The following is a 57,671-nucleotide window of genomic DNA, read 5'->3' as shown; positions in this document are numbered from 1 at the left end:
ACATAAAAACACGTCCTGCCCGAACGCCTGCTGTGCCCTCTCGCGGGCCGATCGCCGTATGCTTTCGAAGCTAGTTTTGCTTCGCAAAACTTTTAGCGTCGCAGGTTTCATTCCGGAGAAATAGAACCCAAGTAAATAGGAGAATCATATACCTTGTATTTCAAAAAAAAAAAAAAAGACCGCCCCTAGCGGTCTTTCGTGAAATTGTCCGTATGGCTGGCAGCATGCCTGCATCAAGTATGATCCGTAGGTCCGAACCGCTTCAGCGAACGTTCGCGAGCCCGCTGCGCCTCCACTTCTCTATCCCGTGGAGCAGCTGGCGTCACCATCGCATCCAGCAGCTTGCGCGCGGCTGCCGAGACTTCCTCCACAGCAGCATCGAAGGCGGCTTCATTGGCTTTGGACGGTTTGGTGAAGCCCGAGATCTTCCGGACGAACTGCAGGGCTGCGGCTTCCACTTCTTCATCGGTGGCGGGCGGTTCGAAATTGAACAACGGTTTGATATTGCGGCACATAGCGGCCACACTCCTCTCATCTCACGAGTAGATCTGGCTTGCCGGACTCTTCTGACAACCGATCATGACATCCGCTCCTGCAGACTACGCTCCAGGGCCAAGCGCAGCTGGGGATGAGCGGTCGTCAGACCATCGAAGGTTTCACGCCGCATCGACAGGAGCGTCGCCGGGCCCATCGCACGAACTGTCGCCGTCCGAGGGATCCCGCGCAGCAGCGCGATCTCGCCGAAATGATCGCCGTCCTGCAGCACTGCCACCCGTTTATCCCCTTCGCCTGTCCGCTTGAGCACCTCGAATCGTCCACGTACGATAATGTAAAAGGTATCGCCTTCCTCACCTTCAACGACAACAGACTCGCCATCTGCACAGGTCTGGCTCTCGAACTGACCAGCCACATCCACCAGCAGCTCTGCGTCGATCCCTGCGAAGAAAGGCAGCCGGGCCAAGCGTTCGCCATCCACCCGGGCGCTTCGGCCGTCGGCCGACACCTGGAAGCCGTGCTGCTTGTCCCACAGCTCGGCATACAGTCCTCTCCGCTGCAGCAATTCGTCATGCGTGCCCGACTCGGCGATCCTTCCTTCGCAAAAGACGTGGATGATATCCGCTCTGACCACTGAGGCGAGACGGTGCGTGACCGTAATGATCGTGTGCTCCCCGCGGATCTGCTCCAGCAGACGGTTGATATCCGCTTCGGATACGGGGTCGAGCGCCGAGGTTACCTCATCGAGCAGCAGCAGCGACGGTCTCCGCAGCAACGCCCGGGCCAGCGCGAGCCGCTGTCGCTCCCCGCCTGATAGAGAGCCTCCTTCCTGCTCCACCAGCGTATCATACCCCTCCGGACGCCGCATGATGGCATCGTGAACCCGCGCCGCCTTGGCAGCTGCGATCATCTCGGCTTCCTCCACCTCCCGGTCGAGCATCAGGTTGTCGCGGATCGTCGTATTGAAGAGAAAGGTATCCTGCGTGACCAGGACCGCCAGACGGCGAAAGGCGGACTCGCTGATCTGTCTCAGATCCACGCCGTCCAGCAGCACCTGTCCCTGCCGGGGATCGTAGAATCGGGAGAGCAGCTGCAGCGCCGTGCTCTTGCCTGAGCCGCTAGGCCCGACCAGGGCAACATAGCTGCCGGCATCGACACGCAGGCTGACCTCCTCCAGCTGGGTAGTCTCTGGTGTGTACCCGAAGCTGACACCCTCCAGCGTGAGCGTGCGGAACGTCATGCCCGCCTGAGTCGCCTGCGGATGCTCGGGGACGTCCGGCTGATGCTGCAGCACCTCGCCGATCCGCCGGATGCTGACACCGGATTCGATGAGCGCCGGGATCAGATAGGCGAGGCTGGACCCGGATTGGCCGACAGTCATGAACAGGGTGAAGAACGCAATAAAATCCCCAACGGAGATCGTCTCCTGAAAGATCAGCCAGCCGCCGACACCGATCATGATCCCGTTCAGCAGCAGCAGCGCCGCCACCGGCAGCCGCTCCATCAGCGAACTCGTCATATGCAGCCGCAGGCCAAAGCGGAACAGATCGCTGATCTGGGAGCCAGCGAGCAAGCCGAACCTGCGCTGCTGATGCAGACCTTTGATCGTCTTGTGGCCCTTGACCATCTCGTCGATCGTGTTGGAGAACCGCTCCTGCGCTTCCTTGTAGGTCGAATTTGCTTCCTCAGCGCGTCGCTGCACCAGTCTCGGCAGGATGAACATCAGCGTCGAGCCAGCCAGCATAAGCAGCGTCAATCGCCACTCCAGCATGAACAATAATGACAAGCCAAGCAGTACACTGAGTGATTGAGAGAGAAGCATCGGCGCCGTCCCGCGGATAACACGCTCAATGGACCCCATATCAGCGGAAAACCGGGTCACCAGATCGCCTACACGGTACTTGGAGTAGAAGGGCAGCGATTGTTTTTGGATATGGGCGAACAACTCGTCCCGCATCGAACGGACCGCCCTCCCGCTTACATGGCCCAGCGTATATTCTCCCAGTGCCCCCGCCCCAAGACTCAGCAAGCCCCCGGCCAGCAGGACGAGCAGGATGGTCCAGAACATCTGCAGGTCCCGTGGCTCGAACGCTTGGTCAACCAGAAACTTCAAACTGAGCGGAGCAGCTACAGCATAACCCGCCTCTACCAATATCGCTAAGACAAAAAAACCGCACATCCATTTGTGCGGCAGCATATAACGCCGGATCACCCGCCAAAACCCCACCCGTATCAACGCCTTCCTATACACATAGATTATCTCAGTTTGGGGGGCGTGTAAATAGACGAATCGCGGCGTTAGCGAGAATCAGCAGATGCTAATCCAATAAGTTTTTGGGGGGTGATTAAACGAACAGACGATCCGCTATTTGCTTGGGAGTGCCGAATCTGGCCCCATTATGCAATAATAGCGTATCGTCCGTTCTCTAGCCTTGCAAATTGAGCGATGCCGTTTCAATTGGCAGCTGTTGCTGTACCGCAGCGCGAGCTGCCAATTGGACATGCGCCGTCTCCAACTAACGTGTTTCGCGGTGCAGCGTAACCTTCTTCAAGCGGGGCGAGTATTTTCTCAGCTCGATCCGCTCCGGGTGATTGCGTTTGTTTTTGGTCGTCGTATAGTTGCGGTCGCCGCACTCCGTGCAGGCCAGTGTAATCGTTACTCTCATTGCAGAACCTCCTGTAAGTTTGTCAAAGGAAAAATCACTTTGCAAGCAGCAGACTCGGTCAAATCAATTGTTCTTCCAGCTGCACTTCCGTCTGGTTTGGGAAAGGATCGGCAAAGGAGCTGCTATCTAACGCCAACTCCTCATCCGTCAATAGGCAGCGATCCAACTCGGCGGTCAGCTCCTGCCGATCGAGATCAAGCCCGATCAGCACCAGCTTGTTCGTCCGGTCGCCGTAGGTTTCATCCCAATCCTCAGCCAGCTCCGGATTGTCCTGCAGCAGCTCCTGCCGTTCGTCCTCCGGCAGTTCGGCCACCCACATACCGGCCGGACCAAACTGGATCGACGGCCCGGCCTGGCTCAGACTCTGTGCCATCCGGGGACGAGTGGCCAGCCAGACGATGCCTTTGGCGCGCACCACATCCTCCGGCCAATCGCTCATCCATGCCATCAGCCGCTCCGGATGGAATGGCCGCTGCCGCTCATACACGAACGAGTTGATCCCGTATTCCTCCGTCTCCGGTGTATGGTGCCCGCTCTCCATCTCCCGGATCCAGCCAGCCGATCGGCTCGCTTCATCGAAATCAAACAAGCCGGTGCTCAGAATCTCGGATGGCGAGATGCGGCCATAAGAGCTCCGGATGAACCGGGCCCGAGGCTGCAGTGTCCGCAGCACTGTCTCCAGATTGTCCAGCTCCTGCTCGCCGACAAGGTCGCACTTATTCAGTACGAGCACATCGCAGAATTCGATCTGGTCGATCAGCAGGTCGACGACTTCACGGGTGTCATCCTCGCCCACAGCTTGCTTGCGGTCCATCAGCGATTCGCCGGAAGCATAATCATGCCAGAACCGGTAAGCGTCGACGACAGTCACCATACAGTCCAATCTGCAAAATTGCGTCAGATCAATGCCTTGTGTTTCGTCGATATAAGAGAAGGTCTGAGCGACCGGAACCGGCTCGCCTACGCCCGTGGACTCGATCAGGATGTAGTCGAACCGGCCATCCAGCGCCAGCCGCTCGACCTCGCGCAACAGATCCTCACGGAGCGTGCAGCAGATGCAGCCATTGGACATCTCTACCAGCTTCTCCTCCGTCCTCGACAGTCCGCCGCCGCCAGCGATCAGCTCGGCATCGATATTCACCTCGCTGAGATCATTGACAATAACCGCCACCCTCAACCCTTCCCTGTTGTTCAACACATGGTTGAGGATCGTCGTCTTGCCTGCGCCCAGATAGCCGCTCAGGACGGTCACCGGTATTTTCTTATTCATTGCAAACTGCACCTCTGTTCCCATTCATTTAATCGTAATAATAACTATTACAATTTGATTTGTCAACCCGTTTAGCTTTTTCTCTCCGTGAACGCCTCCTGGAGCGCAAGTGCTGAAGGACAAGCCGGGGTCCGGATGAAATTCGCTCGACAGCTGAAAGCCCGCCTCCTCGGGAAGCGGGCTTTTTGTATGCAGAATCAAGTAGACTGCGGAAGCGTTTCACCGGACACAGGCTCCAAGTTGCGAAACTGATTATGCACCATCTGATAGTAATATCCTTGCCGGGTCAGCAGCTCCTCGTGGCTGCCCTGTTCGGCGATGCTGCCGCCCTCGAGGACGATGATCGTGTCGGCGCCCTGAATGGTGCTGAGCCGATGCGCGATGATGAAGGTCGTCCGGTCCTTCATCACCGTCAGCAGAGCTTCCTGGATATGCAGCTCGGTCCGGGTATCGATGCTGCTGGTCGCCTCATCCAGGATAAGGATCGCCGGATCAGCGAGGATGACGCGGGCGATGGCCAGCAGCTGGCGCTGGCCCTGGCTGAGATTGCCGCCGTTCTCCGTCAGCCTCGTCTCATACCCGTCCTGGAGCCGCCGGATGAACAGATCGGCATTGGCCAGCCGCGCTGCCGCCTCCACTTCCTCGTCGGTCGCCTCCGGCTTGCCGTACTTGATATTGTCCTTGATGCTGCCGGAGAACAAGTACGTATCCTGCAGCACGATGCCAAAGCTGCTGCGTACCTGGTCGCGCTCGTAGTCTCTGAGGTCCGTGCCGTCGAGCAGAATGCGGCCCCCGGTGACGTCATAGAACCGGGTCAGCAGATTGATCATCGTCGTCTTGCCGGCGCCTGTCGGACCGACAAGCGCGGTGCTGCTGCCGGGAGCCGCTTCGAAGCTGACCCCCTGGATAATCGGCACATCCTCGCGGTAGCCGAAGCTGACCTCTTCGAAGACGACGTGGCCGCGCGGCTTCCGGAGCGGCAGGGCGCCCGGCCGGTCGGCCGTCTCCTCCGGCTCGTCGAGTACCTCGAAAGCCCGCTCGGCGCCTGCCACACCGGCCTGCAGCACATTGTAGATCTGAGCGATCTCGTTGAGCGGCCGTACGAACTGCCGCGAATAGCCGATGAAGCTGGCGATGATCCCGACAGAGATCGTCCCGTTTACTGCCAGCAGTCCGCCGGTCAGGGCGATCGCGGCGAAGCCGATGTTGTTGATGACGCTGAGCAGCGGCATCATGAAGCCTGACCAGATGCCTGCCTTGACGGCTGCCTGATAGAGCTTGCCGTTGACGGTCTCGAAGTCATGGATCGAGCGCTCCTCGTGATTGAATGCCTTCACCACCTCCTGGCCGCTGATCGTCTCCTCGATATGCCCGTTCAGCCGGCCCAGCTGCGCTTGCTGGTCCTTGAACATGACTCGGGTCCGTTTGGTGATCGTCCGGGCCAGCAGATAGACGAGCGGCACCGTGATGAGCGCAGCCAGCGTCAGCAGCGGACTCAGCACCAGCATCATGATCAGCGAGCCGACGATGGCGATGCTGCCGCTCATGAGCTGGATCGTCGACTGGGAGATCGTCGTGCTGACGTTGTCGATATCATTGGTCAGACGGCTCATCACCTCGCCGTGAGGTCTGGTATCGAAGTACGAGAGCGGCAGCCTCTGCAGCTTGGCGAACAGCGATTGCCGCAGCCGCATGACGATCCGCTGCGACAGTCCCGCCAGCAGCCAGCCCTGGATCAGCGTAAATCCGCCTTCACTGATATAAGCGGCAGTCAGCGCGACGATCAGCACATAAAGCAGCTGCATGTAGCCGATGCCGATCGCATCGATCGACCGTCCGATCAGGAGCGGTCCGAGCACCGTAATGGCGGCTTGCAGGAGCACGAATACCGCGATCACGCCGAGACCGCGACGCTCGCCCTTCACCTCGCCCCACAGCCTGCGCATCGTCTGGCCGAAGTCTTTGGGCTTGACGGCTGGCGCCCCGCGCCCCGGACCGCCGCCACCAAACCCGCCAGGGCGGTGCTGCAGAGGCGGCGGCGCGCCGGCGGCCGGATTATCCGTTCGTGACGCCTTGGACATGAGCCTCCAGCTCCTTTCCGATCTGTGACTGATAGATCTCCTGATACACGGCACACTCGGCCATCAGACTCTCATGCGTACCGGCGCCGACCACCTCGCCGACATCGAGGACGACGATCAGATCGGCATCCATGACGGAGGTGATGCGCTGGGCGATCATAAGACAGGTCATATCGCGGGCATACTGCCGCAGCCCTTCCTTGATCCGCGACTCCGTCGTCGTATCCAGGGCGCTCGTACAATCGTCCAGGATCAGGATGCGGGGCTTGCGGATCAATGCCCGAGCGATCGCGATCCGCTGCTTCTGGCCCCCCGACAGATTGACTCCGCGCTGCCCGAGCCGCGATTCGTAGCCTTCCGGCAGCGCCGAGATGAAGTCATGCGCCTGAGCCAGACGCGCCGCCGCCTCGACCTCAGCCAGCGTCGCCTCTTCCCGGCCCCAACGGATATTGTCCAGGATACTGCCCGAGAACAGCATCGTCTTCTGCGGGACGATGGCGATCTGCTCGCGCAGTGCACCCGGATCGATCCGGGTCACATCGATGCCGTCTACCCGCACTGTGCCGCTGCCCGTGTCGTAGAAGCGGGGGACCAGCTGGGCCAGCGTGCTCTTGCCCGAGCCGGTCGAGCCGATCAGACTGATCGTCTGACCAGGCAGAGCGGTGAAGGTGACGCCGCGGAGCACTGGCAGCCCGCTCGTATCCGGATAAGCAAATGCCACCTGCTCGAAGTCGATGCGCCCCGACAGGCGCTGCAGATCAGGCAGGTCGCGTCCCGGCTCCCGGTCGGCATGATTCCCGCCAGCAAACACCTCGTTGATCCTTGCCGTACCGGCACGGGCCCGCACGAACATATTGAACACCATCGACACCATCATCAGGGCAAACAGAATCTGTGTCATGTAATTGATAAATGCGACCAGCTCTCCCACCTGAGTGGAGGAGGAGCCGCTATTCACCCAGGTGCCGCCGATCCACAGGATCGCTACGACCGCCAGATTGACGGTCAGCATAATCAGCGGATTGAAGACCGCCATCGTCAGCATGGCCTGCACCGAGACGTGGCGCTGCTCTTCATTCGTCTCGTGAAAGCGTTCTACTTCATGCGTATAACGATTGAATGCTTTGACCACCCTGACGCCGCCCAGATACTCGCGGACGGCGCTGTTAATGCGGTCAAGCGACTGCTGGACCTTCATGAAGCGCTTGAAGCCGATCTTCATGCTGATGATGACCAGGACGGCGACGATGGGGACGACAACACCCAATACGACCGCAAGTCCGGCGTTGAGCCGGATGGCGAGGATCAGTGCGCCGATGCCCAGCATCGGGGCCTTGACGAAGATCCGCATCAAGCCGCCGACAAAATTCTGGACGATGGTGATGTCGTTGGTCATCCGCGTGATCAGCGAAGCCCGCTCGAACCGGTTCATCTCCTGGAAGGAGAGCGATTGAATCTTGCGGAATAGGTCCGAACGCAGCTCGGTGCCGAAGCGCTGGGAGACGATCACCGCCAGGATGTTGCGCATGCTGGCCGCGACGGCTCCGCCTGCCGTGATCAGCAGCATGATGCCGCCCAGGCGCAGCACCTCGTCCATGTCCCGATTGGCTACGCCGCGGTCGATGATCATCGCCAGCAGCGTCGGCATCATCAGATCCGCTGCCGCCTCCATGAGGAAGAAGACCGCCAGGGTGAAGCCTTTCCAATACTTGCGGATATACTTGCCATAGGGCATGCGCTTTACTCCCTTCCCTGGATCTGCTCGGCCAGCCGGCGCATCAGCCCGGCCAGCTGCTCCCGCTCCTGCGGCTCCAGCTTATTGAACGGCTCCGCGAGCGACTCCAGCCAATAGGTCTCCGTCTGCCGGATGATATGCTCCCCTTCGGCTGTCAGCCGGATCAGCTTGACCCGCGCATCGGCGGGATCCTGCTGGCGGAGCAGAAACCCTTGCTTCTCCAGCCGGTCCAGCATCTGCGACATCGTGCTCGCCCGCACGTCCAGACGTTCCGCCAGCTGACCGATCGTGCTGCCGCCGCTGCGGTCCAGATGGCGCATGAGCAGCCATTGCACCCGCGTGATCGGCTGCTGGCCGCGGTCGAAGACGGCTGACCGGAGATGACGGTTGACCGTCTGCAGATGCGCGACGAAATGCTCCAAATCGTTGTGCACGGCTTTGCCTCCTGACATTGGGTGGATTTAATATTTATATTATATAGCTAACCTAAATATTTGAGAAGTAGGAGGAGTGCTGATTTTTGGGGAGTCAGTCTGATGTGGCTGCGGCGTCGTGTTAGGGCAGGCCAGCGTGGTCCGTGTAGGCGGGCTCTCGCGTGGTTTAGGTTGAATCCCGGGGACAGTGTATGCTTCTGAAGCTAGCTTTTCTGCGAAAAGCTTTCAGGCGAACGCTTCAACGCTTTCTGCAAGAAAGCGACTTCGAAAGCATACGCCCTTCTCCAGGACAATTCCGCCCCACTTCCGGCACTTTTTCACCAATTTTCTAGGGAGCGCAAGCTTGGGGAACACAATCTTGGGAACACAATCCTGGGAACACAATCCTGGGAACGCAAACCTGGGAACGCAAACCTGGGAACGCGGACACAGTAGGCGCTAATCCCAACATAGGGGCTCATTTGAGGCTGTCTGCGGACAGACGATCCGCTATCGGCCTCGGAAAGGCCGTTTGACCACCGCTGCATGGCGAATAACGGATCGTCGGTCCGCTTACTTTGGATAATACCTTGTTTGGTCGCAAATAGGCGCTGCTGTGTCCACATGGACATTGGGAATAGGTACGGTTGCACGTTGACCGGTCTCAGGAAGCAGAAAGTAGTCCCGTTTAGTCGAATCATGAACGCTTACTGGACGCGTAAAAACCATCTAACCGAGCAACTCGCGATCCACGTAACGCAGCTTGCCCAGCAGCTGCAGGATCGGATCGCGGCCGACGGAGATGCGGAGCGCCGCCGCCTTGCCCTCCTTGTCGCTCACTGCGTTCATCCGGAACGTATCGAAGCCGAAGCTCCCGCCCGAGACGAAGTGGCTCCGGCCCGGCGCTGCTGCGACGAAATCGTCGATCCGCCGCTGCACCTGCTCCTCCGTCTCGCAGTCCGCCAGGCGGATGTAGCAGACAGCTCCCCGCCAGGGATCGCCTTCTAGCATATACGCTTCGCTAGGCGGAACAGAGCTCTGATACCCCACGATCCTGCCCTGCCGGAGCTGATGCTCCAGGAAGCCGCGGAGCAGCCCGGCATTGCGATTGACTCGGGCCAGCCGCGCCGCCAGTCTCGCCCTGTCAGGCTCCGGCAGCTGCCGGACCGTGAGCGGCGCCGCTCCGGCATCGAGCAGCGCCAGCAGATCTATCCAGCGCTGCCGCTCTCCCTCTTGCTCCAGGCGGCTGCCTGTGGCTGCCAGAAACCCGCTATTGGCCAGGTCCAGACCGTACTGCAGATACTTGATCCCGCTCTCGATGCTCACCAGAACGATGTGCGGCGGGAGCTTCTCCGCGTAGCGGGTGAACAACGGGTTGGCGATACTTGTATGCGTACGGTCGACGATGACATACAGCGGGTCGCATTGGGTGTGACGGCTGAGCAGAGACATCAGACGCTCGAGATCGACAGGCGGTCTCGCGGGCCAGCTCACTCCGGGATCGATCAACAGCCCGCCGATCCGCTGCCCGCTCTCAAGCCGGGCATAGATGGCCTCCGGCGTCAGCTCCTGCACATCGTTGATGATCAGCTTGGCCAGATCCGCACCTTCCCCGTAAAAACCTTCCTGGAAGTAAAATGGAAGCGACTGAACCACCGCCCCCCGGCAAGCGAACAACGCCAGCTCCAGCGCCTTCATCCCGGAGGTCGTCAGATATCCGAGGCTGGTCCTGCCGAGCGAACCCTCGATACCGTACCACGCCTTCAAGGCCAGCTGCTCATACGATTTGACCGCATCGCTCCCGTAGCTGCGCTCATACGTGTTCTCTTCCTTCTGGGCGTAACCCAGCTCGGCCGCAGCTTGCGCTCCCCCGCCCAGCCGTTTGCAAGGCGACTGCCAGTCACTCCCTTCGATCACAGCCCCCAGCTGCTTGAGGAGCATCCGGATGTCGTACTTGAGCGCCAGGTAGCTGTCAAAATCACAGCCCTTCAGATCGGCGGCGCAGCCCTCCAGTCTCCGCCCCAGCTCCTCGGCCTGCCTCCGGAAGACGCTGCCGAGCTCCTGCTCGAACCGCTCGTCCGGGTACGTCTCGTTGAACAGAGCCAGTCTGCTCCAGGCCCCCGTCAACAGCCATGCCAGCTCCTCCAGATCCTGCCTCCGTTCCGCCAGCTCCTGCCGTTGCATAGCTTCCTTCGGCGCCGGCATGTCTGATGTAAGCCACTCCGCCCAGTCTATATCGGTGTCGATTGTTTCAGAACCGTGTGGAGAACGCGTCTGCTTCATCCTCATCCGCCTCCTATCCTCTGTCGCTTTATGCCCAGATTGCTTAGTTCTTTGTAGTTACCCGCATCGCTGCCGGATCAAGCAATTGGAAGGCAAAGGGCATTTATGGCATAATTAAGTATGCATCAAATGGAAGGAGCTTATCAGAATGAAACATTGGCCGCTGCGCGCCGTCACTCTCTTACCCTTGATCCTCCTGCTTGCCTGCAGTGATAACGCCGTAATCGAGATGCCTGAGGAGAACCGGCAGGAGCTGATCTCCCGGATTACAGATGCTAGCATGGCTGTTCAGGGCTACTCTTCTACAAATGTTGCCGAGCCAAGCAAAAACGACTCCGTCGTCCTTCCAGGACGTGCGGAGAGCTTTGTCGGAGAAATACAAGCCAAGTAGATGAGAAACATATACTTTCTGGTATTTGAACAATTACCACTTCCAAGGATGGCGAGCCGGAGCGGACCGAAAAGAACCGGATTACCAGTCAAACGATCTTCACCAGGGAGCCGGCAGCCATCCATCAGGTCAATGAAAACGAAAATCTGATATCTGGTGCCTTATGGGAAAACGTTGTGTATATCACCGCAGAGGGTACGTTCATGAACGGGTCTGGAGAATGGGTCAAGCACATGGACGGGATGCGGGACCATATGCTGCTATCTATGGAGTCCCAATCCGGCCCGCTAGTGCAACTGCATCGGTTCAGGGACAACGCACAAGAGATGGAAGTAAGGGAGGAAGAAGAACATTATGCGCTAACCCTGGATCTTGAAGGAGACGAAGTGAAAGGGAGAAACGATCTGTTACTATCTGACCCAGAGTATGGCGTTATCCATACGGGTGGGGGAAGGCCGGACCGTATGAAGATCACGTATGAAGTCAGAAAGACGGATCATCTGCCCGTACGCATAGAGATGGACTCTTCCTACACGGTCAGCGGGGATGAAGGCACTTATTTGTTTGATGTCGTGGAGAGCCTCTTGATCACCTACGATCCAGTGGAGCCTATCGTTATCCCGGAGGAAGCTTTGGATACAACCCAAGAGGTCACCGGCGCACCTCTGGATGCGATTCATTAATTCGCAAAATAACACCCGATCCGCGTCAGTGACACTTGGTCGGGTGTTTGTTAGGAAAGGGAGTTTTCCGGCACGTCGATAACCTCCGCCACTCTCGCCTTCAGCAGTTCAATCCGTTCCTCATCCATGTACTTGTACTCATCCGGCATATCTAATCGAATCATACGTTTACCCGCGATCGCTTGCGGGTATTTCTGTTCCAACCGCCGCCGATGCTTGGTTTCCATGACAAAGATGAGATCCGCCCAGCCGATCATGCCTTCCGACACCTTGATGCGCGCCCCTGCTCTGTGCTTGCCGAGCAGACCTTGATGGGTAGCGCTCCTTTGGCAGCAGTCTGCTTACTGAGCGAGCGGGGACACACTGTAAACCAATTATAGTCCTACAGCTCGCCGAATCGCTGTATATCGCTTTGCAGTGCTAATTTCTAGCGTTACACCTTGCCGAGAAGCCGCTGCTCACTCTGTAGTGCTAATTTCTAGTTCTGCTGCTCGACGAATCGCCACTTCTCACTCTACAGTGCTAATTTTTAGCATTACAGCTTTGACACTTCAGCTTGCCGACCTACCGCAGGCCGCTCCCCAAGGCCACTATTCACGCAAAACGGAGCACGAGCAATGCCCGTGCCCCGTTGCTATGCGTTCTACGCCTCCGCGCCTGACCGGCGAGGGCCGCCAGGGCGTCGGCCCTGCCGCTGCCCGCCTTGGCCGCCCTGACCACCGCGGCCAGTGCCCGCCGCCTGCGCACCGCCTCGGCCGCCTCCACCAGACCCGCCGCTGCCCTGTCCGGCTCCACCGCGACCGCGACGCTGGCCGCCGCCGTTCTGCTGCGCCGAACCGCTGATGGATGCCGCCGCTCCCGCTTCGCGGCTGCCGCCCCGCTCTCCGGGGCGCCGGTTGCGGCTCGAGCCGTCATCGCGCTTGCGCGGCTGTCGTTGCTGTTGTCCCTCAGCCGCCTCTGCTTTACTCGCCTCGTGCTGCGCAGCCGAAGTGATCTGCATCGGATAAGGATGATCCGTTACCTCAGGGATCGTCTTGCGGATGACCTTCTGGATATCCTTCAGGTAAGGCAGCTCTTCGAATTCGCAGAATGAGATCGCCACACCGCTCATCCCCGCCCGGCCTGTCCGGCCGATCCGATGCACATAGGTCTCGGGGATGTTGGGCAGGTTGAAGTTGATGACATGCGAGAGCTCCTCGATGTCGATGCCGCGAGCGGCGATGTCGGTCGCCACAAGGGCACGTGTGGTACCGTTCTTGAAGTTGTTAAGCGCATTCTGTCTTGCGTTCTGCGACTTGTTGCCATGGATCGCCTGAGCCGTCACGCCTGCGCGGTTCAGCATCCGTGCTACCCGGTCCGCTCCGTGCTTGGTGCGGGTAAAGACGAGCGCCGAGATGATCGACTTATCCTGCATTAGCTCATCCAAGAGCTTCTGCTTGTTTGCCTTGTCTACCTTATAGAGTGATTGTTCGATGCGGTCGACGGTCGAAGAAACCGGCGTGATCTCTACCTTTACAAAATCCTTGAGCAAGCTGTTGACCAGTCGCGTGATCTCCGGCGGCATCGTCGCGGAGAAGAACAGCGTCTGCCGCTCCTTCGGCATCGCCGCGATGATCTTCTTGACATCGTTGATGAAGCCCATATCCAGCATCCGGTCTGCCTCATCCAATACCAGGATACGGACATGGCGGAGGTCGACCAGCTTCTGGTTGAGCAGATCGATCAGCCGGCCCGGCGTAGCGATCAGGATGTCGACGCCGCGCTGGAGCTCCAGCTCCTGGCCGCGCTGCGACACGCCGCCGACGATGGCCGCGCAGCGGATCGCTGTGTAGCGGCTGTAGGCGTCGATATTCTCTTTGATCTGCAGCGCCAGCTCGCGGGTTGGTGTCAGGATCAGCGACAGGATCTGCTTGCGCCCGCCGCCCTTGCCACGCTGCTCATGCAGCCGCTGGACGATCGGCAGCGAGAACGCCGCCGTCTTGCCGGTGCCGGTCTGAGCACAGCCAAATACATCTCTTCCCGCCAATACGGCAGGAATCGCCTGCTCCTGGATTGGAGTCGGCTGTGTATATTCTTCTTCATTGAGCGCTTTAAGAATCGGCGCAATCAGTTGCAATTGTTCAAATGTCATAGGGTCTCCTTTGAAAAGTCGTTCAAAAAGCTGCTTTCAATCATGCAGTATATCTTATTGAACACATATAAGTTTATTCGTTCTGCCACGCACTCCTCGTATCATAACACAGTCCAGGCTTTTACGCTTGCCGATCTGGTAATTTAGGCACAACTGCCTTGACAATAGTCATCCATCACCCTTATAGTTATATACATGACTATATAACCATAACACGAATTGATGTTGGGAGGTGATGTCCAGATGAGCCAGAGCTTCGACGACAGCAAACCGATTTTCATACAAATCAAAGAACGCATCGAGAATCAGATTGTCAGCGAGCAACTGAAAGCGCATGAACAGATCCCTTCTACAACGCAGCTGGTCAGCTTCTACAAGATCAACCACCTGACCGTCGCCAAGGGCATGAATCTGCTCGTAGATGAAGGGATTATTTATAAGAAGCGGGGTGTGGGCATGTTCGTAGCCGAGGACGCACGGGAGCGCCTGCTGGAGCAGCGCAAAGAAAAATTTGTGGAGCATTTTGTACGGCCCATGCTGGATGAAGCGCGCAATCTGGGCATCACCCCGTCGGAACTTACACAGATCGTCGAACGAACGAAAGGAAGTGAATCTTCATGAGCGCTCATCACATTAGTATGATCAATGTAAGCTACCGTTATGACCGGAGTAATACCGCGCTGAGCAATGTCTCGCTCGAGATGCCCCATCCGAGGATCTATGGGCTGATCGGACGGAATGGGGCAGGCAAATCTACCCTGCTCTCCCTGCTGGCCTCTTATACCGAGCCCGATGCGGGCAGTCTGACGATTGACGGCGAAGCTCCGTTCGAGAACAGCCGCGTCATGACCCAGGTCGTATTTGCACATCAGACGGATTATTCGGGCGAGACCGAGAAGGTCAAGGGACTGCTGGCGTCCGCCGCCCGCTACCGTCCCCGCTTCGATATGGCATACGCCGAGCAGCTCGCCAAGCGGTTCAAGCTGCCGCTGGATGCCTATCCGAGCAAACTGTCCACCGGCAAGCAGTCGGCCTTGAACGCCGTGCTGGCGCTCGCGGCGCGGGCTCCGGTGACGATCTTCGACGAGACGTATGTCGGCATGGATGCGCCGGCGCGCGAAGTTTTCTATCAGGAGGTGCTGGCCGATTATGAGCGTCATCCGCGGACGATCATCTTGTCCACGCATCTCGTGTCCGAGATGGATTATCTGTTCGAGGAGGTCGTGATCATCCATCAAGGCCAGGTGCTGCTGCATGAGCCGATCGACCAGTTGCTGGAACGCGGTGTTTCGATCACCGGACCTGCGGAGGCGGTGGATGCCTTCGCGAGGCCGCTGCGTCAGCTCAGCTCGCAGCAGCTGGGCGGGACCAAATCCGTCATGGTATACGGCGAGCTCTCCGAGGAACAATTGCTGCGCGCACAGTCGGATGGCCTGGAGATCGGACGTGTCTCGCTGCAGGACTTGTTCATTCATCTTACGGGAGACGGAGAGGAGGAGGCTTCATGAATCAGACGAATCCTACAAGCAAAGTCATCAAGGATATGACGCAGTGGCAGCTGACGTGGACGGCCTATCTGTTCGGCGGCGTATTGGTTTTCTTTTTTGGTCTGCGCTTCTTCGCCAGCGAATTGTCCTTTCTCAACCTGAGAGACGATTCGATTATGAACCGCTCATTCTTGGACTTTACGATCCAACCGGGCAGTATATTTATGCTGGTGCTCGGCCTGATGTCCGTTTCCGGATTTCTGACTTTTTACGTCAAGCAAGGCATTACACGCAAGGCATACTTTACCGGTGCAGCTGTATCGTCGCTGGTTATCGCAATGGTTGTGACAGCAGCCGGAGGAGTCTTGCATCTCATCATCTCCCCCTTGATGACGAACGCCGAATGGATGCCGGTAATGGGTTACGAAGGATCGACGGTGGCTGTATTGCCGATGTTCCTCCTTCAGTTGTACTTGTTCTTCCTGCTGGGCTGGATCATCAATGGCACGTTCTATCGCTTTGGCGTCTTGCCTGGGCTAGTGTCCATAGCCGGTGCTGTTATGCTGCTCATCGGCGTCAGTTTTCTCATCAGCCCTAGTGTCGATATGCCCTTAGTCATCACTGAGCGGTTCGATTGGCTCGCCGTTAGCAGCGGTATGTCCTTAGCTGTCAGTTTACCCATCCTGGCTCTCGTCTCGGCTATCCTGCTGGCGATCATGCGGCTGATGACCAAGCGTGTACGAGTGAAGATCAAGTAACGCTGAGTGTAATCTTTAGAAGACGCCTCCTTTCACCGGTGCAGCCGGCGAAGGAGGTTTTTTGGTGGGTGGGGAACCTTTGTATGTGTTGAGCTGTCTTTATAGAGAGAGGTGAGGCAATGGAGCATGAGCATCTGAAGTACATGGATCAGTTTGACGCATCGTCATTCCGGGAGTTCATGGAGGACTATGGGGAAGACGTGTGGAACTACGCTTATTTCCTTGTGCGCAACATTCACCATGCCGACGATATCTCCCAGGATGTATTCGTCAAAGCGTATCAATCCATTGCATCGTACCGTGGATCGAGTCCGGTTAAGCACTGGCTGCTCAGGATTACGCGCAACACAGCGATAAATTACAAACGACAGGCATTTTTTCGCAAAATTACGTTAACGGATCGAATCAACGCCCATCAAAAGGCGTTATCCCCCTCAGCAGAGCAGCAATACCTTGACGAAGCATATGCCGATTCCATCTGGGAGCAGATCATGCGGCTGCCGGTAATGCGAAGATTTCAATCCACGCACCTACATGAGGCGCGATCGATCAGGACAACCGGACAAGATCCGGCAAACCATTTCAATCCACGCACCTACATGAGGTGCGACGCCCAGCGCGGTCAAGTCCAAACTGTTTTTTGTCTCATTTCAATCCACGCACCTACATGAGGTGCGACGCCCAGCGCGGTCAAGTCCAAACTGTTTTTTGTCTCATTTCAATCCACGCACCTACGTGAGGTGCGACACCCATGCTAATTGATTATCTAATTAAGGTAGAGATTTCAATCCACGCACCTACGTGAGGTGCGACCGGCTGCTCTTGTCCAAAGCCAAATTGGAGTACAAATTTCAATCCACGCACCTACGTGAGGTGCGACTTTCCCATGCCTGCGTCTCGAAATTTTCATTGGCATTTCAATCCACGCACCTACGTGAGGTGCGACATACTTCATCACTGAATGCTTCCACGAAGGCTTATTTCAATCCACGCACCTACGTGAGGTGCGACCCTCCGTTACAGTAGCCACGTCTCCGGCCTTTCCATTTCAATCCACGCACCTACGTGAGGTGCGACACTTCCCCGGCGTTGCCGCTGCCAGCGCCTCCCATTTCAATCCACGCACCTACGTGAGGTGCGACTGTAATCCGCTCGTAAAAACACCGTGGTGTGGATTTCAATCCACGCACCTACGTGAGGTGCGACGTATCATCGAAAATCTGCGTCAGATTGGACTTGCATTTCAATCCACGCACCTACGTGAGGTGCGACTACGCTTGTGAGCCCCCACAACCCACCTTTGTAGATTTCAATCCACGCACCTACGTGAGGTGCGACGACGCCGACGGCCCGGCAATCTTCGTATTCATCATTTCAATCCACGCACCTACGTGAGGTGCGACGGAATGATGCCGCTATCTTCGTCTGCCAGTTTATATTTCAATCCACGCACCTACGTGAGGTGCGACATACTTTAATCACTGTAATTGATGACTTGACCATTTCAATCCACGCACCTACGTGAGGTGCGACTCCGGGTATCCAGCCGCATAATTGATGGTGTGGCATTTCAATCCACGCACCTACGTGAGGTGCGACAAACACCTGGCGGATCCGCCAGCTGCTGCAGGCATTTCAATCCACGCACCTACGTGAGGTGCGACAGCATCGATTCACGCACTTATGAGCAAGACCTATTTCAATCCACGCACCTACGTGAGGTGCGACAGCGAAAACAAACAAAAATCAGGATCTCTATTTACTTCCTGGTTTTTTAAACATCTATTTTAATCTCTACAATCAAAAAAATGAATTTTTCGAACAAAATTATTTCATTTCACTCATTTCCCTGGTGCGAACCCCCCAGGAAAATCATGTTCACTTCACATTCGCACCAAAGAACCGTGTCTCCATTCCATGAATGCGCACTTTGAAATCTAGCAGAAAGTCTCAAGACTTCTTTCCTATGAAATATATTTTACTCCATTTGTTCATAATTGGGAATCTCAAATCAGGCCAGCATCGATATGACAGTTTGCTAATGCAAAAGACGCCCCTAAGTAAGGCGTCAAAGATTCTTAACCCAAAAGATTAATGAGATGCGTCAGAGCACTTCAACACGTTACCAATACATTTACTCCACAGACTTCAGCGCCGCGTCCAGCAGCAACTGGCCTTCCTGCTGGATGGTGGCCAGCGCTTCCGCCGCACTCTTGTTATCCTGCACTGCCTCCTCGATCTCCCGGTTAACGAGGGCGGGGAAGGATTCGAAGAATGAGGTGTCAAGCGAAACTGGAGCAACGGCCACCTGCTGTGCAGGAAGCTGTCTGAAGATCCCCTCGACCGCAGGGTCGCCACTTAGCTCTACGAACTCCACACGCGAAGACAAGGCCCCCATCCCATACTGTTCCCCAGCTACAGCAGCGTGAATCTTGGCCATCCGGGACCCGTTAAAATATTGGATAACTTCCCAAGCCTGATCGTGCTGCTGGCTTCCCGCAATCATGCTGAAGATCGGATAGGTCTGCATGCCGCTGCTGCGCATGTGGTCATTGGAGCTGACCGGCGGTGCAACGATCCCCCAGTTGAACGCAATGTTCTTGCGATTCGGAGCATTCATCATGCCATAAGGAGCCACCGTCATAGCCGCTTTGCCTTGCGCGAACAGATCCGCCTGCGCAGTCTCATCAGGGCCGAAGAAGGTGACGCCATCCCTTACTTCGCCAACGCGCGCTTTGCCGGCGAAGCCCCCCTTCCTGTACACATCTACCAGCGAGCCGAACAAGACCTCCCAGGATGGAGTCGACATCGTGATCTGCCCTCTCCGCAGGTCATACTCCTGCAGACCCTCCGTAGCCGCGATCGTCATCATCAGGTCATAGGGCGTACTCAGCCACATCTGATGATAACCGCGCACTCGATCAGGGTCTGTGTCCTCCGTCTTGAACCGCTCCGCCAGCAGCAGGATATCCGGCCAGGTCATCCCATCCTGCGGGAGCGGAATACCGAATTGCTCGAACAAATCTGCGTTATAGTAGAGTGAATAGGCATCGAAACTCGGGGATAATCCGAACATCCCTCCGGTCTCATTATCCTTTAGCAATTCAACTACGCCGGGATGAAAACTTTCTTCCTGGACGTCTTTGCTGCTCCTCATTCTTGTCCCCAGATCGACCAGAACCCCGTCATCGGATAGCTGCCGATACAATCCGTAGTCAGTGAACAGGACCAGGTCAGGCTTCTCTTCATCGATCAGCTGGCGCAGACGTAGACGAGAGTCCACCCCTGACGAGTAGATCTCATCCGACCAGATGACTTCAACGGGCAGTCCAGGGAAGGCCGCATCAAAGTAATCTCTTAGCAGCGAATCAAACATTTCCTCGCTTGAATAAACGATTTTGAGCGGTACGGGGGCAGGTTTCTCAGCCGCTGACTCGGAGCAGGCGGACAGCAACACGCTCATGCCCAACAGCATCAGTAACACGTTCATACGCCAGATACCAGCGGCGGATAGGAAGGCATGATTGCTTTTAAGCCTGGTGAAACCCGGCTCTTTCATTCCTGTTCCCCTCCCTGCACCATGACGGCTTCCAGTTCGGACTGCAGCTGCTGCAACGCAGCTTGGACGGTGAGCTCATCATTTACAACCGCTTGAAGCAAGGCATTGCCTCTTTGATCGATAACTTCGTTCTGAGCAGCTATACGGCTGCCCCTATCCATAACTCCCCTGTATTCTTCCAATACTGCGGACGGATCAGGCTCCAGCCTGTAAAACGGAGCGAGTCGCGCGGCTGTTGCAGAAGAGAGCGAACCATTCCTTACGAGCAACGTATTGCCCGAACGCTCCAGCTTCTCTGCCATTGCTTCACTGTGAATGAATTTCACCAGCTCCCAAGCCGCCTTATCATGAGACGAGGTTGCACTGACCGCGTAGATCATGCCCCCATAAAAATGTGTAGCCCGGTTGGGCTCATCCGCGTTGACAGGCTCCGTGACGACCATCCAATCCAGCTCCAGCCCCTCACCACTCGTATAATGAGACAGGTTATTCATATAGTAGCTGGCTTCAATCCTCATGGCTGCCTCGCCTATAGCAAACGGGTCACTCTCCATCACTTGCTTCATGGAACGCTCGCCTGTCGCCTGCTGGGAGGAGTCAGCCTGAATCCAGCCCTGCTTCATCCCGTCAACCACCTGGCTCCAGATGTCCTCCCAAGCTGGCGTATTCATCGTCACCGTGTCTCCGTCAGAGGTTATCGCCTGAATCCCGTTCGTCCGGCCGATATATCGGTGAGCATGATCGGAGCTGCCTGCAGCCGCAAGCCTGTCACTCCCGTACCGTTGAACCGCGCCGCCGTATGCAGCAGCTCTTCCCAGGTCATGCCATCGGTCGGCAGGGGGACGCCATGCTGCTCGAACAAAGCTTTGTTAATATAAATGCCGTTAGCAGCGAATTCGGGAGTCAGACCATATATTTGTCCGCCGCCTGTTTCCCGCAGCAAACGGATGACCGGCTCATGAAATGCCTCCATGTCCAGACCATCCCGCTTAATCCAGGCATCGAGCGGCTGCAGCTCGCCCTCCGCCGCCAATGCTGCATAATACGGCAGGGGGATGCTGTAAATATCCGGCTGCTCCTGCTCCACCCACAGCCGGAACTCCTCTAGGGTCTGGATCTGACTGGGCTCTGTAACCAGCTCGATCCGTACCGAAGGATGACGGATGATGAATGGCTTGCCAAAGGTTGTCATAAAGTTATTATATTGACTGGCCTGTACCCTTAGCGCGAGCTCGCCCTCCTCTGCCAGGTGGTCCTCCTCGATTACAGCTGCAATCGTGGGGACCGGATTTCCGAACAGCAGTTCATTCAGATCATCCCGGAACATCCAAGCTGATCCGGCTATCATGACACACAGCAAGACTAGCACGGCGCGCACAGCCAGCTTGGCTTTTGTCGTTTTCATGCGAGTCCTCTCCCTTATCTTCTGTTTCAATGCCGGAGTGAATCCGTTGTCCTGCAACGGCTGACCAGAGAGCCTTTTCTCCCAGTCCTTGCTGATTCTCGTCATTCCTCTACCTCCCCCAGCTTGCGGTTGACGGCAGCCCTCGCCCGGTGCAGTCGCGACTTAACCGTGCCCTCCGATATCTTCAGTACCGCTGCAATCTCTTTGAGTGACAGGCTATGATGGGTATGCAGCAGCAGCACCTCGCGCAGCTTGCGCGGGAGCGATAAGACGACAGTCCAGATCTCCTCTGTGACCTGACGATCAAGATGCTCCTTCTCTGCTGAAGGCTGGGTCTCCCGCTGCCGCCATACCGGCATGAGGGTCACTTTGCGCAGCCAGGAGGACTGCAGGGCATCCTTGGCGGTATTGCGGGTGATGGCGAACAGCCAGGTTTTCACCGAAGATTCCCCCCGGAATGAATAGAGCCGCTCGTAGACCTTGACGAACACATCCTGTGTCACATCATCGGCCAACTCCACCCGGCGCGTCAGGAAATAAGCAAAGTTCCACACCTCTTTGCCGTATGCCTGCATCAATTCCTCAAGGACGAGATTCTTGTCCAATCCCCCGGTAATATGGTTTAGATAATCGAACTGCAATCCGTTCACCTCGAGCATTAGACGACTGAAGAGGAAAAAGGTTCCCTTTGGTCCTAATATTTCTTTTTCTGCATATGAGGGTGTAGCTTGTGAAAGATTGTACCGAAAAAAAAAAGCCGTGAATCGGCTTATAACAACACGAGGTGCGACAATCAGACACCTTCAGGTAGCGACACGCCTCATTATTTCAATCCACGGACTTACACGAGGTGCGACCAAGCCTGATCGTGCAAGCAAAGTAAATAAAGTATTTCAATCCACGCACCTACAAGAGGTGCGACCCGGTATGTTGACTCGCCAAAATTGGCGGTTGTTTCAATCCACGCACCTACAAGAGGTGCGACATGGAGCCACCGATGGTGTACAGCCCTTCCATTAGTTTCAATCCACGCACCTACAAGAGGTGCGACGGTTTACCCCGCCAAGTAATCCCGTAAGTCTCCGTTTCAATCCACGCACCTACAAGAGGTGCGACCCGCAAAACGGGGGCAGTTGAGTCTACCGTTAAGATGTTTCAATCCACGCACCTACAAGAGGTGCGACCCTGGGCAGCCTGCAGGTACTCGTCAGCGGATTGGTTTCAATCCACGCACCTACAAGAGGTGCGACGTCGGGGTTTGACGGCTTGTAGTAGCCCGTCATGTTTCAATCCACGCACCTACAAGAGGTGCGACGCGGAGTGTAGTAATGACCGGTCATATTCGCGGTGTTTCAATCCACGCACCTACAAGAGGTGCGACGACCGGAGAGCGTCCGCAACACCCCCCGTATACAAGTTTCAATCCACGCACCTACAAGAGGTGCGACTTTCTTTTCCCATAAATTTGGCGTGACTCTTGATGTTTCAATCCACGCACCTACAAGAGGTGCGACTCCCGAATACTTTGTATTGTTAGCATAAGTTATAGTTTCAATCCACGCACCTACAAGAGGTGCGACTTGGCTGAGCGCGTTCGTAAGGAACTCTCGGGTGTTTCAATCCACGCACCTACAAGAGGTGCGACGTTCATTTTCCGCTTTTAACCGTGGTGCTTCCACGTTTCAATCCACGCACCTACAAGAGGTGCGACTTACCGGGATGAGTACTACAACAAGGATGCAGAGTTTCAATCCACGCACCTACAAGAGGTGCGACCATGGAACAGATCCTCCACCGTTGTCTTGTGCGGTTTCAATCCACGCACCTACAAGAGGTGCGACCTTTATCCAGGAGTCACATAATCACGGCAAATCGTTTCAATCCACGCACCTACAAGAGGTGCGACACTTGTCGCCGTCTCGCTCGTTGTCGGGCAACGGTTTCAATCCACGCACCTACAAGAGGTGCGACCCAGGACCATGCCCGGCAGCACCCGGAAGCGCGGGTTTCAATCCACGCACCTACAAGAGGTGCGACCGGTCATCGGGTCGATTCTCGCCTTGACCTCACGGTTTCAATCCACGCACCTACAAGAGGTGCGACGAGGATAGCCCACTTCATGACCAATGTACTCCCGGTTTCAATCCACGCACCTACAAGAGGTGCGACGTGGCCGCGGCAGCGGCCCGCTTAGGAGTTTCTGTTTCAATCCACGCACCTACAAGAGGTGCGACCGAGTAAGACGGCAAGTATACTTGTAGCGTAAAGTTTCAATCCACGCACCTACAAGAGGTGCGACCAGTGTATCAAAGATGAGAATACTGTCCTAATGGGTTTCAATCCACGCACCTACAAGAGGTGCGACTTACGTTTGGCGTTCAGTGCTATCCTCTCCCTTCGTTTCAATCCACGCACCTACAAGAGGTGCGACGTATCATCCCGGTCGTTTCCCACTCAAACTGCTGTTTCAATCCACGCACCTACAAGAGGTGCGACAGCGAAAAAAAGCAAAAAATTTAGCTAACCCTCGCTTTTTTGCTCACTTCTCTCTTTACCCCACGAACGCATTGATCTTTTCAATCGAAATAATGAACTACTGGTTCAAATGAATTTCATTCCAATCAAAATCCAGGTGCGAATCCCCCAGGAAAATCATGTGCGCCTCACATTCGCACCGTCGGATTGTCTCATTGCACGTCTAAATAACCTATGCTATGATTACACTAAGATAAGGGAGCTGCGTCAACAGCCCCCTAGATACACAGCCGCTTTAAAGGCGGTTGGCTACCGGATAACAGTCGTGAGAATAGACCGATTCCTTGGACGGGGCGGTCTATTTCTTTTTGGTCAAGGCGACAACGATGTTCACGACCAGTCCGATGAGTGAAATCATCAACACACCGAACGCAATCATTAATGTTATCGCATCTTTAACCTCCATGGCCTCACCTCCCTTCCGGGAGATTAGCCGACCGCCCTTATAGCCACTTTGTGCACCTGTCCACATTATACCATATGGCTGATTAGAGAAAGTCTGTTCTCTTCCACATCTACAACAATAAAGGCCCTTCCAGATCCAATGCGGACTTGGCTCCGATATGCGTCACCTTCGTCTTGTGGTTGTTCCCAAGCTGGTAGAACCGCAGACTATCAACATCCTCGTCGATCAGATCCGTCAGCTTCAACTTGAGTGTCGCAAATTGGGTCGCGTCGACGATACACTCGAAGACCGAATTCTGGACCCGTTGCCCATAAGCCTGACAGGTCTTGGCGACCTGTCGCAGACGGCGCTCGCCGCCGCTGGTGACGGTGCTTACGTCATATGTAATTAAGACCAGCATTCACAGCCCCTCCTACTTCCACAGAAATGGCGGATATTCGTCGAGATCGCCGCGCAGATAACGAGCCAGCAACAGCGATTGCACATGCGGCACCAGCCCCCATGTAATTTTCTCCCCCAGATACGGGTGAGTCAGCGTCTCCTGCTTGCGAGTTTGCCATGCCGTCATGAAGGTGCGCCGCGCTTCGTCAGTCATTAGTATAGCGCCAGACTCCTTGCGGACGAAATCCTTTCCAGTCATGACCTGCTTGTTGATAAGTGACAACACAAACCGATCTGCATACACGCCCCGCAGCTCCTCCATCACATCCAACGCCAGTGACTCGCGCCCTGGTCGATCCCGATGCAGGAAACCCACATACGCATCCAGGCCAACGGCCTCTAACGCTGAACGCATATCATGGGCCAACAGGGTATAGGCAAACGACAGCATGGCATTCACGTTATCCAGCGGCGGCCGGCGGGAACGGACGCGGAAGAAGAAATCCTCCTTGTTCTGCAGGATCATCTGATCGAAGAGACGATTATACTGAATCGCCGCCTGCCCCTCCAACCCCCTCAACCGCTCAAGATCATCGCAGTCTCGTACAGCCTGCATGAGGACAGACAATTGTGCAGATCCGGTTTTGAACAGCTCGACATCGACACGCAGCGGGTAGTCCCGGGTCGTACGCTCGATCATCCACTTGTGATTAAATAGCTTGCCCACGATAAAGTTGCGTGCGATCCGGGCGGAGGCTTGCTCGTCTTCAGAAAGCAGGTACTGTCTCTTCCGCAACACTACGTTGCCTTTGCTCTCGCCGATGACACGAGCCAGGAAGCGTCCGTTCATGGTTAGAAACACCAAAGAGATATTGCGCTCTGCGCAATATCCCATGAGCGCCGGACTCGCTCCGGTATAGCCGAAGGTCACCACCGACTCGAAATTATGCAGCGGTAGCTGCGCCACCTTCTCCTGCTCACGCTGCAAGATAATGTTGTCGCCCTCTAGCGAAAGGTATGTATTCGCCTGTGTAACGTACAGCGTGTTGAGTAGTTTCTTCATGCCTCCAGCTTCCCCTCGATATAACTTCGCACCGTACGTTTGTTCATCAGCTCAGGCAAGCAGATGTGCTGGAGAGAGCAGCTCTTGCAGAAGGCACCCGTCTTCACCTTCGGCGTATGCTGACGCTTCCTGTACTCATGCATCTCGCCCAGCGTCCGTCTGAGCGTCTCGCGCAGCGCCTCGGTGATCGGCACCTCGACACGCTTGCGAATCTCATGGTAGTAAACATAGCCTGTATCGACCCGGCAAAGGAGCATCTCCTCCAAACACAAAGCCTGCGCCGTCAACTGAAGCACATCCTCTTCCCCCCGTTTGGGCTTGCCCCGTTTATATTCGACGGGGACGGCGATATGATGGCCTTCCATGCCTTGAATCGGTACGCCCAGATCATCCCGGATGAACTCGACCACATCGCAGCGTCCGCTTATTCCGAGGTCCCGGGACTGCACGGACATCGCACGCACGACGAGCTTATCCCCCCGCTTCTCCCGCACGAAGGGCTGATCCGCCTTCTGATGCAGATACTGCCCTTCGACGGTCAGGACATTCTCCTCCCACTGCTGCTCGACATGGATGAGCGCCCACTGCCTTTTGCAGAACTGGAAATGCTGGATGCCCGAGATCATCAAGAAGTCTTCTTCTTCATAGGCCATCGATGATCTGAACTTCCAAGCCATCTAGCGGTAATACTGAGAAGTCGTAATCCTCGACTCTCTTCGGCTCCGTCTCCTTGCGTTCCCACACTAGCGAACGATGAACCTTGGCCGAGGAATATTGGCCCAGCTTGGACTTGTGCTCCCACCAGTACACTTGGTGCACCTCCATACTGCCCTCCGGACGCGCCGATGACACATCGTTGGCGAACAGGCTGACCAGCGCCTGCTTGATCTTCTCGGCATCGTCTGCCGTGAAGCCGGTTTTCTCCGCGAGCTGCGTATTGATACTGCCATAGAATACATAGACGCCCGAATCGACTCGATGCTTCATCCCCATCGTGTCCGAACCCCGGGATGCCCCAGGCTCGGAATTGACGCTTTTGGTAATCTGCGTACTTGTGATATCGATCGGATCGAGGCTGGTGGCGGCATGGAGTGAGACCGGGCCACGCACGCCGACCGAGACGCCTGTCCCGCTCTTTTCTCCCTTGAAGGCGAATACTTGACCGAAGCTGCGCACATCGATCCACGATTGGCAGGCTAATCTGGCAAACTCGTCGCCCGATCCGTTTTTGCTTTTCATGATCTTGTCCAGCTCCGGGTTAGCGTCTGCACGCTCCCTCAGGCTGTTGTAGCTGTCGACCTTGCGGTCGTTGGACTGGACGAAGATCGCCTCGCCCAGGTCCTGCAGCCGATTGCGGATCTTGCGTTTCAGTGCCACATCCGAGATCTCACCGTGGCCGTCATAGTTTTGACGCGGGCGGTTGCCATTCAGGGGATCACCGTTCGGGTTAGCTTTGGTGACCGACAGCACGACTGCAAAATCTATCTTGTGATCTAATATCGTCATCTTCATCGCTCCTTGGTATTAGGATAGTTCCGTTTCTTCCGAGATTTTCGGTTCTTTGTCCTTCTTCTGGTACAGGTCGTGACGCTGACTGTAGAAACCCAGCAGATAGACGCCGGTGAGCGGTTGATTGTTGAACTGCTCGATCGGGATGCGGGAACCGATCTCGTCAATGATCTTGTTCCAATATATAGCCCTGACTCCAAGTTTAGCCTGATACGGCTGCAACGCCTGTTGAATTGTCATCCAGGTCCGCGCTGGGTGTTTGGAAAATTCATTCATATATCGAATCGCGTTGGTTGTTCGTTTCTCGCCTGTCAGCGCGCGCGTCTCCAACACATCAGCTACAGCTAACAAGCGGCCAAACAAATAATTGCGGTCATCCGTTTCAGTATCCAGTGCCACAGACTTCCCCTCCTTCTGATTAATAAGTGCGCAAGCGATGCTTAATGTCTTTTCCCACTCCCAACCTTCCATGCTCACCGGGCTGGAGGCGCGAGCCATCGCATTTTTGACGATATCGAGCGGAACCTTGCGGCCATCGATGATGCTCGGCAGCATCCGCTCGACCAGTCCCTTCACGAGCTTGTCGTCGGCTCGCGATCCGTAGGCGGCAAAGGCGATATCCCGCGTCGCAGGCGCGCCGTAAAACTCTACCCACTCGCCTGCCTCGTCCTTGCGATAGTGATGCCGCCATACGCAGCTCGCATGCCACTCGGCCAGACGCTCCACGTAAGTATCCTTGAACAGACTGCGGTAATACAGCACGGCCATCCGGCCTGTCGTTGCCGAGTCGAGGACGAGGATATTAACCTTGTCATCCTTGACCTGCGACTCATCAAGCCGATGCTTGTAGCCGCCCAGGGCCAGTCGGAACGACTTGGCGAACTCAGGATAGGTCCAGGATATGCGCTCCGGCTGATTAGCTTCGGCTGGGGCGAGTCCGAAAATATCCTCGGTCAGGTCTTCCTGCTCTGTCACCTGATTGCCCCACACGAGAAAGACGCGTTGTTCGAAAAAGGTGCCCTGCCGATTGATCAGCCACTTCAGCGCATTATGCGCCTTTTGTGACACATCATAGCCCATGCTTGCCGCCTCGCCGCCGGTCAGGAAGCGGCCTCTATAGGTGAAGCCCGCATTGTCATTAGAAGAGATGAGCTTTGCATTATCTCCCGCGTGGCGTATACGCCGCGCATGCCTCTCTGTCGTCGGCACCCGCTCTCCGCTCACGTAGCAGAGGTCCTCCTCGCCCAGGATTGTCCCATAGTAACGGATGAACGAATCGTACACTTCCTTATCCCGCCACACATCTGTATACACGCCGGAAGAGTAGACATTAAAGCGGATGAACGCATCCTCCTGCGGTCCCGTCACGATGCCGAATATATCCGGCTTGGGGCCCTTGCTATCCTCATGCGTCTTCTCCCAGCGCTCGATGAGCTTGCCGTCAGTGTCCAAGTGCAGGACAGGACGAGGCTCTGCGGTCAGATCCCGGATCAAGGTCCCCTTGCTCAAGTAACGATAGATACTCTGTACCTTGGCATGTCCTTGAGGGGAAGTGACCCACGCCGCCAATGCTTCGAGATACTTGGCATGATGATCCAGCTTCTTCGGATTGCGGCCATAGGTCGCATAGTCACCAGCCACATAGCTCAGCTTGTCATGGAGCGGGTACGGCGAGTTGACACTGCCGGCCCGGCTCGCCGAGTCCTCGGTCGCAGGGATGAGCGTCTCCAGCTTGCCCTTCTCCAGCACGATGGCCGAGTGGAAGTCGCCCTCCTCCGTCACGCGCACCTCGATGTGCGCATTCTGAGTGGTGTGGGCGATTGGCAGCAGCGTGTACTCCTGATCCTTGCGCTTCTTCTCTACGATGCCGACCCTGCCTTGATTGGCCTCGTACGTCTCATACAGGTTCAGCAGCCAGCTCACGGCTCGATCCCCTCCTCTCCTAGTTGGTTATACAGCGCATCCACAGACTCGATAGATCCAGCCTCGAATGGCTTGGCCTTCATCTCCTTGACCGTCCGCACGAGCTCGCATTCTTCCGGCCTGATGAACTGGATCACGCCCCTCTCCATCGTTGGACGCCACAGTCGCACTTCCAACTGATCGTTCCCGGTCTCGTCAGGATAGTTCAGCCCATGTACCATCGTCCCGAGCGGCATCTCATCATAGTCGTCATAGTAGCCTTCCCCTTCGTCAAAAGCACAGGGCTCGACATACCCTTGGCACTCACGCGTACCGAGAAAAATATCTCTGCGTCCTCCGGCCCTCAGGGATCGCTTCATAATATTATGATGCTTATGTTCGTTATGGTCTGCGACAAGATCGGGCCGATGCGGGTTGAAATCGAAGTAGGCTCTTACCCTGTAACGCACATCTCGAAGATACGTGTAGTTCGCCAGCGTATTGCCGCCGCTGTACTCGATCGGCCGGACGCCCTTGGACTCCATCCGAATCGGGTTCATCACGCGCACGGCGTGGATATAGATGATGATGCTTGGTTTCCAGTACACGGATTCAACGATGCCCTTCAGTGCCTGGTAGGTCGGTACATGGTAGGAAAGCTTCTCGCCACCGATCTTAGTGAGCGGATCCGTGAACAGAGCGTAGGGTGCGGTTAGTTCGAATTCGATCGCGTTTCGCAACATAGATTCACCTCCTAACTTGCTAACTTCTTACAGCACGGCCATATTAAAACCGCTATCGTTGGCAGTATTCAATCCATACTCCTCACTATAGGCGCCTTCCTTCAATACATAGACCTTGCCATCAAGGACGGTCTCGACCCCTTGGTTCTTCGCAAGCTCGTCCCTCTCATGGCGAAACAAATTGACACTGTACTGCTGCGCCTTGCGAAGCGTTGCCCCCAGCTCGGCTATGCTCCTGCCACTATTCAACTCTGCGATCAGCTCGCTTCCCTCGCCATATGGCGCGATGGCGGTGACCGTCGGGCTGTCGATCACCTCGAAATGATCGGCTGCGGTGCGAGGGCTGTTGGTCATTAGCAAGTCAAGAGGTTTATCCGAAAACCTCGTTGTATAGTTGGTATACAGAGAGTCTCTATGGCTGCGCGACTCCATCAACAGTGTCATCATATTTTGAGCTAACCCGTGAACCGGGTAATCCACCTCATGCTCCAGCTCCTTGTAGAACCGTTGAAAATACAGCCCTAACGCCTCCCGCGACAGCATGTGTCCGCCATGCGCGTTCTGATCGCGCTGCAGGTCGATCAGAATCTCTCGCGTCTTCTCCTTGCCGATCTGGATCTCCCGAAGTCGCGTCAGATCCTCCTCCGTATGATCGATGACGTAGACGGGCTGGATGCCCTTCTCCCCATGACGATTGCATCGCCCAGCCGCTTGGGCGATGGAGTCGAGCCCGCTCAGCGACCGGATGACGCGGTGGAAGCTGACGTCGACCCCCGCTTCAATCAACTGCGTGCTGACGCAAACGACCCGTTCACCTCGCTTGAGCAAATCCCGGATCTTATCGAGCCGATCCTTGCGATGCTGCGCACACATTGATGTACTCAGGTGATAGACCTCTGCATCGCAATCAGCCAAGCGTTCATAGAGCCGTTTGACGACCGACTTCGTATTCAGGATGACCAGCACGCTCGGAGCCTCCGCCAGTTGCTCCTGGACGAAGTCCGCCAGCTTGTCTGTATCGAACGTCTCCATCGTAGCGCGATCGATCATCTCGACACGTTTGAATTCCACATCCACCTTCCTCAGATTGCTGACAATCTCCCCTTCCCGATCAATCGCCAGCTTATGGCGGACGAAGTCCAGGGCCGGCTGAGTCGCCGTGCAGAGCACGAGACTGGATGCGCCATAGTCCTTGAGGAAGTTAAGCGCAGTGTTAAATAGCGAGATACAGGAGGTCGGCACCTTCTGCACCTCGTCGAAGATAATGACCGCTTCGCTCAAGTTATGGAAACGCCTAATATTACGCGTCCCGCGAGCATAGATGGCGTTCAGAAACTGGACCATCGTCGTAAAGATGATCGGCACATCCCAGTTGTCTCGGGCTAACTTCAGCTTCTCAGCGGTCGTCATCTGACCATCTGTCATTTCGTCATCGTCCCGCTCGTCGTGCACTACATTGGAATGATGCTCTAGCAGTGAACGGTCATCCTCGATGATGCGTCGGATATCCTCCGCGTTCTGTTCTATAATGGTTGTGAAAGGCACGACATAGATAATTCTCCGTTTGCCGTACTCAATCGCGTGCTTTAGCGCGTACCGGAAGCTTGCCAACGTCTTGCCGCCTCCGGTCGGGATGGACAACGTATAGATGCCAGAGAGCCGCGAGGCAAAATTGTCACACTGTTCAGACATTTCATGCCTCAACTGATTGATTGGCGTGCGGGCTTGCGTATCTTTCGTATAGCTGTCCAGCCGTCGCATCAGTCGGTCGTAATAGCCTGCGTACAACATGCGGCGCTGCTCTGCCTCATGCTGCAGCCCATCGGACGGCGGTTCATTTTGTTCGAACTGCCTCGTATTGGTCCGATCCGCATCGATCAGCGCGCTGAATATGTATTTGTCCAGGAAAAGCTGCTTCTGCTCCGGCGTCAGTATGGATGACTTCCTCATGTATTGCGTTAATTCTGCGATCGCCTGCTCGATATAGGCATGAAACTCCGCTTCACTCATTACCTCTTCGAAAAAAGCCCCGACCGCCGTATCGTAGTCAATCTTCTCTGCCTGCTTGTCGCGCACCCGTCTCAGATAGTCGGACTCCAGATTCTCGTTTAGATAATCATGCATATACGAATGATGCGAGATGATCGCATTGCCGACCAGTTCAGCCAGTAGCCAAGACGCCGCAGGCTTGCCCTGATGCAGACGATCGAATAACAGCTTGCCGCCGGCAGTAGAATGATCGACCTCGCCGCGCCTCTGCGCCTTTTCCGGATGAAATACGGCATTCCAGAGATAATCATGGAATTGTGGCGTGAGCTTCCCAAGGTCGTGCAACAGCCCGGCCAGTCCCGTGATGTGGGGGATCTGCAGTTTGCTGCCGTAGCGTTCAGCGAGATTTTTCACTTCCAGCAGATGATCCTTTACCGACTGCAACGTCTGATCACTCTCTCTGATGTGAGCAATATAAATCTTACGCCACCTCCTTAAATAGACCTAAAGGATTGGTTATAAAGAACTACACAAAAGTAAATATTCGACGAAATTATCCACATTCCTCCTAAAAATACAATTTTATTTCCTCCCAAAAAGGGATGTCACAAAACTGTCACCTTGTTTCTACTTTACTCTACGAAATCATAACGACAATGGGTTGTCAGCGAACGTAAGTTCCTTATTAAAACGAGCCATTCAGATAGAATTCGACGCCCTCAGGGCCATATGTAACAAATAGCCTCATGTCACTATGTACTTTACACGGAGTGCGACTGTCGAGGTAGGCAGCACGGCAAACACACTATTTATTTCAATCCACGCACTCCATACGGAGTGCGACTGATCCGATAAATGCCAAAAAGCCCCCACCGACATTTCAATCCACGCACTCCATACGGAGTGCGACTATCACAGTTTGATTCATCCTGCTAACTGTCAGTATTTCAATCCACGCACTCCATACGGAGTGCGACACGTAACCGGGATAGGAGGTTAGATTTGAGGATTATTTCAATCCACGCACTCCATACGGAGTGCGACAGGGCATTGCCACCTTGCAGGGGCGGTGATGGTATATTTCAATCCACGCACTCCATACGGAGTGCGACGTATTCCACTGCAGGATCGTGCTCCCCCTGTACAGATTTCAATCCACGCACTCCATACGGAGTGCGACAATCGTATCATGCGAGGGGAGGCGGTTTTGTCCGATTTCAATCCACGCACTCCATACGGAGTGCGACTGCCATCTCGTACATAGAGAGACAAAAAGAGCGATTTCAATCCACGCACTCCATACGGAGTGCGACCGTTTCTTTTACGGTGAGGTTCGCGGCCTTCTCATTTCAATCCACGCACTCCATACGGAGTGCGACCTAAGCCCCAGCACAAGCGATTCAAGACCAAGCAATTTCAATCCACGCACTCCATACGGAGTGCGACTAGCGAGTCCTTGAGCCCCCCAAACCATCAATATATTTCAATCCACGCACTCCATACGGAGTGCGACCCATACCGCTCCCCCTTTACTCCTCCCCAAAATATTTCAATCCACGCACTCCATACGGAGTGCGACTTAAGCTATTTGTTTCTGCAGCCCCCCTATTCGATTTCAATCCACGCACTCCATACGGAGTGCGACAATGATCGGCACGGATCGGCGGCGCACCATCAGGAATTTCAATCCACGCACTCCATACGGAGTGCGACCGCAGCATGGGAAGTGGTAGAGAATCTAAACAAAATTTCAATCCACGCACTCCATACGGAGTGCGACCCTCACTGAGCTTCTTTGCCCTCATTTCGTCACCATTTCAATCCACGCACTCCATACGGAGTGCGACGATTGCCGGGTTCCTGATGTATAAGACGATTGAATTTCAATCCACGCACTCCATACGGAGTGCGACCCTCTATTATCTCGGGGGTGCAAAGGGATGTTTCATTTCAATCCACGCACTCCATACGGAGTGCGACAGCGGAAAATGACGGATTCACTCAAACACGAATTGCCATTTGAAATTCCCGCGCATTCCCTGTCCATTTTAAAACAAACAATCTTTGTTTTTCAATAAAAATTAACGAAAGTTGTACTTCAATTGAATATTTCGACAAAATTCGCGGTGCGAATCCCCCTGGGTTTTAATGTGCGCCTAGGATTCGCACCGCGATTAATTTACCTGTACACTAGATCGATCTGGCCGCAACCGAATGTTGAGTTTCTTCCAATATGCAATATTCGCGCTGCGTTGAGCCAAGGGGTGAAAGAAGATAAATCCCCCTCGAAAGTCAAAGCCCCCAACATCCCGCTCCAATCCACGGATTCCTTTTTTCGAGAAGAATACCGGTGCATTTGGTTCAGATATAAGGCAGAAGAAACTAGTCGAACCTCACTCGCTGACTCACATACTTGCAAGGCTGCAGCAATATCTAATTGACCACCATAACGCTCTGCCAAGGTTTCTATCCTTCTCGTAATACTCCTTAGAATCGTAGCAAAATTAATTTCCTGCACCAATTCTCCACCTCTTCTTATCCTAAGCGGAGTTATGAGATGCAACGAACACCAAGAGGCCTGATCCACACAAGTATGGGATGACAGATTCTCAGGAGTAACGGCATCCTTTAGCCATCGGCTATTCGCCCACATGGTCTGGTACTGCGTTCCATGAAGAATATCTGCAAACTCAAAGCGTTTACGCTCAGCCCCTAAACCTATCGTATATACTTGTTCAAATGCAATGGCGATGTCTTCGGCATAACGAGCGGCATTTCCCAGTAAGATCAAGCGGAACGTGAGTAATTCACCCGGAAGATACACCGATTTGGTTCTAGGAGGTTCAATAATATAGGGATTGACAATGTCCTGTCTAGCTCCCCCCAAACGCCGATTTTCAAATAAATAGCTATAGGCATCCGGACGCTGTCTCAACACCCACCCCACAATGCCGTGGAGCGTCGATCCGAGAAAAGCAGGCAATCTCGCGGTTTCCTTACACCTCAGTCGTATGAGCATGGGAAGATAGTCTAGATTAAATAACGGAGATCTGTTTTCCATTTCATCCTCCTTCACATCCGTAGCTCTTTGCTCCAATTAAATTGGAAATTACACCTGTTAATAATATGACACAAATATCAATTATAGATAGTCATATTAGTCAAAAATCACTCCAAACTACGCACACGGAGTAAGACGAACCGGCGCTATGTCTCGGCATTCTCATGGAGATTTCAATCTACGCAAAATATGACGAGCCTTACAAACGGTCACAGTGCTGAAAGCGAATTTCAATCCACGCACTCACACGGAGTGCGACGTTCCTGCTCCGTAATGTCTTCGTCCATATCGAATTTCAATCCACGCACTCACACGGAGTGCGACCCCCCGGGGAGGGGATGCGATATGACACTTTGCACATTTCAATCCACGCACTCACACGGAGTGCGACCGCGATCTCCGCCGGGCCCCTTCTCGACCGCGTTATTTCAATCCACGCACTCACACGGAGTGCGACTTACTGCCCCTCTTTCTTTTCGTCTATCTCGGTAATTTCAATCCACGCACTCACACGGAGTGCGACGGCAGCCGATGTAACATGAGCGGCGACGGCCGGATTTCAATCCACGCACTCACACGGAGTGCGACGACGATCTTGGCGGACATGTTCGCGGCGGCTTCATTTCAATCCACGCACTCACACGGAGTGCGACCTGCCGCTAGTGTGGTGGATTGATTTGTCACGTAATTTCAATCCACGCACTCACACGGAGTGCGACTTCTGGTATTTGCGGGGCGGCCGTCCTATTCGCATTTCAATCCACGCACTCACACGGAGTGCGACTTATTGGGATGCCAATAAGCAGGCAATCATTGGAGCATTTCAATCCACGCACTCACACGGAGTGCGACGGATCACCGCCATTAACAACAATACCCAAGCCATATTTCAATCCACGCACTCACACGGAGTGCGACAGCGAAAAAGAGGGCTTTCATGCACATCGGACATAACTTAGCCTATTTCTCGTTGTAAAAAGCATAACATATGCCTTGGCAATAGACCACTCTGATAAAATCCGACTCTTATCGACAAGATTTGAGGTGCGAATCTCCCGGGGATTTCGTGTGCGCTTAGGGTTCGCACCATGCTAGGCCGCCCCTTCCCCGGAGCAGTCTCTTTCCCTATTTTGTCCCTTAAGAAGAACTCCCATAACGGCTCTTATAATGCCTGTACCCTTGGCGGTTGCCGTACTTATGGTCGGATGAGGAATACTTACCGCCCCTGTGCCTAGGCGCACTGCTGGAATAGCGACTATACCGTTATGCGCCCGCATCACGCTCCAGCTGCTGGAGCTGGTCGATTACATGCATTCACACGGGTATGTGCACCTCGACCTGCGGATCCCCAATGTGCTGTTTCATGACGAGCGGCTGTTGCTGATCGACTTTGGCCTGGCCCGGAGGATCGGCGAACCGCCGGATGCTGAATTCGATCCGCGTTCCCTGTGGGACAGATGGTTCACGAAGGTACGTTCCAAACCCGCCAAAGAAGCCAAAACGGCTTCCGATCTGGAAGATACCGGCCACTTTATGCTGTATATGCTCTACTCCAGCTATGAACCGGACGCAGCAGTAGAAGGCCAAACCACAGAGCAAGCCCAGGAACCGAGCTGGCAGGAAGAGCTCCAGTTGTCGCCGGAGATGCGCCTTATGGTTGAGCGGCTGTTCCGGCTGCAGCCCCACTATCCCGATGCAGCAAGCTTCATTAAGGAGCTGCGAAAGTTTGTCACCACACGGGAAACCCCCTGAAGCATCTGAATCACTGGAGGACCGGTTCGAAGAAGAGCAATTGGACCACGAGATCGCCTGGATCAATCAACAACTCCATGAATGAGGCAGATGCGGCCCGCTGCACGCAAAAAACGTCCGCAAGTGAGAGAAGCTGCTCCCATAACTTGCGGACGTGATTGTTCTTGATCAGTGCGCGGGCACCTGCTGCAGCTTGTCGCTCTCGTCCGGCTTCGCCCGCCGCAGGAAAAATACGGCCAGGACCAGCGCCAGTGCTACCAGGCCGAGCGCCAGCAGGAACGCCTGCTTCATCCCTGCCGACATCGCCAGCGCCTGCAGCTGTGCGGCCGGTACGGACGCTCCCTCCTGAAGAGCGAACCGCTCCGAACCGGTCGTCATAATGGTCACCAGCAGTGCCATCCCGACGGCACCGCCGACCTGCTGGACCGTCCCGGTAATCGCCGTGCCATGCGGGTACAGCAACCGCGGCAGTCCATTCAGACCGTTGGTCATAATCGGCATCATCAGCATCGAGATTCCGAGCATGAAGAACATGTTGAGCGCCATGATCGACACATATGAAACCGCCAGTGTCATCGTAGCGAATCCAATCAAAGAGGCAGACATAAGCAGCAGTCCGACGATCGCCAGACCTCTAGCTCCGAACCGGTCGAACAATCTGCCGGTGACCGGCGACATGATCCCCATCACGACCCCGCCCGGCAGCATCGCCAGACCCGCCTCAAGCGGTGTATACGCCAGCGCATTCTGCAGGAAGATCGGGATCAGCATCATCGTCGAGAACATGGCCATCATGACGATCATCATGATCACGACCGAGAGACTGAACATCGGGTGCTTGAACGCACGCAGATTGAGCATTGGTTCACTCATCCGCAGCTGCCTGATGATGAAGATCAGCAGCGACACTGCCCCTATTGCAATCGGCAGCCATACCGCCGGCGCCGCCCATTCGCCATGCCCTTCGCCGGCGCTGCTGAAGCCGTATACGATCCCGCCGAACCCCAACGCCGAGAGCAGCATCGACACGGGGTCGATCTTGGTCGGGCGCGGATCGGTCACATTGCGCAGCCTGTAATAAGCGAACACGATGACGAACAATGCGATCGGCAGCACGGCATAGAACAGCAGCCGCCAGCTGTAATGGGCGACGATAAGACCCGAGAGCGTCGGTCCGATCGCCGGGGCGAAGGTGATCACGATCCCGATCGTCCCCATAGCTGCACCCCGTTTGGCCATCGGCACGATCGCCAGGACTACGTTGGTCAGCAGCGGGAACATCAACGCAGTGCCGCCGGCCTGGACGATCCGTCCGAGCAGGAGCCAGCCAAAGGTCGGCGCGAGCGCTGCGATCAGCGTGCCCGCCGTAAAGCAGCCCATGGCACTCAGGAACAAGCCCCGGGTTGTAAATCGCTGGATCAAAAAGGCGGTAGCCGGAATCAATACCGCGATGACCAGCAGATAGCCCGTCGACAGCCATTGTGCTATATTAGGAGATACCCCCAGATCGTTCATGATCGGCGTAAGCGCCACATTGAGCAGCGTCTCGTTCAGAATCGCCACAAAGACACCGAGCACCATCACGAGCACGATCAGCCGGTTGCTCTTGCTTCCGAAGGCGGATTGGGACTCCTCATTTTGTTGTTCTTGTACCACTTTTCAAACTCCTCTCTGCCTGCCTTATGCACGCCAATCTTAGGGAACATTGGTTATTATACCATGTCTTGCACTTCTTAGTGTTCTTCCAAATTGCTATCCTGATCCTTTTTTCGAAATCTGTGAGAGCTCGGCCCCAGTCTCCAACTTCTTCGGTCTCTTGCCTACTTTTCCACTTCGTTGCGGACACAGTAGGCGCTAATTCAAACATAAGCCCCCAAATGCCGCGCTTGGCGGACAGACGTTCCGTTATATCGCGCCATTCTGCTGATTCGGATCATTTATCGGGCGGATAACGGATCGTCTGTCCGTTGCCTCCCCTTTTCGGCAAGTTGTCCCTTTTAGGCGCTACTGTGTCCGGATCTGCTTCGTAATGCTGCTGTGTCCGGAGCGAGGTCGGCAGTGCGTACCGCTACTGTGTCCGCAGCTATGCTCAGGGCAGTCCCGCTCTCTACAGAAACGCCTCCCTATGCTGCTCCACCCATGCGGAGAAAGGTTGGGCCGGGCGGCCGGTTACCTGCTCGACCGTCGTCACGACGGTCGTCCCAATCGCCGGCGGCGTGCTGTGTATCTCCACGAAGAAGGCGATCGACTCCTCATCATAGCCTTGAGCTACCCAGCGCGCCCGCGCCTCCTGCTCGGATAACTCGACGAACGTAATCGGACGGTCGATCGCCTGGCTGATGATCGCAACCTGCTCCTCCGGAGAGATCAGCTCCGGACCGGTCAGCGTGTAGCATCGCTCGTGGTGTCCATCTTCTACCAAGGTCGCGGCCGCCACCGCAGCAATATCTGCTTCATGGACGATGGCGCTGCGTACCTTTCCGCCTAACATTCGCACCTCACCCTTCTCGCGGATCGGGGTCCGCCAATCGTCCAAGGCATTGGCCATGAAGCCTACCGGCTGGATGAAGCTCCACTGCATCCCGCTCTGTCTGATCGCATCTTCTACCGGCCCTTCGCCATACAGAGTCAAGTAAGTTACACGCGATACACCCGCTTCCCGCGCCAGCTCTACTACCTCCGGCTGCGTCTCCAATACAGCGCCCTCCTGGTCGCTCGACGGAAATAGATACATCGCCCGCACGCCAGCCAACGCCGCTCCCAGCGTGGCTGGCTCCATCAGATCTCCCTTCACGACCTCGACCCCATCCGGCAGACGGGCGCCGTCCGGGTTGCGGGTTAACGCCCGGACCTGCTGACTCTTCCCTAGCAAATGCTCTACCAAATGCCTGCCGATCGTGCCTGTCGCACCAGTTACCAATATTGTCATCTCATAACCTCCATCTAATAGAAAGTGTATTTGTTCTTCACAGCTTTCATTATAAAGAGGCATTCCTGACAGCTAGATTGTCAGGAATGAGGCAGCAAAAATCCCCCAGCTCTGCATAAATGCGCCCGCACCTGGTTAAAAGGATGAAAACGAATCAACTTTCATTGTCCATCCATCTGGAATAAACTGGATCACCCATGGCAATCATGAACGCTATACGACTTACCGCAGGGGGAGATGACATGTCTACCAGCAACAACCGCAGCGGCAGCACGAAGGAGCGCTTCTCCCGCTTTGGATTTATACTCGCAGCGATCGGCAGCTCCGTGGGACTCGGCAACATGTGGAAGTTCCCGTACATCACCGGGGAAAACGGCGGCGCCGCCTTCTTCCTGCTGTTCATCGTCTGTCTGGTCCTGGTCGGGCTCCCCGTATTGCTCGCGGAGCTTGCGATCGGCCGCAACGGCCGGGCCAGCGCCGCCTCTTCCTTCGTCCGGCTCGGCGGCGGACCTGCGTGGCGCGGTGCCGGACTGCTGCAGGTACTGACGCCGTTTTTGATCCTTTCGTTCTACATCATCGTCGTCGGCTGGACGCTGCACTACGCGATCCTGGCCTTCAGCGGGCGGCTCTTTGCCGATGGTGATTTCGGCGGCGCCTTTACCGCCTTCAGCTCGAGCTACTGGCCGCTGATCTGGCAAGCCATCTCGATGGTGCTGGTCGGCTTGGTGATCGCCAAAGGAGTAGCTGGCGGGATCGAAAAATTCAACAAGATCCTGATCCCTTCGATGGCGGTATTGCTAGTGCTGCTTATGGTTCGCTCTGTGACGCTGCCCGGCGCCTCGGAGGGCGTCTCGTTCTTCCTCCAGCCCGACTTTTCGGTGCTAACTCCCGAGTCGGCGCTCATCGCCCTGGGGCATGCGTTCTTCTCACTGTCGCTCGGCATGGGCATCCTGATGACCTACGGCGCTTATGTCGACAAGAACCAGTCCCTCGGCACCGCGACCGTTGCAATCGGCGTTGGCGATCTGCTCTATGCGCTCATCGCCGGTCTGATCATCTTCCCGACGACGTTCTCCTTTGGCATCGCGCCGGATGAAGGGGCCCGCCTCGTATTCATTGCCTTGCCGGCTGCTTTCTCGGCGATGCCGCTGGGCTCGCTGTTCGGAGGTTTGTTCTTCGCCCTGTTGGCAATCGCCGCGCTTACCTCTGCCGTCTCCATCCTGGAGGTGCCGGTTGCATTTGCCAAGGAGCAGTGGGGCTGGAGCCGGACGCGCGCCGTGTATACCGTCGCCTTCATCTGCTTTCTGTTCGGTGTGCCGCTCGCCCTCTCCAACGGATTGGTCCCTGGGCTTATGATCGGCGGCCGCACTCTGTTCGATTGGGTCGACTTCATCACCGCCAATATCCTGCTGCCGCTGATCGGATTGCTCATCACGATTTTTGCCGGCTACCGCTGGAAGAACGTCGCCGAGGCAAGCGGTCTGCGGCCCGTCTGGTTCCGGCTATGGCTGTTCAGCCTCCGGTATATCGCGCCAATCCTGATGCTGCTTGTGTTGCTCTATACCTCAGGGGTGTTGAGCATATAACTTGACGCAAGAGACAGAAGAGATCCTAATCAAACCTAACCTAGACACCCCCGGCCATGAGGCCGGGGGTGCAGCTATACCTGGATAATAATCGGCAGGATCATCGGCCGCCGCTTGGTCTCGGCGTAGACGAACTTGCCGACAGCTTCCTTCACCGACTGCTTGTAGAGCGACCAGGAATTCGTGCGGTTTTCCTGCAGCTGGGTGATCGCCCCTACAGCCAGACGTCCCACTTCCTCCATCAGCCCTTCCGACTCCCGCACATAGACGAATCCCCGGGAGATGATATCAGACTTGGAGACAACCATCCGGCCATCGATGCGACTGAGGGAAAGGATGACGATCAGGATTCCGTCTTCTGAGAGCACCTTGCGGTCCCGCAGCACGATATTGCCCACATCGCCGATCCCCAGACCGTCTACCAGCGTGTCGCCGCTGTGGATCTTGCGTGTCTGCCGGGCCGTGCCGTCTTCGATGTCCACCACATCGCCGTTACCCAGGATGAAGATGTGCTCCGGCTCCACGCCCACCGCCTCGGCCAGCTGCCGGTGCTGATGAAGCATCCGCACCTCGCCGTGCACCGGGATGAAGTACTTGGGCTTCATCAGGGTCAGCATCAGCTTCAGCTCTTCCTGGCTGGCATGACCGGAGACATGCATGCCGGTCACCGTACCGGACCCATAGATGACATGGGCCTTGCGGTCGAACAGGTGGTCTACCACTTTGGCGACATTGCGCTCATTGCCTGGGATTGGCGTTGCCGCGATGATGACGGTATCACCAGGCAGCACCTCCACTTGACGATGCGTACCGCTTGCGAGCCTGGCCAGGGCGGCCGCGGGTTCTCCCTGGCTGCCCGTACAGAGGACGACGACCTCATGCGGGGCATATCGTCCGATATCCTGCGGCTCGATGAGCATATCCGGCTGCAGCTGCAGAAAACCGAGCGGAGCGGCAATCTCGACGACATTGACCATGCTCCTGCCGAGCAAGGCGATGCGCCGGTTCGTCCGCTGTGCCGCATCGATGACCTGCTGCAGCCGGTTGATGTTGGAGGCAAACGTAGCGAGGAAGATTTTGCCCGTCGCCTCTTCGAAAGCTTTCATAATATGATTGCCGACATTGCTCTCTGACGGGGTGAAGCCCGGGCGCTCGGCATTGGTGCTCTCGGAGAGCAAGGCCAGCACCCCCTGCTCGCCAATCCCCGCCATTTTGTGAATATCGGCATATTGCTTGTTTACGGGAGTCAGATCAAATTTGAAATCGCCCGTATGCACGACATTGCCTTGCGGGGTGCCGATAACTATGCCGAGACAGTCCGGTATACTATGGTTGGTCCGGAAGAACGTCAAATCTAGCCCTCCCAGCTTCAATCGACTCTCCGCGTCGATCTGATGCCGCTCCGTCGTATCGAGCAGCCCATGCTCGCTCAGCTTGCGCTCGATTAACCCGAGCGTCAGCTTGGTGGCGTAGATCGGCAGATTCAACTGCTTGATAAGATATGGAATACCGCCGATATGATCCTCATGCCCGTGGGTGACGACAAGCGCACGCACTGAATCCCTGTGCTCCAGCAGATATCCGATATCCGGAATGATGACGTCGATACCCAGCAGCGTCTCGTCGGGAAACTTGGAACCGCAGTCGATCGCGATGATATCATCGCCACACTGAATAACATACATATTCTTGCCGATTTCGCTGACGCCTCCAAGGGCGGCTATAGATAATCTGTTATCGCAATTCGTGCGCATCGCTGTTATCCTCCGTCCACTAATCTCTTGCCTGTTTGAGATGAGCCTTTCATAAGCTCGCATACCCGTTACTATGGCATAGGAAGCCTTGTTTTATGCGAGTCCAACAAGCAGGAGCGTTTGGATCACCGGCACCAAAGTCGTAGCGCTCCGTCTCCCCCACAGCAAGAAGACCTATGCGCATACGCATAGGTCCCCTCACATTTTTTGATCTACTCCATTGACTCCAAAGCACGCAACAGTGCGGTTACGGCTTCGGCACGGGTAGTCATGGCGCCGGGCTGGAAGTTCCCCGCTGCATTACCCTGCACGATACCGTTCCGTGCCAGCGTCGCTACAGCCGACCTTGCCCAAGCAGGAATCGTCCGCTCATCCGTAAACGCTGCTGATGCCTGCGCTTCGGACAGGTTCAGCGCATGGGCGAGCATGACCGCCATCTCGGCGCGGGTAACAGCTGCGCCCGGACGGAAGCTGCCATCCTCGTAGCCTTGGATGATGCCTGCCTCGACAGCCAGAGCGATGGATGTCTGCGCCCAAGCGCCGATGTTCTCGCGATCGGAGAAAGTAAGCGGCGAGCCTTCACCCTCCAGATGCAGGGCACTCACGAGCATCACGGTAAATTCGGCACGAGTTACTGTGTGGCCAGGCTTGAATGTCCCATCCGGATAACCCGTGACGAACCCGCTCCGCACGGCTTGCCGGATCCCCAACTCTGCCCAGTGACCCACAATATCGCTCAAGTTTACCGTTACCTCGGGCTCCGTGGAAGGAAGCTCAGGCTCTGTAGATGGGGACTCCGTCTCCGGCGTCTCTTCCATTTCATTGACGGCAAAAACAGCAAATTTGGTGAAATGATCTACCTGAACCGAGACCCGATTGCCTTCCACTTTAGATTCACCTGCAAGCACCCAGGCTTTATCTGCTTCATCATAAAAGAACACTGCCACTGTCTGATCTTTTTGCACTTTGGCCGGGTCAAATGCAAAGCTCAGCGTAACCGGCTGGCTGAAATTATCCGTGTAGCTCTTAAGAAGCTCAAACACCGGACTTGCGAGTTGTTCTCCGGCTTGCAGCAAACCTTCTGTATTCATAACCTCAGTGATCGAAAGCTCTACCGCTCGCGGTGAAGCGCCTGCCGGAATCGCCAAGCGCACCCGATTATCTTGCAGGCTCAATTCACCTGCCGTCGATGCTGGCAGCGTCAGCTTACCAGTAGTAGATGTTACAGGGCCCTGAACAACAGGGGGAACATATATATTGCCAGGAGGCGATGGCTGCGACGAGCGCGTCACCGTTAAGGTGTAAGTCCGTGTCGTCACTTTGTCCTCGGCGGTGACGACTATGAGCACGGTGTTCGCTCCCTCTTTCAATGCGAGTGCACTGCTGCTCACGCCGCTTGCCACCGCGACAGCCGGTCCATCATTGACCTGCACGGTCACGGTTGACCCGGCATCCGCCGTGGTTGGCGTCACGCTCAGGCTGTTCACCGTGTAACCTACCGTCGCTTGATATCTGTCCAGCTCTGCATCAAAATCCGGACTCAAGGTTCCCTGCGAGAGCGAAAGTCCGCTCAGATCCGCAATCGCGGACAATGGCCGCGCCTCGCGCGTTACCGTTAAGGTGTAAGTCCGTGTCGTCATTTTGTCCTCGGCGGTGACGACTACGAGCACGGTGTTCGCTCCCTCTTTCAATGTGAGTGCATTGCTGCTCGCGCCGCTTGCAACCGCGACAGCCGGTGCATCATTGACCTGCACGGTCACGGTTGACCCGGCATCCGCCGCCGTCGGCGTCACGGTCAGGCTGCTCACCGTATAACCTACCGTTGCTTGGTACGTCCTTTCCTCTGCGTCAAAAGTTGGGGTTAGCGCACCGTTTGATAGCTCAAGGCCTTCCAGCCTGTTCCGGAGATCGATGAGTTCGAGTTTGGTCTCGCCCGAGAACAGTTGAAGCGGAATCGCTGAGATATCTAAACTTGAAGACTGGATCACGAAGGTCACGTATCCGCCAGTTGTGTAAGACGAATAACCTTGCGATACTGGACCAGAGCTGAACACTGGGTCATTGTCATAAAACACCGTTTGCTCGCTGCCCTGCGCAAACACCGAGGTTCGCCCCTCGGTCAGCAGCTCCTGTTCCGAACTAAAGACCCGGAACGTGGCCTCGACGTAGCCATCACGGGTAATACTCGATACCACTCCGTCCAGAACTGCATAAGCCGCTGCCGCTTCCGGCTTGGTTCCATTAACGTTTGTAAGGCTCGGCATATTGCTCAGCGCCTCACTATTATATGGGAAACTATAAATCGGAACCCAACTGATCCCACCTTCCGTAATATGGCCGCCGACAGTATACCTCTCTATATCCGTATCGACCGTAAGCTGCGTACCTGTTGCATCAGCAGGGGACACTGTCCCCCCATCCGCATAGCGCATGTGCAATACTTGACCTTCATCCAACTCCTCATCCAGCGTGATATAAACATAATCATACATACCAACACAACCGCTCAAAAGGAGGATCAAACTCGTGAAGCTGATGAACCAAGCAAACTGTTTAGTGACTTTAGACATGGATGATATCGCCTTCCTATCTCGTTTTATATCTATTATAGCTGGGCGATAGGACGATTAAATGTTACTAAAGATAGAGAAGTATGAAGGATATGGCGTCTATTTGTCGAATATCGTCATCAACATGTGAGAAACACAGCTGTTCAATTCGCAAGCGCAGGGGGCCCCATCCGTGAGCCAGTACAATCTGGTCATTCTACTTCTACTACTGGCAGGCGTGCTGCTGCTGTTCATCGCTTACTTATCCTTCCGCAAGCACAGGCTTGCGGTTACCAGATACAGCGGTCTGGCCATGTTCGCTTCCGCCGTCTATGCGATTGGGTATGCGTTCGAGCTGATGAGCCCGACTCTGGAGGGTAAGCGTGTTTGGCTGATGGTCGAGTATATCGGCATCTCATTCATACCCGTTTTCTGGCTGTTGCTGGCGCTGCATTATACCGGATACCACACCAAGCTGAAGCCGCAGCTGACCCCGCTGCTGTTTGTCATCCCTTCGCTGACACTGCTTATGCACTATACCAATGACTATCATCATCTGTTCTATGCAAGCATCCTGCCTCCCGGGAATCCCGCAGCCCCCTTGCAGCTCGAGCATGGCTTTTGGTTCTGGATTCACGTCTCATACAGCTATCTGCATTTTGCCGTCACGATCGCGCTTTACATCCTGAGCTATCTCCGATCCAATCCCGTCATGCGTAAGCAAATCGCGGTTCTGCTTGCTGGCGGTCTGGCACCTATCATGACGAACGTTCTCTACGTCTTCGGGACGGGCGACGGCAGACTCGACCTTACCCCGCTCGGCTTCGCCGTGACAGGCGTCGCTCACATATGGGGCATCTACAAATTCAATCTGCTTCGACTCGTCCCTATAGCTATTCAACAGGTGTATGATACGATGAAAGACGGCGTCATCATCATCGATTATGATGATAACATGACAGATATTAACCAAGCGGCCAGTCACATGTTTCCTCAGCTTCTGCCTATCCGGGACAGCGAACACTCCATCCATGATGTGCTGAAGGACGTGCCGGAGCTGCTGGCGGTACTAAACCAGAATGAACATCACGAGAATCAGGTCCGTATCGCGCGCCCCGGGGGAACGAGATATTACAGTGTGAAAGTTTCGACGCTTCATGATAGCAGCCAGGCGGTTATCGGCCGCATGCTGCTGTTGAGCGATATGACCAGCATGGTTCGGGACCAGGAGGCGCTCAGCGAGCTCGGCGGGTTCAAGGACAAGCTGTTCACCACCATCGCGCATGACATTCGGGACCCGCTGGCGATATTGATGAATCTGATGGAGCTGCTGGAGGAGGAAGCCGAGACGGCATGGAAGGGGGATACAAGGCTGATCCGCGAAGTGAGGGACGAGGTTAAGCGAACCTATATGTTAGTGGAGGGCTTGCTCGACTGGTACCGCAGCCAAGCCGGTAAAGCCATCTATGCGCCGACGGCATGGGACTTGGCCGAGATTGCCCTGCAAGCTGCGGATACGATGCAAAACAGAAGCCTGAAAAAGCACGTGACCGTGCACATGCGCATCGAGAAGGGCACGCTCGTTATAGCGGACAAGGAAATGATCGGGCTGGTGCTGCGCAATCTGTTGTCCAACAGCATCAAGTTTACACCTCCCGGCGGTACCGTGACGATCAGCGCAGTTGTCATAGACGCCCGGATCAACGTGTCTGTTGCGGATAACGGAATCGGCATGGAACCTGGCGCGTCAGAATCGCTCTTTCACAGGATTCAGCAGCAGCCCGAAACCAGCACCGATGGCGAGCCCGGCGCAGGGCTGGGACTTTACCTCTCGGCAAAACTGATCCAGCTTCATGGCGGCGAGATCTGGTGTCAGAGCTCACCTGGCGAGGGCAGCTTGTTTACCTTCAGCCTGTCTTCTGCCTAAGGCAGCAGTTTCTGCTCTCGCGCGGCCGCTACGGCCTGGACGCGATTTTTTACATCCAGCTTGCCGAACAGATTGGCGATATGATTCTTCACCGTGCCCTCTATAATAAATAGCCGCTGAGCAATCTCCTTGTTGGACAGTCCTTCACTGATCAGCCTCAGCACTTCCACCTCGCGCCTTGTCAGATCATCCGCCAGCGGCCTCGCAGGCTCTTGGCTGCTCGCGACAGCGGGCGCAAGTCGTTCCGATATCGCTCGTCGCACGGTCTCTCGCAGTCTCTCACTGTCAACCGGCTTGATGAGATAGTCATACGCGTATACCTCAAATGCGGGCAGCGCGAACTCTTTGTGCGACGTCACAAATACCAGCTTCAGTCCCTGCCCAGCCTCCCGCAGCCGCTTGGCAAACGCAAGACCATTCTCATGCGGCATCTCGATATCGACGAAGGCCAAGTCCACCTCATGATCGCGAATATAGCCATAAGCCGACGTTGTCTCAACGAAGCTTCCGACCACTTCCACACCTTCGATAACCGCCAGCAGCCGTTCCATAATAAAATGCATCGCTTTCTTGTCATCGATGATGATTACCTTCACTGGTACATCAACCTGCTTCCTGCTCGCCTTTTCTCCAGCATACCACATCTCTCCAACTCCGGGACATCCAGCGGCAATCAAACACAAAACTTGTACATCAAGTTGGCGATTCGCTGCGTTGAAGTCTGGCTGGTGCAGACCCGGAGTCGCTGCCCGGCTTGATGGCGATCAGGCCATAGAGGATGGAGAGCACGGTGATGCCCGCGAGGGCGTAGAAGAGCCAGTCCGGAAACCGGCTCATCCCGATCGAGACGAGCGGCGGCCCCAGCGCGACACCGATGAACCGCATACTGCTGTATAAGGATGTGACTGTACCGCGCTGCTCTTTGTCGATGCCTTCCGTGATCAGCGCATCCATACACGGCAGGGCAGCGCCTATTCCGATGCCGCCGACTCCCATGCAGAGGAACAACAACCAGATGGCCTTTGATTCGGTGCTCGCAATAACGACCAGAGCTGCTGTCAGAAGAGCCAGACCGATCAGCGATACCCATTTCATGTGCAGCTTGCTCTCGCCGATCCATTTTCCCGATAGATAGGAAGAGAGACATAGAGCCGACAACGGAATCGCCAGCATCGCGCCTTTGAGGACGCCTTTCATGGCATATACTTCCTCCAACACCTCAGATAGATAGAAAAGCACGCCGAACAGGACCAGCATCGCCGTAGCGCCGATGATGAAGATTGCAGACAGCCAGCGGCCATCCGCCTTGGCGGTCTTCCTCAGCGTCGAGACAAAATCACGGATGCCCTGAGCTTGCTGCTTGTTATCCCTGGATGGCACGCGGATAAAGAACAGGATCAACAAGATCGAGATCAGACAGAATACGGGGATAGACAGGAATAGTGCGGTCCAAGTCCATAAGGCGAGCAGGGCGCCAAGGATCGGACTGACCACCTTGCCCAATGTATTGGACGTCTCCACGATGCCCAACGCTCCGCTGACTTCCTTCTCACTCTTGTACATATCCCCGACCAGCGGCATCACGATCGGTGCAGCACCGGCAGCGCCGATCCCTTGAATAAGCCGCCCTGCCAGGATGACTGCGTAGACCGCGCCTCCTGCGAACAGCGGGGCAAGACCCGATAACAAGCCGCCCAATCCGGCGATGATCAAGCTGGGGATCATGATCTTCTTGCGGCCAAACCGATCCGAAAGGTATCCGGCCAGCGGGATCATCAGAATGGCAGCAACTGAGTACACGGTGATGAGCATGCTGATCTGAAGCGAATTCACCTTGAGCTCCCGCTGCAGAGTGGGCAGCACCGGGATCAGGATGGAGTTGCCCAGCGTCATAATCAACGGCACAGAAGCCGTGGCGATCAAAGCTTTGTAATTACGGCTTGCCATGAACGCATCTTCCCTTCTTGCCGTTCGGCAAATGACAGTTCCCATAGGGTAGGCGGATTACAAAGGTTTTATGCAGGTTACACCACCATGATAAACAGTGCCCTTAAGGCAATGTTGCACATTGGGCAACGAAATGCTAAAGTTAGTGTAGTTCCCAATAATCCCTGAACAAGAGGAGGACGAGACCTGTATCAGATGAACACTAGAAGCCTGCGCGATATTAAAAAGGAAGCGACCGCCCACGCGCTGGCGGACGCAGCGTTTGAGCTGGCCATGGACCGCGGGATGGACGGCTTTGTTGTGGAGGACGTTGTCCAGCGTGCGGGGTATTCCCGTCGCACCTTTGCCAATCACTTTTCGTGCAAGGAAGAGGCCGTAGCCACCGCAGCCATCTTGTTCGACCGGGCGAAGGAAAAGGAAGCTGAGCTGGTGCTTGCCAACTTGGATAGCGACCTGCCTTTTCTGGATAAACTCTACTCGTTATTGAAGATGCAGCTTACGGAAGAACTGTTTGCCAAGATGAGTCATGTCATTCAGCTTTCCAAGCATCACCCGTCGCTGGAACCTTATATTCTAAGCGCTTTTCACAGCTTGCAGATCGATGCCCAGGAGCGGCTCGGCATGATTGCCCAAGGCCGTTATCCGGACGGCTACGTCCAGATGCTGATCGGCGCGCTGTACGGTGCGATCCTGCCCGTGCTTGACGGCAGCTTGAATGTGCGGCTTCCGACTTCGCACGCAGCTGAGAAAGAACATGCGATTCCATTCGAGCAGTACCTGGACACTTTGTACGGCTATTTACGTCAAGGCTTTTAAACTAAAGATAAAATCTAATTCGCGACAAGGGAGAGAAACCTACTGCTATGTCAACCTTTCTGTATCAGCTAGGCAAGAAAGCCTATGCCAAACCCTGGTATGTCATCACGAGCTGGGTGGTCATCCTCGGCGTTGTCCTGGCCATGCTGGGTGTGAACGGCATCAATGTCAGCTCCGACATCAAGATTGAAGGCACGGAAGCCCAAAACGTACTGGACAAACTCGAAGCTGAGCTGCCGGAAGCCTCCGGCGGGCAAGCCAGCGTCGTCTTCACGGTTGCCGAGGGCGAGCGGCTGGATACGCCGGAGCGGATCGGCGCTATTCTGGAGACGATCAATCAAGTATATGAGCTGGATTATGTCATCAATCCAGCCGAGTTGGCTGCTGCCGCCGCCCAGAGCGGAGCGATGCAGGGCCAGCCGGGGATGGACGAGGCAGGCATGCAGGCTGGCGCCGAGCAAGGCATGGGCGAAGCTGGCATGCAAGCCGGCGCCGAGCAAGGGGCAGCTGATCCCGGAGCCGGAGCGGAGATGCCCGCTGAGATGCCGCCGTACATGCCGCTCATGATCGACGGGATGCCGGTGCCCGGCATGCTGATCGCCACGGACGGCAGTGTCGGCCTGTTTCAATTTCAATTCACCGTCCAGCAGAACTCGCTGCCTCCTGGCGTGACCGATGAGGTCATCGACGCGATCACCGTCGTCGAAGACGGCACCGGCATCACTGCCCTGCCAAGCGACTCGCTGAAAGTGCCTGAGATTCCAATCGGCTCCCATGAGATTATCGGCCTCGCGGTCGCTGCAGTTGTCCTGATCATGACGCTCGGCTCTCTGGTCGCAGCCGGTCTGCCGATCGTTATCGCCTTGGTTGGCGTAGGCATTGGCGTGGGCGGTGCATTTGCCCTTTCCAACTACGTCACTATGACTTCCTTCACACCTGTACTGGCACTGATGATCGGCTTGGCCGTAGGAATCGACTACGCGTTGTTCATCGTCAACCGACAGCGCCGCCTCATCCTGGACCAGGGTCTGACCGCTCACGAAGCGACGGGAAGGGCCATTGGAACCGCCGGCAGCGCCGTGTTCTTCGCCGGCCTGACGGTCATCATCGCGCTCTGCGGGATGCTCGTCATCGGCATCTCGTTCCTGAGCATGATGGCCCTGGTCGCTTCGGCGACGGTCTTCATCAACGTGCTCATCGCGCTTACGCTCCTGCCTGCGCTGCTGGGGCTGGTCGGAGAGCGTATCGTATCGAAGAAAGCCCGCGAGAAGCGTGCCCGGGCGGGCGGCCAATCGCACGGCTTCGCCGAGCGTTATGTCCGAGGCGTCGTCAAATTCCGTTGGCTGGTCATCGTTGCCGTCATCGCCATCCTGGGCACGGCCGCCATTCCGGTCGCCCAGATGGAGCTCGGCATGCCTTCAGGCGCCACTGCCAACCTGGATCCCCCAGGCAGACAGAGCTATGACGCGATCTCAGAGGGCTTCGGTGAAGGCTTCAACGGTCCGCTGCTGCTGGTAGCAGAGCCATCGGAAGCCGGCGGTGCGATCGCGCCTCAGACGATGGGGCAGCTGGTGCAGGATATTCAAAGCCTGGACAATGTCTCCGTGGTATCGCCGCTCGGGATGAATCCGGACGGCACGATCGCGATCCTGAGCGTCATCCCGCATACAGGTCCGACCGATACCGAGACCAAGGAATTGGTCACCGCACTTCGCGATCCCGATTCTGCCATGTCACAGTCATATGATGTTACCATTGGCGTTACGGGCTTCACTGCTATCAACATTGACATGTCATCCAAGCTGGCCGAGGTATTCCCGATCTACATCGGCATCATCGTCTTGCTCTCATTGATCATCCTGCTGCTGGTGTTCCGCTCGATCATCGTTCCTGTGAAAGCGACCGTCGGCTTCCTGCTCAGTATCATGGCGACATTCGGCATCACCACGGCGGTATTCCAGTGGGGCTGGTTCAACCAGCTGTTCGGATTCGACACGGGCGGCCCGCTGCTCAGCTTCATTCCGATCATGGTGACCGGCATCCTGTATGGACTGGCGATGGACTATCAGGTATTCCTCGTCTCCTCGATGCGCGAGTCGTATGTCCACGGACACCGCGGCAGCAAGAGCGTCATCCACGGCTATGAGCAAGCCAGCCGCGTTGTGGTGGCCGCAGCAATAATCATGGTAGCGGTATTCGCCGGCTTTATCTTCACGCATGATATCATGATCAAGCAGATCGGCTTTGCCCTGGCGATCGGCATCCTGATCGACGCCTTCGTCATCCGCATGGCGCTGGTCCCGGCGGTTATGGCTCTGTTCGGCGACCGAGCCTGGTGGCTGCCGAGATGGCTGGACCGGATGCTGCCGAACCTTGATGTCGAGGGCGACAAGCTCATCAATAAACTGCTTGCCCAGGATCGGGCGCAGGCGGAATCGAAGTCATAGCCCAGAAATACGCAAGCCCCCTGTCCATCCTCGAGGATGGACAGGGGGCTTTTTGTTCGAGTCACGAGCGTGTCACGCTATCAGCGCCCGGCAACCGTGACAACACACTGTCGTCAAAGGGAAATCGGCCGCTGCGGGCCCGCTCGAGCAATCGTGCCAAAGCAATTCTGGCACTCGACTGGAGCTCTGCAGAGTAGCCGAAGGCGACGCTGTTGGCGGCGAATTCATCTTCGTCGACGACCTGCCAGTCGCCGCCCGGGCCCTTGATCAGATCCAGATCGAGATCGACAAACGAGATGCCTTCATCCGTTACAAGGGAAGGCATGGCTACATTACAGTAGTAGGAGACGACCTTCCCTTCCTCGATGCCGATCGCCACCGTATACCATTCTTTGAGGAAGAACAGCTCCAGTGAGGTGTTATTAATCGTAAACACATTATTCTTGGTGTGGTGCACCAGCTTCCTGCCCGGCTTGCACAGCACCATTACGTAATCGTCATTTTGTTCGACCCATTCCCCTGACCATTCGTAATGCGGCCGATCGGGGAGTTTGAGCGCTTGCATATGGATAGTTTTGTTCAATGGCAGCTCCTGACCTTCTTCCTATGAATTACTTGTCAGTATACCATGAAACAGCCGGACACAGACACTGCCTCCCCCACTGAAAGCCGCAGGCAATCGACAGCCGAATCCGACAAAAATCGTGTATACTGGTAACAAAGGAATACCCTGCTTATTGGAGGAACCTACGTTGAACGGACATCTCAATGAAATCACGCTGCTAAAAGCCAAACTGACCGTTCCGCGCGTCCGCGAAGACCTTGTCGAACGCCCCCGACTGCTGATGGAGCTGGATCGGTGCGCAGACGGACGTCTGACCGTTGTCTGCGCACCGGCCGGGTACGGGAAGACGACGCTGCTGAGCCAGTGGGCGCAAGGAGCCGGACGCAGAGCTGCATGGGTCGCTCTGGACGAACTCGACAATGACCCGGTGCGGTTCTGGCGCTATATCGCGGCTGCGCTTGCTGGAGCGGCTCCAGGCGAGGCCGGATCCCGCATCGGCTCATTGGCCGGGATGCTGCCGCATGCATCGCTTTATACCTTTGTGGACGGATTGATGAACGAATGGCACAATCTGCCCGAACAAGCGGTGCTCATCCTCGATGACTATCACGTCCTGACAGACCCGTGCATCCATGACAGTCTGGCCTATGCCATCCAATATCTTCCCGAGCAAGGGCATCTGATCATCGGCACCCGCAGCGATCTCCCGTTCTCAACCGGCAGGTGGCTCGGGAGAGGCGAGATGCACGTCCTCTCTTTGGCCAAGCTGCAGTTCAGTGAAGAAGAGACCGCCAGCTTCTATGCCAAGACACACCGTCTGCGTCTAACCCCGGAACGCATCCATACTCTCCATAAGCGCTCTGAAGGCTGGATCACCGGACTGCACCTGGCAGCCGTTTCCCACAGCGCTGCCCCGGATAGAGGTCCGATGATCGAACCGCCAGGCGGCAGTCACCGGGCTGTAGCCGACTACCTGTTCGAAGAGGTGTTCAGCGCGCTCTCTGAGGAGCTGCAGCGGTTCCTGCTTTATACTTCGGTCCTGGAGAGGATAGACGCGGGGCTGTCCCGGGTTGTCTCCAGAGAGGCAGACAGCGATCGGATACTGAACCGTCTGGAAGCGGACAATCTGTTCATCCTGCCGATAGATGTCCTGGGCAGCTGGTACCGGTATCACCCTTTGTTTGCCGAGTTTCTCCGGACAATGCTCAGGCGCACGGATCCCGATGGGCTGAGGCAAGCGCATCGGTTGGCCAGCGGTGCCTGCGCGGCGCGCGGCATGTTCGATGATGCCATCGACCACGCGCTGACAGCCGAGGATTATGGAGCCGCCATGCAGCTGCTGGAGCATCATATGGAAGAGATCCTTCGCCAAGGCGAGTTTACCAATGCCCTCAGGTGGCTGGAGAAGATGCCCTCAGACAGCGTCGCCTCTTCGGAATGGCTGATCCTGCACGCTTTTGTGTTGACGGTATCCGGCAGGACGACCCGTGCCGAGCAGCTCGTGCACACGATCAAAGACCGGCTGGACACAGAGACGGATCAGGACAAGCAGGCGTATATCGCATCCGGGCTGTTCTTCATCCGTTCCAATCTCCTTTTCTTCAGCGGCAGTTACGAAGAATGGCAGACCTATGCAGACAACCTCGATGAAGACTTTCTGATCGACGATGGCATCTTCTACAGCTACAACTTCAACATCTCGGAGCCGCTCATCAATCGGACACGCATCGGCCTCAAAGGCGCGCTCTCGCCGGAGGCGGAGGTCGTCGGCCTGCGTTTCAGTCAGGTGCTGGAGACACACGGCTGGCGGCATTCCCTGTTTAACCTCTATGTCAGGCTGTCGCTTGCCGAAGGGTACTATGAATGGAACCGGATCGCCGACTGCCAGCGCCTGCTGGATCAGATCGGCGCCTATGATGAGCTGGCAGCCACACCGGGGCTGTTCGTGCCTCACCGTATCCTGCAGACCCGGCTGTACATCCTCTCCAGGCAGTGGGAGCTGGCGCATGCCTGGATCGGCGATGCCCTGCTGGCGGCGGCCGCTTATCCCGATCCGCGCTGGCTGTCGGCGCTATCGGCGTTCAAGGCGAGACTACATCTGGCGAGAGATGAGCTAGGCAAGGCGAGACAAGAAGTCTCGCAGCTGCAGCTTTCCGCACACGCCATGCCCACACTCAGCCGAGAAATAGAGATCCTGACCTTGGTTAGACTGCTGGGCCGCCGGCACAAGCACTCTCAGGCGTTACGCCTGCTGGAGCGGCTGCTGCCTCAGGCTCAGCGGGAGGGCATCGTCTCAAGCATCATCGAGATCGGGGTGCAGCAGGCTCTACTGGAGCATCAGCGCGGTCAACGAAAACTGGCCTTGCAACGACTCTCCGAGGTGCTCCCGACAGCTCATGCCAATCGATATATCCGCAGTTTCCTGGACGAGGGCGAGCCGCTGGCCCAGCTTCTGCAGACCTATATGCACAGCATCGAAGACTCAGGGTCTGGCTCCCGCCCTGAGCTGGAGACGTATGTGCGCGAGCTGCTGACGATGCTGCGTCCAGAAGACCCGGCACCTGCCCAGACATCTGCAGAGGATCAACTGCCTGAGCCGCTCACCGAGAGCGAGCTGGGCATGCTGTCACTGATTCGCAGCGGCGCCAGCAACAAGCAGATCGCTGCCGCGCTAGCTCTCTCCGAAGGTACGGTACGCGTCTATCTCTCCCGACTGTATGGGAAGCTGGGGGTTTCTTCCCGAACCCAGGCTTTGCAGGCGGCGCAGGAGATGGGACTGTTGCAGTAAGGTTATGCGCTGTTCAATGAAATGACATATAAAGTTGTGATTCAATTTATATTGATTGGCTATGATACACAAGAAACCATCGTGAAAGGTAGTGTCTTGTGTTGACAAAATGGATTCAATCAATAACAGACTGGGTTTCTACTAAAAGGGGAATGAAAGTTACCCTGGCCGTGTGGCTCATTGTCATGCTTGGCATCAGTGCAGGTCCTCGCTTGGAAGATTACAAAGTCACCAACTTCCAGTCTCTTCCTGACGATGCGCCATCGATCCAAGCCGAACGATTGTTGGAGCAATATTTCCCCAATGACCGGGGGACACCAGGCATCCTGGTATTCCACAACGAGCAGGGAGAAACCATAAACCTGGCAGATGTAGAACAGATCGTCGATGCCATTCAGGTAGCCAACATCAGCGGCATAGCATCGATCATCGACGTCAGCCAGCTCCCTCCGCCCGCTCTTGCAGGCTTCACATCCGAGAGCCAGTCGACCGTGATCCTGCCGATGGTCCTGGAATCGGGTCTTGGCAACGCCGAATTGTCCGAGATTAATGATGCAGCGTTAAGCATCGGCCAGTCTATCGCCGAGAGCGTGCAAGACTTGAGCTTCTATATCACCGGCCCGGCAGGGATCGCAGGCGATACAGTGAAGCTGTTCATGGAAGCGGATTTCGTATTGCTCCTCGCTACCGTTGTCATTATATTAGTGCTGTTGATCGTTATTTACCGTTCTCCGCTTTTGGCATTAATCCCGCTTTTGGCGACAGTTATCGTCTATCAGATCGTCAACCAATTGGTTGCCCTGATGGGTGCGGCAGGTCTGGTCATCAACAATTCGACGACTTCGATTATGAGCATCTTGCTCTTCGCGGCCGTCATCGACTACTCCTTGTTCGTCTTCTCCAGATACCGGGAGGAGCTCATCCGTTATGAGAGCAAGCACGAGGCTATGACATCGGCGATGCGAGCGACCGGCGAGCCGGTCTTCTTCGCAGGCGGCACCGTACTGGCCGCAATGCTGGTCCTGTTCCTGGCACAATTCCGCGATTATCAGAACTTCGCTCCGGTATTCGGAATGGCCATGATCGTCATCATGGCCGCTTCGATTACGCTGGTCCCTGCGCTGTTCACCCTGTTTGGCCGCCAAGCCTTCTGGCCGAAAGTGCCGGTATACGGACAAGCTGTGCCGGTTAAAAAGCCAGGCGCGTGGTCGGCGATTGCCCGCTTCGTCGTTAACAAGCCAGTTGTATCCGGAGGGATCGTCGGTGTCTTCCTGATTGTCAGCGCCCTGAATGTAGTTAATCTGGCATTTGAATTCGATACGGTCAAATCCTTCCCCAAGGATATGCCGTCCCGTGTCGGATATGAAATCGTTGAGCATGAGTTTGATAAAGGAGAACTGGCTCCTTCAACCTTGCTTGTCATTGGCCGCGAAGCGATAACCGAAGAGAGTATCACTCGGCTTCGGGAAGGAATCACGGCTTCCCCGGAAGTCGCTTCCGTCCGTCTCCATGGTCAGAACGAGGAGCAGCATGCCGTCTCCTACAGCATCGCTCTGTCGATTAACCCTTATTCTCCCGAAGCGCTGGATTATGTGAGTGCCTTGCGGGATGAGCTGCCCCGGCTCATGGGGGCTGCATCCCTTGACGGAGAAGCGCATCTGGCCG

General features: G+C 55.8%; 43 protein-coding genes, 1 pseudogene and 3 CRISPR repeat arrays (2 of these 47 only partly in view). Of the genes and pseudogenes, 14 read left to right on the top strand and 30 right to left on the bottom strand.

Annotated elements, in window-relative coordinates; all coding sequences use genetic code 11:
- Positions 1-6, top strand: the end of a protein-coding gene (locus ABC336_RS23915; RefSeq protein WP_413241037.1) for an oxalate decarboxylase family bicupin. 1,188 nt of this gene lie to the left of the window's left edge; the window shows 6 of its 1,194 coding nt (coding positions 1,189-1,194); its start codon lies off the left edge, out of view; its stop codon occupies positions 4-6.
- A 227-nt stretch (positions 7-233) separates the two neighbouring features.
- Here the strand turns inward: ABC336_RS23915 and ABC336_RS23910 are convergent, their stop codons facing one another.
- The 8 genes from ABC336_RS23910 to ABC336_RS23875 all read right to left on the bottom strand — a co-directional run bounded on the left by ABC336_RS23910 (position 234) and on the right by ABC336_RS23875 (position 10,943).
- Entirely contained in the window at positions 234-515 is a 282-nt protein-coding gene (locus tag ABC336_RS23910; protein ID WP_413241036.1) for a DUF2277 domain-containing protein, read from the bottom strand.
- Between the two features lie 62 nt (positions 516-577).
- Complete coding sequence (locus ABC336_RS23905) at positions 578-2,707, bottom strand: ABC transporter transmembrane domain-containing protein (protein ID WP_413241035.1); 2,130 nt, start codon at positions 2,705-2,707, stop codon at positions 578-580.
- 304 nt (positions 2,708-3,011) lie between these two features.
- Positions 3,012-3,161: a 50S ribosomal protein L33 gene (rpmG, locus tag ABC336_RS23900; protein WP_413241034.1), complete on the bottom strand. Its 150-nt coding sequence runs from the start codon at positions 3,159-3,161 to the stop codon at positions 3,012-3,014.
- A gap of 58 nt (positions 3,162-3,219) precedes the next feature.
- Positions 3,220-4,431, bottom strand: coding sequence for a GTP-binding protein (locus ABC336_RS23895; protein WP_413241033.1), 1,212 nt, complete (start codon positions 4,429-4,431; stop codon positions 3,220-3,222).
- Between the two features lie 197 nt (positions 4,432-4,628).
- Entirely contained in the window at positions 4,629-6,512 is a 1,884-nt protein-coding gene (locus ABC336_RS23890) for an ABC transporter ATP-binding protein (RefSeq protein WP_413241032.1), read from the bottom strand.
- Positions 6,487-8,247, bottom strand: a complete 1,761-nt coding sequence (locus tag ABC336_RS23885) for an ABC transporter ATP-binding protein (protein ID WP_413241031.1) — start codon at positions 8,245-8,247, stop codon at positions 6,487-6,489. The genes ABC336_RS23890 and ABC336_RS23885 overlap by 26 nt, the downstream gene beginning before the upstream one ends.
- 5 nt (positions 8,248-8,252) lie before the next feature.
- On the bottom strand, positions 8,253-8,681 hold the full coding sequence (locus ABC336_RS23880; protein WP_413241030.1) for a MarR family winged helix-turn-helix transcriptional regulator: 429 nt from the start codon (positions 8,679-8,681) through the stop codon (positions 8,253-8,255).
- Between the two features lie 708 nt (positions 8,682-9,389).
- Positions 9,390-10,943, bottom strand: a complete 1,554-nt coding sequence (locus ABC336_RS23875) for a hypothetical protein (RefSeq protein WP_413241029.1) — start codon at positions 10,941-10,943, stop codon at positions 9,390-9,392.
- A 148-nt stretch (positions 10,944-11,091) separates the two neighbouring features.
- Here ABC336_RS23875 and ABC336_RS23870 point away from each other — a divergent pair, with 148 nt between their 5' ends.
- Positions 11,092-11,334, top strand: a complete 243-nt coding sequence (locus ABC336_RS23870) for a hypothetical protein (protein ID WP_413241028.1) — start codon at positions 11,092-11,094, stop codon at positions 11,332-11,334.
- Positions 11,335-11,366: 32 nt separating this feature from the next.
- Positions 11,367-12,017 (top strand): DUF6612 family protein, encoded by a 651-nt coding sequence (locus ABC336_RS23865; protein ID WP_413242589.1) that lies wholly within the window; start codon positions 11,367-11,369, stop codon positions 12,015-12,017.
- Positions 12,018-12,067: 50 nt separating this feature from the next.
- On the opposite strand, the gene ABC336_RS23860 is transcribed toward ABC336_RS23865, so the two are convergent.
- Positions 12,068-12,274 (bottom strand): protein tyrosine phosphatase, encoded by a 207-nt coding sequence (locus ABC336_RS23860; protein WP_413241027.1) that lies wholly within the window; start codon positions 12,272-12,274, stop codon positions 12,068-12,070.
- A 386-nt stretch (positions 12,275-12,660) separates the two neighbouring features.
- Positions 12,661-14,148, bottom strand: coding sequence for a DEAD/DEAH box helicase (locus ABC336_RS23855; RefSeq protein WP_413241026.1), 1,488 nt, complete (start codon positions 14,146-14,148; stop codon positions 12,661-12,663).
- Positions 14,149-14,391: 243 nt separating this feature from the next.
- Between ABC336_RS23855 and ABC336_RS23850 the strand changes: the two genes are divergently transcribed.
- From ABC336_RS23850 to ABC336_RS23835, 4 genes and pseudogenes are all read left to right on the top strand, one after another.
- Positions 14,392-14,769, top strand: coding sequence for a GntR family transcriptional regulator (locus ABC336_RS23850; protein WP_413241025.1), 378 nt, complete (start codon positions 14,392-14,394; stop codon positions 14,767-14,769).
- Complete coding sequence (locus ABC336_RS23845) at positions 14,766-15,656, top strand: ATP-binding cassette domain-containing protein (RefSeq protein WP_413241024.1); 891 nt, start codon at positions 14,766-14,768, stop codon at positions 15,654-15,656. Before ABC336_RS23850 ends, ABC336_RS23845 begins: the two co-directional genes overlap by 4 nt.
- Positions 15,653-16,393 carry a hypothetical protein gene (locus tag ABC336_RS23840; protein ID WP_413241023.1) on the top strand — a complete coding sequence of 247 codons (741 nt, stop codon included), beginning with the start codon at positions 15,653-15,655 and terminating at the stop codon, positions 16,391-16,393. Before ABC336_RS23845 ends, ABC336_RS23840 begins: the two co-directional genes overlap by 4 nt.
- A gap of 119 nt (positions 16,394-16,512) precedes the next feature.
- Positions 16,513-16,872, top strand: a pseudogene (locus tag ABC336_RS23835) (RNA polymerase sigma factor); the annotation flags it as partial.
- 35 nt (positions 16,873-16,907) lie between these two features.
- Positions 16,908-18,121: direct repeats of the CRISPR family, unit length 32 nt; unit sequence ATTTCAATCCACGCACCTACGTGAGGTGCGAC.
- Positions 18,122-18,527: 406 nt separating this feature from the next.
- On the opposite strand, the gene ABC336_RS23830 reads toward ABC336_RS23835, so the two are convergent.
- The 13 genes from ABC336_RS23830 to cas6 all read right to left on the bottom strand — a co-directional run bounded on the left by ABC336_RS23830 (position 18,528) and on the right by cas6 (position 34,946).
- Positions 18,528-19,952 (bottom strand): ABC transporter substrate-binding protein, encoded by a 1,425-nt coding sequence (locus tag ABC336_RS23830; protein ID WP_413241022.1) that lies wholly within the window; start codon positions 19,950-19,952, stop codon positions 18,528-18,530.
- Positions 19,949-20,623, bottom strand: coding sequence for a type 2 periplasmic-binding domain-containing protein (locus tag ABC336_RS23825; RefSeq protein WP_413241021.1), 675 nt, complete (start codon positions 20,621-20,623; stop codon positions 19,949-19,951). Before ABC336_RS23825 ends, ABC336_RS23830 begins: the two co-directional genes overlap by 4 nt.
- Positions 20,624-20,646: 23 nt before the next feature.
- On the bottom strand, positions 20,647-21,357 hold the full coding sequence (locus tag ABC336_RS23820) for an ABC transporter substrate-binding protein (protein ID WP_413241020.1): 711 nt from the start codon (positions 21,355-21,357) through the stop codon (positions 20,647-20,649).
- Positions 21,358-21,458: 101 nt separating this feature from the next.
- A complete protein-coding gene (locus ABC336_RS23815; RefSeq protein WP_413242588.1) occupies positions 21,459-22,007 on the bottom strand; it encodes an RNA polymerase sigma factor in 549 nt (182 codons plus the stop codon).
- Between the two features lie 175 nt (positions 22,008-22,182).
- A CRISPR array of direct repeats spans positions 22,183-23,853; the repeat unit is 32 nt; unit sequence GTTTCAATCCACGCACCTACAAGAGGTGCGAC.
- A gap of 337 nt (positions 23,854-24,190) precedes the next feature.
- A complete protein-coding gene (locus ABC336_RS23810; protein ID WP_413241019.1) occupies positions 24,191-24,298 on the bottom strand; it encodes a putative holin-like toxin in 108 nt (35 codons plus the stop codon).
- Positions 24,299-24,407: 109 nt separating this feature from the next.
- Complete coding sequence (cas2, locus tag ABC336_RS23805; protein ID WP_413241018.1) at positions 24,408-24,698, bottom strand: CRISPR-associated endonuclease Cas2; 291 nt, start codon at positions 24,696-24,698, stop codon at positions 24,408-24,410.
- 12 nt (positions 24,699-24,710) lie between these two features.
- The gene (gene cas1c, locus ABC336_RS23800; RefSeq protein WP_413241017.1) at positions 24,711-25,742 is read right to left on the bottom strand and encodes a type I-C CRISPR-associated endonuclease Cas1c; all 1,032 of its coding nucleotides are present in this window, start codon (positions 25,740-25,742) and stop codon (positions 24,711-24,713) included.
- A complete protein-coding gene (gene cas4, locus ABC336_RS23795; protein ID WP_413241016.1) occupies positions 25,739-26,395 on the bottom strand; it encodes a CRISPR-associated protein Cas4 in 657 nt (218 codons plus the stop codon). Before cas4 ends, cas1c begins: the two co-directional genes overlap by 4 nt.
- The gene (gene cas7c / locus ABC336_RS23790; RefSeq protein ID WP_413241015.1) at positions 26,385-27,248 is read right to left on the bottom strand and encodes a type I-C CRISPR-associated protein Cas7/Csd2; all 864 of its coding nucleotides are present in this window, start codon (positions 27,246-27,248) and stop codon (positions 26,385-26,387) included. The genes cas4 and cas7c overlap by 11 nt, the downstream gene beginning before the upstream one ends.
- Before the next feature lie 18 nt (positions 27,249-27,266).
- Positions 27,267-29,174 (bottom strand): type I-C CRISPR-associated protein Cas8c/Csd1, encoded by a 1,908-nt coding sequence (cas8c, locus tag ABC336_RS23785; RefSeq protein ID WP_413241014.1) that lies wholly within the window; start codon positions 29,172-29,174, stop codon positions 27,267-27,269.
- Entirely contained in the window at positions 29,171-29,893 is a 723-nt protein-coding gene (gene cas5c / locus ABC336_RS23780) for a type I-C CRISPR-associated protein Cas5c (RefSeq protein ID WP_413242587.1), read from the bottom strand. The genes cas8c and cas5c overlap by 4 nt, the downstream gene beginning before the upstream one ends.
- A 30-nt stretch (positions 29,894-29,923) precedes the next feature.
- Entirely contained in the window at positions 29,924-32,329 is a 2,406-nt protein-coding gene (gene cas3 / locus ABC336_RS23775) for a CRISPR-associated helicase Cas3' (protein WP_413241013.1), read from the bottom strand.
- Positions 32,330-32,696: 367 nt separating this feature from the next.
- Positions 32,697-33,865: direct repeats of the CRISPR family, unit length 33 nt; unit sequence ATTTCAATCCACGCACTCCATACGGAGTGCGAC.
- Between the two features lie 199 nt (positions 33,866-34,064).
- Positions 34,065-34,946: a CRISPR system precrRNA processing endoribonuclease RAMP protein Cas6 gene (gene cas6 / locus ABC336_RS23770; protein ID WP_413241012.1), complete on the bottom strand. Its 882-nt coding sequence runs from the start codon at positions 34,944-34,946 to the stop codon at positions 34,065-34,067.
- Between the two features lie 1,227 nt (positions 34,947-36,173).
- Here cas6 and ABC336_RS23765 point away from each other — a divergent pair.
- Positions 36,174-36,698 carry a protein kinase domain-containing protein gene (locus ABC336_RS23765; RefSeq protein ID WP_413241011.1) on the top strand — a complete coding sequence of 175 codons (525 nt, stop codon included), beginning with the start codon at positions 36,174-36,176 and terminating at the stop codon, positions 36,696-36,698.
- 168 nt (positions 36,699-36,866) lie between these two features.
- On the opposite strand, the gene ABC336_RS23760 is transcribed toward ABC336_RS23765, so the two are convergent.
- Positions 36,867-38,354, bottom strand: coding sequence for an MDR family MFS transporter (locus tag ABC336_RS23760; RefSeq protein ID WP_413241010.1), 1,488 nt, complete (start codon positions 38,352-38,354; stop codon positions 36,867-36,869).
- Between the two features lie 451 nt (positions 38,355-38,805).
- Positions 38,806-39,627 (bottom strand): NmrA family NAD(P)-binding protein, encoded by an 822-nt coding sequence (locus tag ABC336_RS23755; RefSeq protein ID WP_413241009.1) that lies wholly within the window; start codon positions 39,625-39,627, stop codon positions 38,806-38,808.
- Positions 39,628-39,869: 242 nt separating this feature from the next.
- On the opposite strand from ABC336_RS23755, the gene ABC336_RS23750 reads away from it, so the two are divergent.
- Positions 39,870-41,213: a sodium-dependent transporter gene (locus tag ABC336_RS23750; RefSeq protein ID WP_413241008.1), complete on the top strand. Its 1,344-nt coding sequence runs from the start codon at positions 39,870-39,872 to the stop codon at positions 41,211-41,213.
- Positions 41,214-41,287: 74 nt separating this feature from the next.
- Here the strand turns inward: ABC336_RS23750 and ABC336_RS23745 are convergent, their stop codons facing one another.
- Both ABC336_RS23745 and ABC336_RS23740 read right to left on the bottom strand, forming a co-directional pair.
- Positions 41,288-42,967: a ribonuclease J gene (locus ABC336_RS23745; protein WP_413241007.1), complete on the bottom strand. Its 1,680-nt coding sequence runs from the start codon at positions 42,965-42,967 to the stop codon at positions 41,288-41,290.
- A 212-nt stretch (positions 42,968-43,179) separates the two neighbouring features.
- Positions 43,180-45,459 carry an S-layer homology domain-containing protein gene (locus ABC336_RS23740; protein ID WP_413241006.1) on the bottom strand — a complete coding sequence of 760 codons (2,280 nt, stop codon included), beginning with the start codon at positions 45,457-45,459 and terminating at the stop codon, positions 43,180-43,182.
- 250 nt (positions 45,460-45,709) lie between these two features.
- On the opposite strand from ABC336_RS23740, the gene ABC336_RS23735 reads away from it, so the two are divergent.
- Positions 45,710-47,443: a sensor histidine kinase gene (locus ABC336_RS23735; protein WP_413241005.1), complete on the top strand. Its 1,734-nt coding sequence runs from the start codon at positions 45,710-45,712 to the stop codon at positions 47,441-47,443.
- Here the strand turns inward: ABC336_RS23735 and ABC336_RS23730 are convergent.
- Both ABC336_RS23730 and ABC336_RS23725 read right to left on the bottom strand, forming a co-directional pair.
- The gene (locus ABC336_RS23730) at positions 47,440-48,039 is read right to left on the bottom strand and encodes a response regulator (RefSeq protein WP_413241004.1); all 600 of its coding nucleotides are present in this window, start codon (positions 48,037-48,039) and stop codon (positions 47,440-47,442) included. The genes ABC336_RS23735 and ABC336_RS23730 overlap by 4 nt on opposite strands.
- Before the next feature lie 97 nt (positions 48,040-48,136).
- A complete protein-coding gene (locus ABC336_RS23725) occupies positions 48,137-49,390 on the bottom strand; it encodes an MFS transporter (RefSeq protein WP_413241003.1) in 1,254 nt (417 codons plus the stop codon).
- A gap of 195 nt (positions 49,391-49,585) precedes the next feature.
- Here ABC336_RS23725 and ABC336_RS23720 point away from each other — a divergent pair, with 195 nt between their 5' ends.
- On the top strand, positions 49,586-50,206 hold the full coding sequence (locus ABC336_RS23720) for a TetR/AcrR family transcriptional regulator (RefSeq protein WP_413241002.1): 621 nt from the start codon (positions 49,586-49,588) through the stop codon (positions 50,204-50,206).
- Between the two features lie 47 nt (positions 50,207-50,253).
- The gene (locus ABC336_RS23715; protein WP_413241001.1) at positions 50,254-52,653 is read left to right on the top strand and encodes an MMPL family transporter; all 2,400 of its coding nucleotides are present in this window, start codon (positions 50,254-50,256) and stop codon (positions 52,651-52,653) included.
- A 61-nt stretch (positions 52,654-52,714) separates the two neighbouring features.
- Here ABC336_RS23715 and ABC336_RS23710 read toward each other — a convergent pair whose 3' ends face one another.
- Positions 52,715-53,236 (bottom strand): DUF402 domain-containing protein, encoded by a 522-nt coding sequence (locus ABC336_RS23710; RefSeq protein WP_413241000.1) that lies wholly within the window; start codon positions 53,234-53,236, stop codon positions 52,715-52,717.
- A gap of 169 nt (positions 53,237-53,405) precedes the next feature.
- On the opposite strand from ABC336_RS23710, the gene ABC336_RS23705 reads away from it, so the two are divergent.
- Together ABC336_RS23705 and ABC336_RS23700 are read left to right on the top strand one after the other, a co-directional pair.
- Positions 53,406-56,006: a winged helix-turn-helix domain-containing protein gene (locus tag ABC336_RS23705; RefSeq protein ID WP_413240999.1), complete on the top strand. Its 2,601-nt coding sequence runs from the start codon at positions 53,406-53,408 to the stop codon at positions 56,004-56,006.
- Positions 56,007-56,107: 101 nt separating this feature from the next.
- Positions 56,108-57,671 carry the 5' portion of an MMPL family transporter gene (locus ABC336_RS23700; RefSeq protein ID WP_413240998.1) on the top strand. The gene runs 569 nt beyond the window's last position, so the window shows 1,564 of its 2,133 coding nt (coding positions 1-1,564); its start codon is at positions 56,108-56,110; its stop codon lies off the right edge, out of view.

Origin of the sequence: Paenibacillus jepli (genome assembly GCF_047238105.1) — a bacterium.
Taxonomy (GTDB): Bacteria; Bacillota; Bacilli; order Paenibacillales; family Paenibacillaceae; genus Paenibacillus_D.
This window is presented reverse-complemented; position numbering and strand designations above follow the sequence as displayed.

Bases quoted from the DNA above. Each gene is read 5' to 3' on its own strand.
- ABC336_RS23910 (WP_413241036.1), bottom strand. From the start codon at position 515: ATGTGCCGCAATATCAAACCGTTGTTCAATTTCGAACCGCCCGCCACC.
- rpmG (WP_413241034.1), bottom strand. From the start codon at position 3,161: ATGAGAGTAACGATTACACTGGCCTGCACGGAGTGCGGCGACCGCAAC.
- ABC336_RS23895 (WP_413241033.1), bottom strand. From the start codon at position 4,431: ATGAATAAGAAAATACCGGTGACCGTCCTGAGCGGCTATCTGGGCGCA.
- ABC336_RS23890 (WP_413241032.1), bottom strand. From the start codon at position 6,512: ATGTCCAAGGCGTCACGAACGGATAATCCGGCCGCCGGCGCGCCGCCG.
- ABC336_RS23885 (WP_413241031.1), bottom strand. From the start codon at position 8,247: ATGCCCTATGGCAAGTATATCCGCAAGTATTGGAAAGGCTTCACCCTG.
- ABC336_RS23875 (WP_413241029.1), bottom strand. From the start codon at position 10,943: ATGAAGCAGACGCGTTCTCCACACGGTTCTGAAACAATCGACACCGAT.
- ABC336_RS23870 (WP_413241028.1), top strand. From the start codon at position 11,092: ATGAAACATTGGCCGCTGCGCGCCGTCACTCTCTTACCCTTGATCCTC.
- ABC336_RS23860 (WP_413241027.1), bottom strand. From the start codon at position 12,274: ATGATCGGCTGGGCGGATCTCATCTTTGTCATGGAAACCAAGCATCGG.
- ABC336_RS23855 (WP_413241026.1), bottom strand. From the start codon at position 14,148: ATGACATTTGAACAATTGCAACTGATTGCGCCGATTCTTAAAGCGCTC.
- ABC336_RS23850 (WP_413241025.1), top strand. From the start codon at position 14,392: ATGAGCCAGAGCTTCGACGACAGCAAACCGATTTTCATACAAATCAAA.
- ABC336_RS23845 (WP_413241024.1), top strand. From the start codon at position 14,766: ATGAGCGCTCATCACATTAGTATGATCAATGTAAGCTACCGTTATGAC.
- ABC336_RS23840 (WP_413241023.1), top strand. From the start codon at position 15,653: ATGAATCAGACGAATCCTACAAGCAAAGTCATCAAGGATATGACGCAG.
- ABC336_RS23830 (WP_413241022.1), bottom strand. From the start codon at position 19,952: ATGAAAGAGCCGGGTTTCACCAGGCTTAAAAGCAATCATGCCTTCCTA.
- ABC336_RS23825 (WP_413241021.1), bottom strand. From the start codon at position 20,623: ATGAATACGCCAGCTTGGGAGGACATCTGGAGCCAGGTGGTTGACGGG.
- ABC336_RS23820 (WP_413241020.1), bottom strand. From the start codon at position 21,357: ATGAAAACGACAAAAGCCAAGCTGGCTGTGCGCGCCGTGCTAGTCTTG.
- ABC336_RS23810 (WP_413241019.1), bottom strand. From the start codon at position 24,298: ATGGAGGTTAAAGATGCGATAACATTAATGATTGCGTTCGGTGTGTTG.
- cas2 (WP_413241018.1), bottom strand. From the start codon at position 24,698: ATGCTGGTCTTAATTACATATGACGTAAGCACCGTCACCAGCGGCGGC.
- cas1c (WP_413241017.1), bottom strand. From the start codon at position 25,742: ATGAAGAAACTACTCAACACGCTGTACGTTACACAGGCGAATACATAC.
- cas4 (WP_413241016.1), bottom strand. From the start codon at position 26,395: ATGGCCTATGAAGAAGAAGACTTCTTGATGATCTCGGGCATCCAGCAT.
- cas7c (WP_413241015.1), bottom strand. From the start codon at position 27,248: ATGACGATATTAGATCACAAGATAGATTTTGCAGTCGTGCTGTCGGTC.
- cas6 (WP_413241012.1), bottom strand. From the start codon at position 34,946: ATGGAAAACAGATCTCCGTTATTTAATCTAGACTATCTTCCCATGCTC.
- ABC336_RS23755 (WP_413241009.1), bottom strand. From the start codon at position 39,627: ATGACAATATTGGTAACTGGTGCGACAGGCACGATCGGCAGGCATTTG.
- ABC336_RS23750 (WP_413241008.1), top strand. From the start codon at position 39,870: ATGTCTACCAGCAACAACCGCAGCGGCAGCACGAAGGAGCGCTTCTCC.
- ABC336_RS23745 (WP_413241007.1), bottom strand. From the start codon at position 42,967: ATGCGCACGAATTGCGATAACAGATTATCTATAGCCGCCCTTGGAGGC.
- ABC336_RS23740 (WP_413241006.1), bottom strand. From the start codon at position 45,459: ATGTATGATTATGTTTATATCACGCTGGATGAGGAGTTGGATGAAGGT.
- ABC336_RS23725 (WP_413241003.1), bottom strand. From the start codon at position 49,390: ATGGCAAGCCGTAATTACAAAGCTTTGATCGCCACGGCTTCTGTGCCG.
- ABC336_RS23720 (WP_413241002.1), top strand. From the start codon at position 49,586: ATGAACACTAGAAGCCTGCGCGATATTAAAAAGGAAGCGACCGCCCAC.
- ABC336_RS23715 (WP_413241001.1), top strand. From the start codon at position 50,254: ATGTCAACCTTTCTGTATCAGCTAGGCAAGAAAGCCTATGCCAAACCC.